The organism is Microbacterium sp. NPDC090003, from assembly GCF_044748385.1.
In the GTDB taxonomy this organism is placed as follows: Bacteria; Actinomycetota; Actinomycetes; order Actinomycetales; family Microbacteriaceae; genus Microbacterium.
The window spans coordinates 1,586,376-1,644,046 of the sequence record NZ_JBIVFW010000001.1; the positions used below are offsets into that span (position 1 = coordinate 1,586,376).

The following is a 57,671-nucleotide window of genomic DNA, read 5'->3' on the forward strand; positions in this document are numbered from 1 at the left end:
GTACGTGGCCACTGCCGCGAGCGCGGCGAGAAGAGCGCCCCAGCGCAGAACCCGCGCGAGGACCGCGACGCCCATTCCGAGCAGGCCACCGGCGACACCGACGACGAGCGCGCGGGGCGACTCGTACACGGGCCAGGCGGCGGCCGTCGCGAGCGCGATGCCGACCGCCACGAAGCCGAGCGCCCAGAACGTGAGGGCCGAGAACCGGAGCGCGGAGCCGTTCGCTCCCCGGAGACGCGTGCGCGCGCCGCTCATCGGAGCGCTCCTCGCGCCAGCATCTGCGGCAGATCGCCGAGCGCGCCGAGGGTCATGACCGACAGCTCGCGGGCCGTGCGCATCGTGGGCTGCTCGCCGAGCTCGCTGCGTACGGCGATGGCGTCGACCTGCGCGGGCAGCTTCACCGCAGCGTGGCGCAGGCGGTCGAGCGGAGTGCGGGATCCGGTGAGCAGGAACCCGATCGAGAGGTCGGGGTACGACTGCACGGTCAGCGCCGCCACGGCCTCGAGACGCATGACCCGGTCGGAGGCGTCGAGGGTCGAGGTGGCGTCGAGCATCGCCTTCGGCGTGGCGGTCGGCAGGGTGCGGATCGACAGCACCTCGGTGCGACTGTGCTCGGGGATCTCGTTGCTCACCGAGAACAGCACGTCTCGGCCGTCGCGAACCCCCTGCAGCGCGAGGGATGCCGCGGCGCTCACCGTGTTCTCGAACTCGTCGTCGCTGTCGTACGACTCGGCGTCGAGGTCGAGGATGATCGCGATGCGGGCGTGCCGCGACTCCTCGTACTGACGCACCATGAGCGTGCCGGTCTTGGCGGTCGACTTCCAGTGCACGTGGCGCTGCGAGTCGCCCACGACGTACTCCCGCACGGCGTGGAACGACAGGTCGGCGTCGACGAGCGTCGTGCTCGGGGTGCCGTCGAGGTCTCGGATGAGCCCCGCACTGGTGCTGGGGATGCGCACGGTGACCGGATGCACATGGATGCGCTGCACCTCGGGCCAGCGCATCTCGCGTCGGAGGATGCCGATCGGATCACCGCGCGTGATCGTCATCGGCCCGACGTCGATCACGCCGCGACGGTGCGCCGCGATCGTGAGCTCTTCGCGATGATGCCCGTCGGGACGCAGCAGAGGCACGTGCGCCTCGACGAGCCCCTCGCCGACCGGGACGTCGACCACGCCGGGCAGCGACAGGCGAGTGCCGTTGTTGCGCACGTCGAGCACCGCACCGATCTCGGCTCCTGCGACGACGCGATCACGGTCGAGGGTGAGATGGATGCGGTAGTCGTGCGCGCCCAGCACGAAGGGCACGCACACGATCAGGAGCACCAGCGCGATCGCCGCGACGGCCCACGCCTCGACCCAGCCGAAGAGCAGCCCGGCGACGACGCCGAGCACCAGCGCCGTGGCCACGAGAAGCCCGGCGGCCGTCACCGTCTCGCGCACCCAGCCGGCCGTGCGGCGGGCCGCTCGGGCGATCGTGCGCCCGGCTCGACGCATGCCGAACACCGCCCCGCGCACGGGGCCGCGGCGCGTCTGCGCGTACCGCGTCACCGTCGCCGTACGCGTCGAGGTCGACGTGTGCGCCGTCGTACGGGTCAGGCGCGATTCGGTGTTGAAGCTCACGCAGTGCCGTTCTCGCGCGGGGGTTCGACGTCGAGCAGGATCTGACCGACCACGGCCACCGCGGTCACGCCGTCGAACTCGGCCTCGGGCTCGAGCACGAGGCGGTGCGCCAGAGCGACGACGGCGAGCTCGCGCACGTCGTCGGGGGTGGCGTAGGTGCGACCGTTCTTCGCCGCCCAGGTCATCACGAGCCGCGACAGCGCGATCGCGCCGCGCACGCTGGCCCCCAGACGCACCTCGGATGCCCGGCGCGTGGCGTCGACGATGCGCATGATGTAGTCCGAGACGAGCGGGTTCACGTACACGCCGCGCGCCATCTCGGTCATCGTCAGGATCGTGTCGGTGCCGACGATGCCGTCGAGCACTCGGGTCGGCTGCGCCGCTCCCTGCAGGATGCGCATGGTCGCCGCGTCATCGGGATAGCCGATCGAGGTCTTGATCATGAAACGGTCGAGCTGCGCCTCGGGCAGACGGTACGTGCCGCCCTGCTCGATCGGGTTCTGCGTGGCCATCACGAGAAACGGCGAGCCGACCGGGCGGGTGACGCCGTCGACCGTCACCGTTCCCTCCTCCATGACCTCGAGCAGCGCGGACTGCGTCTTCGGGCTCGCCCGGTTGATCTCGTCGGCGAGCACGATGTTCGCGAACACAGGACCCGCGTGGAACTCGAACGTGCCCTCCTTCTGGTCGTACACGGTGATGCCCGTGACGTCGCCGGGGAGCAGGTCGGGGGTGAACTGGATGCGCGTGCTCGTGCCGGAGATCGTCTGGCCGATGGCACGGGCGAGTGCGGTCTTGCCGGTGCCCGGGTAGTCCTCGAGCAGCACGTGCCCACCGCTGATGCCCGCCGCGAGCACCAGCTCGACGATGTGGCGCTTACCGAGCACGACCTGCTCGACGTTGCCGGTGAGGACCGAGAACGTCTCGGCGAACCAGGCGGCCTGTTCGGGGGCGATGGTCACGGGTGCAGCGGAGGAAGCAGGCATAGGAGCAACAGTATTCTTCTCGATGGTCTCGGACGGGTCAGGGGGTGCAGGCGGCGGGGACGCGATGCGTGATCGGGGCGAGCGATGAGTACGCGCCCGTCCACGTGAGGGTGATGTCGTAGGAGGGCGGGTCCGTAGCGGTCGGGCCCGGGATCTCCACCGGGGTGCCGAGCGAGTAGGAGCCGCGAGCGGCGCCGGAGACGTTGACGACATCGCCGGCGTTCTCGGGAAGGCACTGTCCGAAGGTCGCATCGACGATAGTGGGCGCGGTCTCGGCAGAGATCTGCACGGCCGCCGAGCAGTACCCGGGGACGACGGAGTGACAGCCCTGGGCGGTGATCTGGCCCGGCGCGGCGTCGCGGCTGAGCGAGAAGTCCTGCGTCCGCGTGCCGTACATGTTGTACCAGACCACGAAACCGTTGCGCACCGAGATCGACGGACCACGCTCGAGCGGGTAGTCGTACGTGTTGCCGCTCTTGCTCGGCGCCGTCGCGACCCTGTAGCTGGCATCGCCGCCGGGCCCTTCGACCGAGGTGAAGGTGAAGACCTGGGTCGTCGAGCTCTCGCTGACGCCGTACCCGTTCGAGGCGCACGCCTTGACGTAGTAGAGCTGGTACTCGACGAGGCCGTCGAGCGAGGGTGAGGACGACTCCCGCTCGGCTCCCGAGACGTTGAGACTGCCGTCGCCGTTGGCCGTGCACGACACACTGCCCGAGCGCCAGGCGACGTACCTGATGTCCACGCCGCGGTCGCTGCCGTTCGCCTGCGCAGCCCCGGCGCCGGGCGAGGAGATGCTGATCGAGGTGTTCGACGATGCGCCCGCGCTTGTGTTCGACGGCTCGAAGTACACCGTGCCCGCCGCGGTCACCTGGGTGCGGAAGGCCCCGCCCTCGTTGCCCCCGTCACCGGTCGGCGGCTGGAACTGGCTGACCGGCACGATCGTGAGGGTCTGGGCGCCGGGCGCGAGCGCGAGCTGAGCCTTCGTCGTGCCACCGCTGCGCTCGATGACCTGCCCGGTCTCCTCGACTCGGAACGAGCGCGCGTCATCCGGCGCGTCGATCGACAGATCGACCGCCGCACGATTGCGGTCGGTGACCCCCGGGCGGTACACCGGCGTCGCCGTCGCGTTCGACACCGTCGGCGCCGCGTACGCCCAGCTGGTGTGCGCGGAGGTCGGAGCCGATGCACCGACGGAGTTGACCGCGGATGCCGTGAACGCATGCCGTTCGCCGTTGACCAGGCCGTTCACCGTGCAGCGGTACAGGCCGCCACCGGCCGGCCCGCACGAGGCGTTCGCGGCCGCACCGTCCTGCTGGATGGTCACGCCCGTGACCGAGGGATGCGCACGCCCGGCCTCGCCCAGGGGCACCTCGAGCACGACGGTCGAGCGCGTGTACCCGACGGTCGTGACGCTCGCCGGCGCCTGCGGGTACCCCTGCAGGTCGAGGGTCAGGGTTCCCGTACCGGTGCGGCCCTGAGCATCCGCCACCACGAACGGCACCACGCACTGCCCGCCGGGGGCCTGTCCGCCGCCGGGCCAGCTCGCGGTGATCGCGCGCTCGCCGGCTGCGGCGAGCGTCGCGACGTCGCAGCGGGCGCCGGAGCCGAGCGACACCAGCTTCAATCCCGAGCCCTGCTTGCCCGCGAACGGGTCGTACTCTCCGGCGATGTCGACGACGTCGATCGAGCAGCTGGGGCTGGTCACGACGCACTGCTTCGTGAAGGTAGCCCCGCGCGGAGCATCCGGCGGTGCCGCCCCGACGACCAGGCGCACGGATGCCTTGGCCTCGCCGTACTGCGAGACGGTCACCTCGACGGCCTCGGCGGTGCCGGGGCGGGCGTCGGCATGCGCCTCGACGGTGAGTGTCGGGCCGTTCTGAGTCACCGTGAACGAGGCGCCGCTGTAGACCGTGCGGAAGTCGAGCGAACCGGCGTCCCCCTCGCGGCCGCCCTCCCAGCTCGCCATGTTGGCGTAGAGGTCGAAGTCCGCGCTCGCGCCCGGAGCGACGGTGTGAGCGATCGACGACAGCAGCAGCTGCGGTTCGGCGGGACGGATGCTGATGGGCACGTCGATGTACGACCAGCGCTCCTGTCCCTGGAGCCGCACCGGCACGAGACACGTGTCGGACCAGGGCGACTCGCGGCCGGCTCGATAGATCGCCTCTCCCCCGCCTGCGGGGAGGCAGGTCGCCGCAGCGCGCTGAGCGGTGAACTCGCCCGTTCCGATCTCGACCGCGTCGTTCGCCGCGAGGTCGAGATAGTCGGCCACGGTGAACGTCGCCTCGGCGTCTTCGTCGACCACGACCGGGGTCGCACCCGGCGTGATCTGCACCTGCATGTCGTCGAACGCGGGGATGTGCAGGAACCCGTAGGCGACGACGTCGCGTCCGCCCGCGGCGGTGCCCGTGAGCTGGAACGGCACGAGCGCGCCCTCGGCCGGGGCCTCGCCGATGATGCGGTCGCCCTGCACCGAGAAACCGGGCTGGTCGCCCCAGAGACCGAGCTTCAACGCGCTCGCGTCGCCCGACGGCCAGCTGACCCGGTCGGTGACGACGTCGATGCCGCGATCGGCGAGATCGTCGCGGTCGCGGGCGGTGAGCACCGTGTCGGCGACCGTCGGCTGGTCGGTCACGGCACCATCGGTCACCGAGACCACGATGAGGCCCTGCGCGGTGCTCTGCGTGCGACTCGACGTCACCGTGTAGAAGTAGGAGTTCGTGCCCGCGACGTCGCCCGCGCGCAGCACGATGCGTCCGTCTTCGAGCGACGTGTCCGGATCGATCAGCGACTTCAGCCGCTCGTAGAGCGGGTTGCCGGCGACCGGCGGGGCGTTGGGCACCAGCTCGGTGATCTCGAGGTCGCCCTGGGCCGGGTCGAGGTCGTTCGCGCGGGGATCGAGCACGATCGGTGTCGACGAACCGGCCTCGACCCGCACGTAGTCGCTGAAGGTCACCGGAGCGGCATCGTCGATGTCGGCGTCGAGCACGCCGATCCGCACGAGTCCGGTGCCGGTCTCGCCCTGCGGATCGCGGACGGTGTAGCGGAAGGTCGCCTGGCCGCCGTCGACCCCGCCGACCGGTGCACGGTAGACGATCGCGTCGCCGCGCGCCGAGATCGTCGCGGTGCCGGCGCCCTTGCCGGGCTGATCGATTCCGGCGAGCACGACGCGGTCGCCGTCGCTGTCCATACCGGTGGCGGGCACCGACAGCGAGACGGTCTGACCGCTCAGCACCCGGCCGGTGAGCGTGGTGGGCGTGGGAGCACGGTTGGTCCCGGGCGGTACGACGGTCACCGTCACGGCGCCGTCGTCGGAGAGGGAGGGGTTGCGCTCGAGCGACACCGAGTACGTCAGCCGGTACGTGCCGGGCGTCGACGGGGCGAGATAGCGGAGCGCGTTGCCGTCGGCGAAGACGAGCTCTCCCGCCTCGCCCGAACCGGTCACCTCGGGCTGCACGACGAGGGGCTCGCCGCGCGGTGCGACGTCGTTGGCGGTCACGTTGATGCGGGTGAGCGATCCCGCCCGCACGGTGATCGCGTCGGGGAAGACGATCGGACGGGTGACGGTCGACGGCGGCGTGAGGAAGACGGTGACGGTTCCTTCGACGGCCGCGCCCGATCCGTCGGCGACGGTGACGCGGGCACGACCGATCACACCCGGCTCGCCGTCGTCGGTCGTGCCGTTGACGCGGATGCTCTCGTTGTTGACGACCCGCACGCTCAATTGCGGCGACGAGCTCACGGCCCCCGAGAGCATGAGCACGCGGCCCGTGGTGTTCTGCACGGCGCTGAGCACGTCGACCGTGGTGTCCTCACCCTCGCGAACGAACGCCGTGAGCGGAGCCATCGCGAGGGGCGCTGCGCCGTCGACCGCCGTGATGCGGATCACGGCGGACTGCTCGGCCTGGGTCGTGGCGTCCTGCGCGGTGTACGTCACGACGTACTGCCCGGGCTCGGCGACCGTGAGCTCGACATCGCCCGAGGCGAGGTTCGGCGCGACCTCGAGGCCCGCTGCCGTCGCCGCCGTCTGCACGGCGTCGACCAGGCGGTACGAACCGGATCCCCCGGAGAGGTGATCGGAGATGCGTATCGACTGGGGCTCCCCCACCCGCGCGGTCAGCGCGACCGGGGACGCGAGCAGGGCGGGGCTGCCCGTGACCTGCACATCGAGGGTCTTCTCGGCGCGCGCACCGTGCACGTCTTCGACCACGACGGTCACGGGGATGACGGCATCCGCGGCGTTCGGATCGGTGTGGCGGATCGCGACCCGACCGTCGGCCATCGGCACCACCATCACGGGCGCGGCGCTGTCGCTCTCGTAGGCGTCGACGAGCACGAAGGGATCGCCCTCGGGGTCGACCCATCCCGACAGCGCCGGGACGACCGTGCTGCCGCCCGGGAGCAACTGCGGTGTCGGCCACTCCTGCTGGCAGGCGTCGACACCGCACCAGACCGGGGCGGAGTTCACCTCGGGATCGACGACGGTGAGGGTGACGGTCGCGGGTGGCGATACCGCGGCCCCGTCGGTCACGGCATACGTGAAGGAGGTCTGCCCGCTCGTCGCGGTCACGTCGACCACGAGCGATTGCCCGTCGGACACGAGCGACAGCCGACCGAAGCCGGAGTCGCCGAGCCCCACAGACACCGACTCGGGGTCGATGGTGAGGACGTCCTTCTTGTTCGGGTCGTGGTCGTTGAGCAGCACGGGCAGGATGACCTGCTCGCCGGCCCGCACGCCGAACGAGTCGTCGACCGCGACGGGCGGCATCTGCTCCGCCACGTCCTCGACGATGATCGTGCCCTCCTGCTGCTCGGTGTCGTCGTCGATCGCCCACTGCTCGAGCGGGATGAGCACGCCGTCCGGCGCCGTCCAGAGCAGACCGGTGCCGATCTCGCTGAGCACCACGCGGTCGCCGTTGCCCTGGAAGACCGGGGCGATGGCCGCGGACTCGAGGGCGTCGTCGGGGACGGACAGCGTCGTCGTCTCGCCACCGGCCCACAGAGTTCCCGACCCGGTGTCGAGCCAGGCGGCGTAGGTCGTCGCGCCGACGACGACGGGTCGTGCAGGGACGCCGGATGCCTCTGCGATCCGCTCGGCATCGCCCGAGGCGAGCACCACCGAGACGAGGCCGTCGGAGTCTGCGACGACGACGTCGTCACCGGATGCCGCGCCTGCTTGCAGTCGTGCACCCTCGGCGACATCGATCGCGATCGGGGCGTCGACGCTCGACGTCCAGAGTCGCCCTTCCGCGGACTGGAGCATCGCCCATCGATCGCCGATCACGGTGAGCTCGAGACCGTCGCCGCCCTCGGGTGCGTCGGAGACCTCGGCAGCGTCATCGAGGAACCGGTGCTCGTCGATGTCGAACCGTCGCACCGCGCCCTCTTCAGCCGAGTAGAGCGCGAGCACGCCCTCGGGCGAGAGGCCGATCGCATCGGCCGTGTACGACGGCGGGTCCTCGCCCTCTTCGACCTCGACCGCGGCGAAGGGGTCGACCGGAGCCGTGCCAGCCCCCGCGTCGAGGGTGGTGACCGAGACCTGTCCGGTATCGGTGCGATACGCCACGTAGGGCCCCGCCGACACGATCTCGCGGGTTCCGGCCGGAGTCGGCTCAGACGCGAGCGGGGTGCCTTCGTCGCCGGCATCCGCGATCAGGTCGCCGGGGCTCGCGGGATCGAGGTCCCAGCGCTGGCGGTTGCCCTGCGCGTAGAGCACGGCCGAGGAGCCGCTCTGCCACACGGCTTCGGGATCGTCGACGTTGCGCACGGTGTCGATCTCGGCGAGGTCGGTGTTGACGCGCGCGTACTGGCCGCTGTCGCGCATGACCCACACGGCCGATTCGAGCCGCGGCACCTCCTGCGACTGGTAGCCCTGCGCCGTGACGGCGAGGGTGACGACCACGGCGAGCGCCGCGACGCCCGAGATCGCGGCGATGAGGCGCCCGCGGGAGCGGGGCGTCGTCGCGGAGCGGTCGCGGTCGCCGATCGCCATCACAGGACCCCGGTGAGGAACAGGATGCCGGCGCCCGCGCCCGCGATCACGACGGCGCCCACGAGCGCGCCGATCACTCCGGCGACGAGCGGAGAACGCGACGGCGTCCGGGTCGCGACCGGCAGGTCGTCGCGGTCGCGGGCGGCGCCGTGGTGCTTCGCGGCGCGCGCGGCGCGCCGCGAGTCCGGGGCGACGGTGGTGACGACGGGGCCGCGGGGCGCGGCATCCGAGAAGCTGACCGGCGAGGCCGCAGCCCATTCGGCGGATGCCGCTTCGAAGGCGGTGGGTGCGATGCCGAGCTCGTACTGCGCATGACGAAGGCGATCGGCGAACGCAGCCATGCTCGGGAACCGGCGCGACGGGTCCTTCTCCATCGCCGTGGCGAGGATCTCGTCGATGACCTTCGGCATGCCGGCGATCGGCAGCGGGGTGTACCTGGCCTTCACGATGCGTTGGGTGAGCTGCTCGCGGGTGTTCGACGCCCGGTCTTCGCGCTCGAAGGGACTGCGGCTGGAGAGAAGCGTGTACAGCGTGGCCCCGAAACTCCAGACCTCGCTGGCGACCGACCCCGACACCTTCTCCTGCAGCACCTCGGGGGCGCTCCACGGGATCGACATCGCGATGGTCTCGGAGTCGCCCTCGTCGAGCACCGCTGCGGCGATGCCGAAGTCCGCCAGCACGGGGGCGCCGAGCGAGTTGATGAGCACGTTCGAGGGTTTGATGTCGCGGTGCAGCAGCCCCGCCCGGTGCACGGTCTCGAGCGCGCCGGCGATGCGCACGCCGATGTCGAGCACCTCGGCGAGCGGCAGTGGCGCCTTCTTGTAGCGGGCGCTCATCGTGTCGGGGCAGTACTCCATCGCGAAGTACGGGCGCCCGTCCGACGAGATCGACGCCTGGTAGATCGTGACGATGGACGGGTGCGCGCTGAGGCGAGCGGAGATGTCGGCCTCGACGTTGAACGCGCGCAGCACGTCGGAGTTCACGGCATCCGCGAGCAGCACCTTCACGGCGGCGACGCGGCGCGGCATGTCCTGCTCGTAGAGGAACACGTCGGCGAATCCGCCGGAGCCCAGCGGGCGCACATAGCTGTAGCCCGACAGCACGGGAGGCGTGGAGGCAATCCGCTTCGCCACTCGCCCTCCCCCGGGAATTGTCATCGACGGGGGTCGCATCGAAAGCGCCGCGGCACGAGCGCTCCGCGGGTTCCCCCGCGCATGAGTATAACCGCGACGGGCGGCACGCTCAGGCGCGCCAGCATCCCTCGATGTGATCGTCGACCATCCCCGCCGACTGCATCAGCGCGTACATCGTGGTCGCGCCGACGAAGCGGAACCCTCGCTTGCGCAGTTCCTTGCTCATCGCGGTCGACTCCGCGGTCACCGCCGGCACGTCGGCGAACGACGCCGGACGGGTGTCGGATGCCGGGGGCGCGAACGACCACATCAGCTCGTCGAGCTCGCCCTCGGCCATGTCGCGCACGAGTTGCGCGTTGCCGATCGTCGCCAGGATCTTCGCCCGATTGCGGATGATGCCGGCGTCGCCCATCAGTCGCTCGACGTCGTCGTCGCCGAAGTCCGCGACGACCGCGGGGTCGAATCCCGCGAACACCTCGCGGAAGCGCGGGCGCTTGCGCAGGATCGTGATCCACGACAGACCGGCTTGGAAGCCCTCGAGCGCCATCTTCTCGAACAGCGCCCGGTTGCCGTGCAACGGCGTGCCCCACTCCTCGTCGTGGTAACGGCGGTACTCGGCGTCATCACCCACCCAGCCGCAGCGCGCGCGTTCGTCGGGACCGGTGATCAGCGAGCTCATGCCCCCACGCTAGCGGCGGCCACCGACACGGACCCTCGTCTCGGGCCACCGAGAAGCCGGGTCCCTGAGCCTGTAGAAGGGCCCCGCCCCTATGCTCTTCCCCGGATGGGACCGACCAGAACGGAACGATCATGAGCACTCTCGACGACGGACGATTCCGCGACCCCCGCGCCGACCCCGAACCACTGCGGAAGTACCTCGCTGCTGTGCTGCGCAGCATCGACACCTCGCTCGAATGGATCGAGGAGGGCAAGCACAAGAACCCGCGCGACCTCCTCAACATCCGCGACCTCTCGCGCAAGCACTTCACGGCATTCTCCGTCTCGTACTCCATCGGGGAGCCGGTCGATCGCTTGCGTTACCACCTCGCCGGCGCGGTCGACGCTCACGTCGAGTACGACCTCCTGTCCCATCCCCAGCGGCTCGAACTCGGGAAGGAGCCCCGAACGTGGGTGGATGCCCCGACGTGGATGATCGAAACCGCCGAACTCCTCGGCGCCGTCATCCTCCTCGGCACCGAAGAACAACGCACCCGCATCGCCGACACCCTGCCGCTGCTCGGCCCCGACACCGCCCTCGAATACCTCGCCGGACAGCATCCGACCCTCGACGACATCGACGTCACCCTCTCCCACCCCCGCCCCTACGGCCGACTCATCACCGCCGTCCAGGCAGAACCCACCGCACGCCCGAAGCTCGTCGGCCAATTCGTGCAGCACTGGTACAACGGCACCCGCAAGCGCCAGGGCTGGGGCGAACACCTCCGCCAGCAGAAACGCGGCGTCGCCATCCAATACCCCGGCTACTGGTGCTTCACCGGCGCCGCCCTCACGAAACTCCTCGACATCGACGACTCCGGCTACCGCGACAACGAGTACTACCCCGAAGCATTCCTCCCCCACTGAGCTCCGTCGGCGGGGACGCTTCGACAGGCTCAGCGACCCGGTGAGGGCTCAACGACCCGGTGAGGGCTCAGCGGACCGAAGAGACGGGGTGCCTGAGCCTGTCGAAGGGCCCACCCCGCGGACCTCAGTCGGCGAAGGTCGCGGCGTCGATCACGAAGCGGTAGCGCACGTCCGACGCGAGCACGCGCTCGTAGGCGGCGTTGATGTCGGATGCCGGGATCACCTCGATCTCGGCGGCGATGCCCTTCTCGGCGCAGAAGTCGAGCATCTCCTGCGTCTCGCGGATGCCGCCGATGTTCGAGCCGGAGATCGACTTGCGTCCGCCGATGAGCGATCCGACGAACAGGGGAAGCGCATCGGACGGCATCCCCACGCACACCATCGCCCCGTCGACGTCGAGCATCCCGAGGTACGACCGCAGATCGATCGGCGCGCTGACCGTGTTGAGGATCATGTCGAACGAGCCGCGCAGCGAACGGAACGTGTCGTCGTCGCTCGTCGCGTAGTAGTGGTCGGCCCCCAGGCGCAGACCGTCGTCCTTCTTGCTCAGCGTCTGGGAGAGAACGGTGACCTCCGCTCCGAGCGCGTGAGCGATCTGCACACCCATGTGGCCGAGCCCGCCGAGACCCACGACCGCCACGCGCGAATCCGGCCCGACCTCCGCGTGCCGCAGGGGCGAGTAGGTCGTGATGCCCGCGCACAGGAGGGGCGCGGCGACATCGAGAGCGAGCGCATCCGGGATCCGCACGACGAAGCCCTCCGTCACGACGACCTTCTCGGAGTAGCCGCCCTGCGTGATCGTGCCGTCGCGGTCGACACTGCCGTAGGTGAAGACGGCGCCGTTGCGGCAGAACTGCTCCTCGCCGCGCCGGCACTGGTCGCACTCCCCACAGGAGTTGACCATGCAGCCGACACCGACGCGATCGCCGACCGCGTGCTTCGTGACCTCGGCACCGATGGCCGCGACCGTGCCGGTGATCTCGTGCCCCGGCGCGAGAGGGTACTCGCGGGCGCCCCAGTCGCCCCGCACCGTGTGGATGTCGGAATGGCAGATGCCGGCGAAGGCGACGTCGATCAGAACATCGTGGGGGCCGAGCTCTCGCCGCTCGATCGTGGTCTTCTCGAGGGGCGCGGCTTCGGAGGGGGCGGCATAGGCGTTCACGCGGGTCATGCACACGACGTTACCCGCGCCGCCTGTCCCGTCTTCTCAGAGTCGCCTCTTCTCAGAGTCGCGGACCGCGGATCGCCGTCATCAGCAGACGCACGCCGAAGCTGGTCACGGCCACGCCGACGATCGCGCAGAAGACCATCGGCGGCCAGGCCCAGATCTCGGTGTTGCGCCAGGGGATCGTGTCGGTCAGCACCCACTCGACCCGGATGCCGACGGCCACCACGGCGACGAGGAAGACCGCGCCGAACAGGATCACCACGGTGCAGGCGAGCACTCGCCCGGCCCGGGACGGCGCCGGGAGCGGAGCGTCGTCGTCGGGCGTGCCGTCATCGAGTGACGAATAGTCGACCTCGCGACGGAAGTACCGCCAGAGAAAGCTCATGCCGACGATTATCCCGTCTTCCGCGCGACGCCCCCGAGTCGATACGGTGAGCACGAGACTCTGGAGGGGAAGTCCCATGTACCGATCGTCCGCGCTCGCGCGTGTTCTGACCGTCATCGTCGCCGTGGTTCTCGCGCCCGTCGGCGCCGGACTCCTCGCCGGAGGGGGCCGGGTCTGGATGTCCTCGGTCTTCCAATACGCCCGTGAGCTCGACTTCGCGGAGCTGGCCGGACCGACCGCACTGCAGGCCCTCGGCATCCTGCTGCTCGTCGCCGTGGTGGTCACGGGGATCTGGAGCTCGGCGGGGCTCATCGCGGTCGGCGTGCTCTCCCTCGCACCGATCGTCTTCGCGATGTTCCCGGCCACGCTGATCACCTCGCAGCGCGTCATGCGCCTGCCCCTCGAGTGGACGGACGGCATCATCTACGGGGTGCCGCTCGTGCTCTTCCCCGTGCTCGGCACGATGGGGGCGGTCCTGGCCCTCGTGCGTCGACGCCCCGAGCCCACGGGCGCGGGCCTCGGCATCGTCGGCGGCATCCTCGCCCCCGTCCTGCTCGCTTTCGGCGCGGGACTCCTCGCCTGGGGGATCGGCACCGGGATGCTGTACGCGTATCAGCGCTTCGAGATGGCCGTGCAACCCGTCGCCGTGGCCTCGGTGCTGGGTGGGGTGATCCTCGTGGTGATCGGGATCGCGGTGACGCGCTGGTCGCCGTTCGCGCTGCTACTGCCCGCGCTCGCGCTTCTCGTCGTCAACGCGCTCGTGCTCCTCCCCGACGTGTTCTTCCCTGCGCTGTTCCCGTTGCCGCGGGAGATCAGCAGCACGCTCCCGGCCCTCCTGCTCTTCGGCACCGGCACGGCAGCGGCTTTCTTGTACCTCTCTTATACGTTCGTGCTGCGAGGGGTGCGCTCGCGGGCGCAGCAGACCCCCGCAGCCCCGGTCGCGGCTTCGTCGTCCGGGCAGCTCCCGGGTCAGCATCCGATCTACCCGCCGTCGCCCGCACAGTACTTCCCGGGAACGGGGACGGGTCCCGCGGCGCACTCCCCGGCGGTTCCGCCGTACCCGCCCGCTCCGGGCACCGGTCCGACCCGTTCATAACTCCGGAGAATCAACGGAAAAGGGCCCGATCACGCCGATCGGGCCCTTTCCGTGCAGTTCCCCCGGAGTTGTGAACCCCGGCTCAGTGCTTCTTCGCGGCGCGCAGCGCCTTCTCCTGGATCGGAGCCTCGCCGGAGGCCGCGAGGTCGGCGTAGTACGCGCGGGCCTCGTCCTGCCGGGCCTTCTCGGCACCCGAGGCGATCGGCGCGCGCACGTGCTCGGGCTCGTAGCCGAACGCGTTCACGAGGTCGAGCGCGTGCGGCCGCAGGCGGGCGCAGAGCCGGTCGATGTAGCTCGACACCGCCGCAGCGCGCTGCATCGACAGACGCCCGTTGATCAGATGCCAGGCGAGGTGCTTCTCGATGAGCTGCAGGCCGAAGAGGTCGCGCAGCCACGTCAGCACGGCCTTCGTCTGCTCGTCGTCGACGGTGCGCACGGCATCCGTGAACGCCTCCCACTGCAGCAGCTCGCCGTGGGCTCGGGCCGCTTCGATGAGCTCGGCCTGGTTCTCGTTGAACAGGCGGGCGCCGAGCGCCTTGTCCTTCGCACCGGGACGCAGCCGGTTCGCGATGTCGGCGACCATCTGCTGCACACGCTCGGTGAGCAACTGGTGCTGCTGCTCCTCGCGCAGACCGTTCTCGACCGACCGCGAGACCTGCCCGAGGTCGGCGACCGACTGCCCGAACTGGCGCAGTCCCGCCCCGTGGAAGAGCTTGCCGGCGGTCATCCCCACGGCGTACTTGGCCAGGGCCGCGGCATCCTTGCCCTTGAACTGACTCGCGTAGTCGGTGAGCAGACGCTTGCCGACGAGCTGCAGCAGCACGTTGTTGTCGCCCTCGAAGGTGACGTAGATGTCGAGGTCGGCGCGCAGCCCGACCAGACGATTCTCGAACATGAAGCCCGCGCCGCCGCACGCCTCGCGCGCCTCCTGCAACGTGTCGAGCGCATGCCAGGTCGACAGTGGCTTGAGCGCCGCGGCGAGGGTCTCGAGGTCTTCGCGGTCGTCGGGGGTGTCGGTGCGCCCGGAGAAGACGCCGTCGAACTTCTTGAGGAACTCATCGTGCGCGAAGATCTGCGCGTAGGTCGTCGCGAGGCGAGGCAGCAGGCGGCGCTGGTGCTTGCCGTAGTCGAGCAGCACGACCTCCTGCCCGTCGACGCCGTCGAACTGGCGACGCTGGGTCGCGTACGTGATCGCGATGTGCAGGCCGAGGGCGGATGCCCAGGATGCCGCGCCGTCGAGCGAGACGCGACCCTGAACGAGCGTGCCAAGCATCGTGAAGAAGCGGCGACCGGGGCTGTCGATGGCGCTGGTGTAGGTGCCGTCGGCGGCGACGTCACCGTACTTGTTGAGCAGGTTGGTGCGGGGGATACGCACCTGATCGAAGCTCAGGCGGCCGTTGTCGATGCCGTTGAGACCGCCCTTGAGGCCGTCGTCCTCGCGGCCGATTCCGGGGAGGTCGACGCCGTCTTCTCCGCGCAGCGGCACGTAGAAGCAGTGCACGCCGTGGTTCACACCGTTGGTGATGAGCTGCGCGAACACGGTCGCGGCGATGCCGTGCAGCCCCGCGTTGCCGAGGTACTCCTTCGTCGCCCCGCGGAACGGGGTGTGGATGACGAACTCCTCCGTCGCGGGGTCATAGGTGGCGGTGGTGCCGACCGCGGCGACATCGGATCCGTGGCCGATCTCGGTCATCGCGAACGCCCCGGGGATCGAGAGGTCCATGATGCCCGGGAGCCACTTCTCGTGGTGCTCCTTCGTGCCCAGCTGCAGCACGGCCGATCCGAAGAGCCCCCACTGCACGCCCGACTTGATCTGCAGGCTGGGGTCGGCGACGACCAGTTCCTCGAAGCTCGCGATGTTGGCGCCGTTGTTCTCCTCGCCGCCGAGCGACTTCGGGAACGCCCGGTGCACCGCCTTGTTCTCGACGAGCAGGTGCAGCTGGCTGAGCACGCGTTCCCGGTGCTCGTCCTTGCCGAGGTCGTCCTGCCGCCAGAAGGCGGAGTCCTTGATCATCTCGCGGGCCTCGCGGCGGGTATCGCCCCAGGTCCCCAGCAGGAGATCGTTGACGCGGGCGACATCGATGGCGGGGCTGGTGGCCTCGACGATCGGGGTCTTCGTGGTGCGGACGGCGGCGTCGACCATGAGCATTCCTCTCGGAGAAGAAGGTGGAGTGCTCTTATCGTAGGACTCCGACAACGTCGGGCGAAGTCACCTGTGCATCCTCTCCAACGGGCTGTCGGGGTGTGCCCTCTTCGGGTTGTCGGTTGCTCACAGTCCGGCGCCGCTTCCACCTCCGCGCGACCCAGAGTTGCACCTTGCGCCAGGTCACGTCGCGCACGAAGATCATGTCGCTGAAGATCATGACGAGTGAGAAGAACGGCAGCGACATCAGGATGCCGATGCCCGCGTGCATGCCCGTGATCGCGATCAACCCGAAGATGCGCGTCCACCGGTTGAGGAGCGTCAGCGGGAAGAACAGCTGCATGTAGACGCTCAACCACGAGGCGATGAAGATCGCCGGGGTCACGTGCCAGGCGATCTCGTTGAGCCAGGGGAACAGGATGAACTGCTCGAGGCGCAGCGGGTAGTAGGCGGCGATGCCCTCGGTCCACATCGACCCCTGCAGCTTCCACAGGGCGCTCGTGATGTAGACGATGCACAGCTGCGCGCCGATGAGGATGACGGCGACGTTGTTCGACAGCACCGGCACCCACCGCGGCAGCACGTGGTCGCGGAACGAGAGCGGATGCTCGTCGCGGGTGATCCGTCGACGGCGCGCATCGAGCGACCAGCGCCGCGACGTGTCGGCGAGCAGGAGGAAGAGGAGCATCACCCGGAACGTCTGGTAGTGCCCGGTGTTGAGCACGAGCGGGTTCGTCGACGCGTAGCCGAGCCACAGCACGACGAAGAGTGGAGCGATGATCCGCATCCGCCACCCGAGCAGGTAGGCGACCGCGACCGCGAGCAGCAGGGCGACCTTTATATAGGTGAACCAGTCGGGGTCGGTGCGCGAGAACAGGATCGAGATCGGCCAGACGTAGGTGTTGACCCCGCTCGGTCGATACAGCGACTCCCCCCAGCGCGATCCTTCGCCGAAGGTATAGGAGTAGTCCGGCAGATAGAGCAGGATGCTGACGATCGTGATTCCCGCGAAACCGATCCGCATCACGGCCAGGCCGTAGGTCGCGTGCCGGCGATCGAGCATCCAGTGCAGAAGAGAGTCCCAGAGTCGGGTGACCGCGTTCATTCGGCATCCTCCTCGTCGCCCGTGAGCGAGCCGGTGACGCCGGCCGCCTCGGCCCAGTGCAGGAACGTACGGGCGAACGCGTCTTCGCTCTGCTGCGACCAGTCGAGCACGGGGCGCCAGCCCAGTTGCGTATAAGAGGAGTCGGGGCGTACGGCATCCGGATCGTTGCGATCGTCCCACCGGATGACCGGACTGTAAACCGACCGGGTCTGCACGGCGAGGATCTCGCCGTCGTCGCCCCAGAGCGCGCGCGCCGCCTGCGTCGCGTACGAGGTCGTGTAATTCGTGGCGCGGATGAAGGAGCGCACGTCGCCCGCATTCGCGTCGTCGGCCGCGAGCAGAGCCTCGTTCAGTTCTGCCAGATCGGGACTCGTGTGGAAGTTCTCCTCGACCACGGCCTTCTGCGCATCGGTGAGCTTGCCGAACGAGGTCATGAGCTGCTCGGCGCCGATCACCGTGAGCTGCTTGCGCAGGACGCGACGATACGGTTCGGCGAGTTCGATGGCCGTGACGTCGACCCACTTCGTCTCGACCCGCTCGCCGTCCGGCGTCTCGACCCACGCCCGCACCCAGAGGTTGCGGTCGGCGCTGGCCGGGTCGGGGGCGAAGATCCGGTAGTCCTGCACGAAGTAGGGCCGGATCCAGGCATCCGCCGCCCGACCGGGCAGCGCCTCGTATTTGACCTCCGTCGACGGAACGTTGAACACGGCGGTGAGAGCGACGTGCGCCGCCGCCAGGAGCAGCGCTGCCGCGCTGACGATCTTCGCCGGCTTCGGAATCGGCTGCGCTCTCGTCGACGTGTGGGTCATCTGCGTCCTCTGCTCGGCCTGCTGCGGAGACGTTCGGCGGCACCCGAGCCGGGGGATCCCGGGTGCCGCCGATCATGAGCGGTCACGTCTTCGACGTCACCGACATCCGCCTCCTGCGTGCGCCGGCCGCGAGACCCGCGCCGGCCAACAGGAACGCCAGGCCCCAGACCAGCGACGGTCCGGATTCGGCACCCGTGGTCGCCAGACCCGATGGGGTCACCCGGAACTGGATGGAGACCGATCCGGACTCCGCTCCGGTGAGCGTCACGGTGTGGATGCCGAGATCCTGCGATGCCGGGATCGTCCAGGTGAACGTCACCTGACCGGCCGCGTTCGCGACCCGCGAGCCGAGGTCGAGCGGAGCGGACTGCATGACGCCCGTCACCACCTCACCCGGCCGGAATCCCGTTCCCGTCGCGGACTGGGACTCGCCCTGTGCGCGCTCCGGGTAGAGGATCGTGATCCCGAGCTCGGAGCCCGGATCGGTTCCGGTGTCCGTTCCCGTGTCGGTCCCGGTGTCGGTACCCGTATCGGTGTCGGTACCCGTGTCGGTGTCCGTCGCCGTGTCGGTGTCCGTCGCCGTGTCCGTGTCGGTGCCGGGGTCAGCGCCCGGATCCGTGTCGGTGTCGGTTCCCGGATCGGTATCCGTTGCCGTGTCCGTACCGGTGTCCGTGTCCGTACCGGTGTCCGTGTCCGTAGCGGTGTCCGTGTCCGTACCCGTATCGGTATCCGTACCGGTGTCCGTGTCCGTGCCCGGATCGGTATCGGTATCCGTACCGGTGTCCGTGTCCGTACCCGGATCGGTATCCGTGTCGGTTCCCGGATCCGTGTCCGTACCGGTGTCGGTATCCGTACCCGTATCGGTGTCCGTACCCGTGTCCGTGTCCGTACCCGTGTCCGTACCCGGATCCGTGTCCGTGTCCGTACCCGGATCCGTGTCCGTGCCGGTGTCCGTGTCCGTGTCCGTACCCGTGTCCGTGTCCGTGTCGGTTCCCGGATCCGTATCGGTGTCCGTACCCGGATCCGTGTCCGTGTCCGTACCCGGATCCGTGTCCGTGCCGGTGTCCGTGTCCGTACCCGTGTCCGTGTCCGTGTCCGTTCCCGGATCCGTATCGGTGTCCGTACCCGGATCCGTATCGGTGTCCGTACCCGGATCCGTGTCCGTACCCGTATCCGTGTCCGTACCCGGATCGGTGTCCGTGTCGGTACCGGGGTCCGTCACCGGATCGGTGTCGGTTCCGGTGGCCTCGACCACGAGGTCGGCCTCGGCGGTGTTACCGTTCACGTCCTCGCCGACCACGGTGTAGTCGCCCGGCTCGGCCGTTCCCGGAACCGTGAGCTGCGTACCCGCGGGCACCACGCCGTTCTCGTCGGTTTCGACGGTGACGGGCGCACCCACGGGGTCGCCCGCGGCGTCCTCGATCTGGAACGTGACCTCGGTCAACGGCGGCCACCCGTCGGAGGTGACGGTGGTCACGGCCCCCGGCGCGACCGGGCTGGTCACGTCGAGCGTCGGCGCGAACGCCTCCACCGTGACGTCACCCTCACCGGTGTTCCCGTTCTCGTCGGTGCCGACGACCGTGAAGGTGCCGGGATCCGCATCGGCCGGAACGGTGATCGTCGTTCCGGACGGAACGTCGCCGTTCTCGTCGGTCGTGACGATGACGGGCTCGCCCACGGGGTCGCCGTTCTCGTCTTCGAGCTGGAACGTGACCTCGGTCAACGGCGGCCACCCACCCGACGTGATCGTCGTGGGCTGCCCCGGCTTCACGGGACCCGAGAGCTCGACGGTCGGGGTCCAGGCCTCCACCGTCACGTCTCCCTCACCCGTGTTGCCATCAGCATCCACACCGACCACCGTGAAAGCGCCCGGATCCGCATCCGCGGGAACCGTCAGCACGGTACCTGCGGGAACGTTGCCCTCGGCATCCGTCGTCACCGTCACCGGCTCACCGACCGGGTTGCCGTCCGCATCCTCCAGCTGGAATGTCACCGACGTCGCCGGCGGCCACCCACCCGAGGTGATCGTGGTCGCCTGACCCGGCTTCACCGGACCCGAGAGCTCGACGGTCGGGGTCCAGGCCTCCACCGTCACCTCGCCCTCACCCGTGTTGCCGTCCGCGTCCTCGCCGACCACCGTCAGCGTGCCGGGCTCGGTTCCGACCGGAATCGTCAGCACCGTGCCGGCGGGGATGTTGCCGTCGGCATCAGCCTCGACCGTGATCGGGTCGCCGACCGGGTCGCCCGCCGCATCCTGCAGTTGGAACGTGATGCTCGCCAGCGGCGGCCACCCGCCCGACGTGATCGTCGTCGTCTGACCCGGCTTCACCGGACCCGAGAGATCGACGGTCGGCGTCCACGGTTCCACTGTGACCGACGCCTCCTCGGTGATCCCTTCGACGCCCGTGCCGACGACCGTGTAGTCGCCCGGCTCGGTGCCGACGGGAATCGTGAGCACGGTCCCTGCGGGCACGTTGCCCTCGGCATCCGTCGTCACCGTGACCGGAGCACCGACGGGCTCACCCTCGGCGTCTTCCAGCTGGAACGTCACCGACGTCGCCGGCGGCCATCCACCCGAGGTGATCGTCGTCGTCTGACCCGGCTTCACCGGACCCGATGCGTCGACGGTCGGGGTCCACGGCGCCACCACGAGCGGCCCTTCCGCGGTGTCGCCCCCGGCCTCACCCGTGACGACGTAGTCGCCCGGGTCGGTCGAGATCGGGACCGTGAGGGTCGTGCCGGCGGGGATGTTGCCGTCGGCGTCGGTCGTCACCGTGATCGGGTCGCCGACGGGGTCGCCGTCCGCGGTCTCGATCTGGAAGGTGACGTCGACTGCGGCGGGCCAACCACCCGAGGCGATCGTGGTCGTCTGACCCGGCTTCACCGGACCGGATGCCGTCAGCTGCGGTGTACCCGGAACGGCGAGCACCGTCACCGTGCCCTCGGCCGTGTTGCCGAACTCGTCTTCACCGGCGACCGTGTAGTCGCCGATCGCGGACCCGGCCGGAACCGTCAGCGTCGTGCCGGCGGGGATGTCACCGTTCTCGTCGGTCGTCACCGTCACCGGAGCGCCGACAGCGGCACCGGTGGGGTCTTCGAGCTCGAACGTGACCTCTGCCCCGGCGGGCCAGCCACCCGAGGTGAGGGTCGTGGACTCGCCGACCGTGATCGGACCGGTCGCCGAGACCGTCGGGCTGTAGGCCTCGACCACCAGCGGCGCTTCGACCGTCTGATCACCGGCGGATGCCGCGACCGTGTAGTCGCCGATCGCCGCCGTGGCGGGAACCGTCAACGTCGTTCCGGCGGGGAACTCTCCGTCGCCGTTCGTCGTCACGCTGATCGGCTCACCGACCGCCGTTCCCTCCGCATCACTGAGCTGCACACTCACCGCGGTGTTCGCCGGCCAACCGCTGGAAGTCAGCGTGGTGGGCTGACCCGGTTTCACCGGACTCGTCGCCTCGAGCAGAGGCGCGAGCGCGTTCGGCCCCGCTTCGGCTCGAGCGAGCACGAGCGTGCCCACGCCGCCTCCACCGGCGATTGCGCCGACCTCAAGGACGAACGCCTCCTGGCTGTAGATCGGGCCGTTGTCGGGCTGCACGTTTCCGCGGAGCGAGACGACGCCGTTGAGCAGGCTCACCGCCGGGGCGATCGCGGTGACGATTCCCGTGACCGCCGTTGTCACGGTGGGCACGACGGTGTTCACGACACCGCCCGGTCCGAGCAGCGCGGTGTTGATCGGCCCTGCGAGAGCCGCGACGAGCGTGCCGAGAGGGATCGGGACGTTCGCTCCCGCCACCTTGACCGTGATCGTGGCCGCCGGCGCGGGCGATCCCGGAGCGCCGGTGATGCTGCCGAGGGTCTGGTTCGTCACCGCGATCACGACGCCGGTTCCGAGGTCGATCGGCGTCGTGGAGCAGGTCGCTCCGGTGCCCACGACGCAGACGGTGCCGGAAATGTTCAGGACCGCGGCGTTGAGCGTGGTGGTGAGCGTGGTGCGAACGAGTTCGGGAACCGTGCCGAGCACGTTCCCGACGCGGGTGATCAGGTTGTTGAGCACTTCCGCCGAGAGCACCTCCTCACCGACGTCGAGGCTGTTGAGGCCCCGACCCGTGGTGTCGACCAGCAGCTCATCGAGGTCCGCCGAGACGACTCCTGTGCGCAGGTTGACCGTCACGACGCCGTCGCCGATGGGCGTGTCGAGGAGGGTGTTCAGCGCCTGATTCACCTGGGTGGTGATCGTGACGTTGAGGTTCGGGTTGCCGAGGATCGGCGCGAGCGCGGCGTTGAGGCCCGCGATCGCACCGGCCAGGAGGCCGTCCGGGCCGGTGAGGGTCGCGACCGCCGCGTCGACTGTCGAAGCGACGCCCCCGGTGCCGACGAGCGTGTTCGTGAGTCCCGTCACCGCGGGAAGCTGGAGCGTCACCGTTCCTCCGGCGACGTTGTAGTCGCGGGAGACGGTCCCGTCGCCCGCGAGAGAAACCTCGGAGCTGATCGCCCCGAGCGAGACATCGAGATCGCCGACGACGCTCGTCACCGTCGAGCCCAGCAGGCCCTGCAGGTTGAGCGAGGCATTCGCCGGGTACGCCCCGGCGCCGGTGGTATCGACCACGCCGTTGTCGGCGACAGCGCCGGTCGCGGCGCGACTCGAGCCATCGGGATTCGAGGCGGAGTACTGGTTCGCCGCGCCGAGCGTGAGGAAGTTCGAGAGCGCCGGCACGCTGAGACCACCCGGGATGCTCACGCTGAGGGCGTTGAGCGCCGTGATGTCGAGGCCGCCGGTGTCGACGACGGGTTCCCCCGTCGATCCGTCGTTGGTCGTCTGCACCCCCTGCAGCGCCACGACGTCGTCGAGCGGTAGCCCGCCGAGCAGAAGACTGCCCGTGAGGAATCGCGAACTGGAGGCAGACTCGTCCCCTGGAGCTGCCACCGCCGCTGTCGGGGCGATGACGCTCCCGACCACCACTGCACTGATTGCTGCTACTGCGAGGATTCTGCTCTTGGGCAGAGTCCTCCTTCGTGTACTGCTCATTTGCCCTCCCGTGATGTCGAACTGAGTTCGTCGTCACTAGGCCCCCCCAGGAACCGGCTTCTTTACCGGTCAGGCGCAAGTAAGAGTGTTTCTACGGGAGATTTCGATGGTTGTCTAGGCGTTCAGTGAATTCCATTTCAGGAATATTGGAGGTCGCGAAAGACCTCTTCGTCGGCTGTCATCCGCAGCGGACGGGGTCCGCGCGGGTCAGTTGGCGGCGATCACCGAGAGCACGGCGTCACCGTAGTCGTCGCGCTTCTTCGCTCCGATGCCGCTGATGCCATCGAGGTCGGCAAGGCTCGTCGGGCGGTTCTCCGTGAGGGCGCGAAGCGTGGCGTCGCTGAACACCATGTACGCGGGTCTCCCCAGTTCACGAGCAGTTTCTGCACGCCATACCCGGAGCGCTTCGAAGAGAGGCCGGTCATCGGCATCCACCGAATCCGCTGCCGTCGCCTTGCGCGCGCGCGTCGTCGTCGCACGCCCGATCGTGTCTTTACGCAGGGGCACCGCGGTCTCTCCGCGCAGCACTCCGGCCGCCTGCTCGCCCGGCGCGAGGGTGCCATATTCCCCTTGCGCCATGAGGATGCCGCGGGCGAGAAGTTGGCGCACGACACTGCGCCAGTCCTGATCGGAGAGATCGGAGCCGATGCCGTAGGTCGCGAGCTTGTCGTGCCCCTGTTGGCGGATGCGTTCGGTCGAGGCGCCCTTGAGGATGTCGATCAGGTGCCCCGCACCGAAGGCCTGGTTGCGCTCGCGCTTGAGGCGCACGACCGTCGAGAGGATCTTCTGCGCAGGCACGAGGCCGTCGAAGGTCTCGGTGTCTTCGAGGCAGGTGTCGCAGTTTCCGCACGGCGTCGATTCCTGGCCGAAGTAGCCGAGGAGGTTCTGCCGTCGGCACTCGACGGTCTCGCACAGCGCGAGCATCGCGTCGAGATGCTGCCCCATGCGCATCTTGAAGGTGCGATCGCCGGGACTCTGATCGATCAGGCGGCGCTGCTGCACGACATCGCCCAGGCCGTAGGCCATCCATGCGACCGACGGCTCTCCGTCTCGCCCCGCTCGACCCGTCTCCTGGTAATAGCCCTCGACCGACTTGGGCAGATCGATGTGAGCGACGAAGCGCACATCGGGCTTGTCGATGCCCATGCCGAATGCGATCGTGGCCACCATGATCACGCCGTCTTCGCGCAGGAAGCGCGATTGGTTGGCGGCGCGCACCTCGGCGGGGAGACCGGCGTGGTACGGCAGGGTATCGAGACCCTGCGCGGCGAGATAGGTGGCGGTCTGCTCGACCGACTTGCGGCTGAGCGCGTAGACGATGCCGGCGGCGCCCGCCTCCTGGGAACGGATGAACGAGACGAGCTGCTTGCGGGGGTCGACCTTCGGAACGATCCGGTACTGGATGTTCGGACGGTCGAAGCTCGCGACGAAGTGCTGCGCGGTGCCGAGCTGAAGCCGCTCGGTGATCTCCTGGTGCGTGGCGCGGGTGGCGGTGGCGGTGAGGGCCATGCGCGGCACCCCGGGGAACCGCTCGCCCAGGTCGCCCAGTGCGAGGTAGTCGGGGCGGAAGTCATGCCCCCACTGCGACACGCAATGCGCCTCGTCGATCGCGATCACACTGAGGGTGCCGCGCTGCAGGAGAGCCGTGGTCTGCGCGTTCGACAGCCGCTCGGGGGCGACGTAGATGACGTCGAGCTCACCCGCGATGTAGGCGCGCTCGACCTCGGCTCGCTCCTGCGGCGACTGCGTGGAGTTGAGATAGGCGGCGTTGACCCCGTTCGCTCGCAGCGCGTCGACCTGGTCGTGCATGAGCGCGATGAGCGGGCTCACGACGAGCCCTGTGCCCTCGCGCACGAGCGCGGGCACCTGGTACGTGATGCTCTTACCGCCACCGGTGGGCATGAGCACCACCGCGTCGCCGCCGGCGATCACCTGGTCGACGATCGCGGCCTGGTCGCCGCGGAAATCGTCGTAGCCGAAGACCGTGTGCAGCGCCTCACGCGCGGTCGCGTAGCGGCTCGGCGTGGCGCGGCGGGCGACGGGTGCGCTGTTCGGCCGCGGTGCGGACACCGGGGAGACCGGGGTCGCCGGACCGGGGCCCCAGTCGAGGGGAGGCTCGAATCCTGCTCCCTGCGGCTCCCAATCCATCGGCTCGGGCGGAGCGGACGGCTCGTAACCGTCGTCCCAGGGCTCATCGGCGTACGGCAGGTCCGCGTACGGGTCACGGGGAGTCTGCGGCATCCCTCCAGCGTAACGACCCCCGCCGACGCCGGCCCGCCCCTCTCCACAGGTCTCTCACGTGGGTCGCGGTCGCACCGCATCGGAGGAGATCTCACGCTACGCAGGAGCGTTACGGGGATCTGTTCCTGCCGAACGCGAGATCTCCTCCCGAACCTGCGAGAGGACCCTGCGGAGCGACGCCATTTGTCCGACGAGCAGCTGGACACATGGCCAGATTTCTGACCTTCTATCGGATGTCGCACCCTCGGATGCGGTTATCCACAGCGCCCCGCGCACAGGCACTCCTCCGGCACGGGCGCGCCTACGGTGGTTGCATGTTGCAGAAACAGCGGCCGCTGAGCGATGCCGATGTCGCGGTCGTCCTGGTGGTGCTCTTCATCCTTCTCTCACTCGCGCTCCCGCTGGTCATGTTCGTGTCGCACATGGGCGCCGCGGCGTGCGGCGACGCGTGCGACACCGAGACGAGCTGGTCGGCCGTGACCGCGTTCACGGCCTTCGACGGCATCCTCTTCGTCGCGGTGATGGTGCCGTTCACGCTGAGCGCGAAGCGCTGGAAGCGCTCCTGGCCCATCCCCGCAACAGGGCTCGCCGTTCTCCTCGTCGGCGCCCTCATCTCGTACGTCGTCATCCGCATCGCGATTCCCACGCTCTGAGGGGTCGAGACTCGCCGCAAGCATTCCGGGGCGTACGGCGTGTTGTGACCCCTCGAGGCGCGCGACCGCTGCCCGCGCACGGGCGTAGGTTTGAACCAGACGCCCGAAGGAGCATCCGATGACCGATATCACCGTCACCCGCAACGACGACGCCTCGCGCTACGAGATCCGCACCGGAGACCTGTTCGCCGGCTTCGCCGCGTTCGAGACGAAGCACGGTCAGATCCGGTTCACGCACACCGAGATCGACCCCGCGTTCCAGGGGCAGGGGCTGGCCGGCAAGCTCGCGAAGGCCGCGCTGACGGATGCCGCGGAGAGCGGCGATGCGATCGTGCCGCTGTGCCCCTACATCGCCTCCTACCTCGAGACGCACGAGATCCCGGGCGCAGAGATCCGCTGGCCGAAGCGACCGGGCGCATGATCGGCGAGCGGCGCATCGTCCTCGAGCCCCGCGAGGTCCCCCTCGGCGGAGTGCGGGGCATGAACGTGCTGCGAGCGCTGCCGCACCGCAACCTGCCGACCATCGGCGCCTGGTGCTTCCTCGATCGCTTCGGCCCGGCCGCCACCCGCATGCGGGTCGAGCCCCATCCGCACATCGGCCTGCAGACCGTGACCTGGCCGCTCGTCGGCGAGATCCGTCACCGCGACTCGCTCGGCAGCGATGCCGACCTGCGCCGCGGACAGCTCAACCTCATGACCGCGGGCAAGGGCATCTCGCACTCCGAGTACTCGATCGGCGACGATCCGATCCCCCTCGACGCCCTGCAGTTCTGGGTGGTGCTGCCGGAGTCGGCACGGCACGGCGCCGCGGGCTTCGAACGCCACACCGACCTGCCCGGCCTGTCTCTGCCCGCCGAGCAGGGAGCGGACGCCTCGGCCACCGTCGTCCTCGGCGAGTTCGCCGGCACCCGTTCACCGGCGACCGTACACACCCCGATCGTCGGCGCCGAGATCGTCGTGCCCGCGGGAACCCGAGTGCGGCTGCCACTGCTCCCCGAGTGGGAGCACGCCGTGATGCTCGTCGAGGGCGACGCGCGGGTGGCGGAGCATCCGCTCTCGCTCAACGACACCCTCTATCTGGGCGATTCCCGCGACGCCGTCGCCGTCGAGAGCGACGAGGGCGCCCTGCTGTTCGTGCTCGGCGGCGAACCGTTCGACGACGAGATCGTCATGTGGTGGAACTTCGCGGGCCGCTCGCACGACGAGATCGCCGAGGCGCGTGCCGAGTGGGAGGCGGCATCCGACCGCTTCGGCGAGGTCGAGGGGCACGACGTGCGCATCCCCGCTCCTCCGCTGCCGCCCGTGCGCCTGATGCCCCGCAGCCGCAAGATCTGACGACAGCGCCCCGTCACCCGCGCTCGGGGGTGTGCACGCGGGCGAGGAAGCGGTCGGTGCGGGGCGAGGGACCGCGCGGATCGAGCACCGACACGACGACCGTGACCACGACGGCGAGCGGGATCGTCCAGGCGGCCGGTTGCGCGAGATACGGTGCGGCGATCCCGACCCCGTCGATCGCCGCGTGTACGAGCAGCGCGAGCCCGCACGCGACCCCGCCGCTCACCATGCCCGCCACCGCTCCGCGCGCGGTGAGCCCGCGCCACCAGACCCCCAGCAGCACGACCGGCGACAGGGTGGATGCCGCCACGACGAACACCACGCCGACGCTCGCGACCAGCCCCGCCGGCACCGTGAGCAGGGCGATCGCGAGCGGCACCAGCGCGCAGAGCAGCGCCGAGACGCGGAACGAGCGCACCGATCCCGAGAAGACGTCCTGACTGATCACCCCGGCGAGCGACACGACGAGTCCGGCCGACGTCGCGAGGAACGCCGCGAAGGCCCCGGCGACGATGAGGGCCGTCAGAAGCTCGCCCATGATGCCGGGGAACACCCGCGACGGCAGCTGCAGCACGACGGTGTCGGCGAGACCCGGCACCGCGAGGTCGGGGGCGGCGATGCGCGCCAGCAGTCCCATGCCGCTCGACACCGCGTAGAACGCGCTCACCATCGCGATCACGATCACCGTGGTGCGGCGTGCCGAGACCCCGGTCGGGCTCGTGTAGAAGCGCACGAGCACGTGCGGCAGGCCCATCGTGCCCAGCAGCAGGGCGAGGAGGAGGGATGCCGTCTCATAGGCGTCGAACCCCGAGGGGCCGGCCTCGGCGGGGAACACGAGCGCGGGGTCGAAGTCGTGCGGACCGCCGCTCAGAGCGAAGGCGATGAGGATGACCGGCACGAGGAGCGCCGTGAGCTTGAGCCAGTACTGGAACGCCTGCACGTAGGTGATGGCGCGCATGCCGCCCGCGGCGACGGCGGCGGCCACGAGCACCGCCACGGTCACCGCACCCACCCACTCGGGCAGCCCCGCGACCACGACGAGGGTGATGCCCGCCCCGTGCAACTGCGGCACGATGTACAGCCAGCCGATGATGAGCACGGCCGCGCTCGTCACCCGTCGCGCCGAGGTCGAGTCCAACCGTGCCTCCACGAAGTCGGGGATCGTGTACGCCCCACTGCGGCGCAGAGGCGCCGCGACGAAGGCGAGCACCAGCAGATAGCCTGCCGCGTAGCCGATCGGGAACCAGAACCCGCGTGCCCCGTCGAGCAGCACCAGCCCGGAGAGGCCCAGGAAGGTGCCCGCCGACAGGTACTCCCCGCTGATCGCGGAGGCATTCCACACCGGGCGCACGGTGCGTGAGGCGACGAAGAAGTCGCTCGTCGTGCGCGAGATACGCAGGCCGTAGACGCCGATCAGCAGCGTCGCGACGACCACGAGCGCGACGCCGACGAGATCGAGGACCGCGTTCACTCGCGGTCCCGCAGCGCCCGGTACCGGCGCTCGTTGCGCGCGGCGGTGCGCACGTACAACAACGCGAACACGAGGATCACCGGGTAGAAGGCGAACGCCTGCAGCACCCACGACAGCGGCAGCCCCCACAGCACGATCCGGTCGATCGCGGGGATGAGGGCGATCGTCAACGTCATCGCCAGCACGACCAGCACGAAGCCTGCGATCGTACCGAGGGCGAGCCGGAACTGGCTGCGCATCAGAGCGCGAGCGTACACGGCATCCGCTTCGTCGACCGGGGATCCCGGCAGGGCGATCCCGCGCGTCGCCGTCGACGGGCGGCGCGGCACGGCATCCGCCGTCACCCGTACCCGCTTCGGCGCCTCGGTCACGGCATCCCCTCACTGCGCACCAGCGCTTCGCGCACGGTCGGTACCAGGCGCCTGCTCACGGGCAGCACGGTCTCGCCCACCGATACCGACGGATCGCCGCCCGAGAGGCGGGCCTCGGTGACGGCGGATGCCCGCACCAGTGTCGAGCGATGGATGCGCAGGAAACCGGCATCCGCCCACCGCGCCTCGAGCTCGGAGATCGGGATGCGCACGAGATGCCCGACATCGCCGTCGGCGTGGAGCCGCGAGTAGTCGCCTTGCGCCCGCACCCAGCGGATGTCGCTGCGGCGCACGAAGCGCACCGCCGATCCGATCGAGACGGGCAGCACCTCGTCGTCGCCGACGGAAGGCGCGTCGCCGCGTTCGATCACCCGGTCGACAGCTTGCCGCAGGCGGGCGGCGCGCACCGGCTTGAGCAGGTAGTCGGCCGCGCGCAGTTCGAAGGCCTCGACGGCGCGGGCGTCGTCGGCGGTGACGAACACGACGGCGGGAGGTTCGGCGAGCGACAGCAGTCCGCGCGCGAGATCGGTGCCGAGCAGACCGGGCATGTGGATGTCGAGGAAGGCGATGCGCACCGCGCGCTGTGACAGCTGACGCAGGGCATCGGCACCGGTCGTGGCGGTGAGGACGTCGCCGATGCGCTCATCGGTGCGCAGCAGATGCACGAGTTCGTCGAGCGCCGGTCTCTCGTCATCGGCGACGAGCACGTCGATCATGGCCGCACCTCAGTCGTTGTCCGGGTCGTTCAGCGGCTGCGACTTGGGCACCCGCATGCGCACCAGGGTACCGGCGCCGGTGTTCGTCTCGACGACCAGACCGCCGTCCGCGCCGTAGAGCTGGCGCAGTCGCGTGTCGACGTTGCGCAACCCCACGTGCAGGCCGTCATCGGCCGCGGTGAGGGTGGAGCGCAGGGCATCCGGATCCATGCCGACGCCGTCGTCCTCCACCGTGATCTCGGTATGCGTGGCGTCGTCGCGCGACACGATGCGGATCTCTCCCCCGCCCTCGCCCGGCTCGAGCCCGTGGCGCACCGCGTTCTCGACGAGCGGCTGCACCGAGAGGAACGGGATCACGGTGGCGAGCGTCTCGGGCGCGATCTGCAGGGTCACGCGCAGACGCTCGCCGAAGCGGGCGCGCTCGAGCTCGAGATAGGAACGGATGCTCTCGAGCTCGTCTGCCACGGTCGTGAACTCGCCCTGTCGCCGGAACGAATAGCGGGTGAAGTCGGCGAACTCCAGCACGAGATCGCGCGCACGGGCGGGATCGGTCGTGATGAACGAGGCGATCGCCGTGAGGGCGTTGTAGATGAAGTGCGGCGAGATCTGCGCTCGTAGCGAGCGCAATTCGGCCTCGGCGAGCTGGGTGCGCGAGGCGTCGAGACCGCCCAGCTCGACCTGAGCCGCGCACCAGTCGGCGACCTCTTCGGCAGCGCGCACCAGCGCCGCCCGCACCGGCGCGGCGAACGCGACGACCACGCCGATCACGTGGCCGTCGACGACGATCGGCGCACCGACGCCCTCGAGATGGTCGTCGGCGGACTGCGACGGGAAGACCTGCCGACGACCGGATTCGCGCACGCGTGCCGCGATCCGCACGGCCGCGGCCTCCAGCCCGTCGGGCGCGCCGTCGAACGAGACGGTGTCGTCGGCGGCGACGATCGCGACCGCGGCGCTGCCGAGCAGCACGCGCAGGTGGCGGGCGGCCTTCACGACCTCCGGGGCCGACAGCCCCGCGCGCAGGTGCGGAGCGGCGAGACTCGCGTGATGCAGCGCCCGCAGAGCCGCCTGCTCGCCCTCGCTGCCGAGATCGGCCGCGCCGCGCGCGAGGCGCCGGGCGAGCAGCAGGAGCACCGTCAGCGCGATGCCGCCGAGAACGCCCAGCACGGCGGCGAGAACCACATCGGTCATGGCATCAGCCTAGGCAGGGTGTCTCGTGGGGACGCTTCGCCAGGCTCAGCGACCCAGTGAGGCTGGGTCCCTGAGCCTGTCGAAGGGCCCGCCACGCGCGCGGGTCAGCAGCACCGGGCGCCGGGGTTGCGATCCTGGTCGTCCATGCGCTGCCGCCAGAACTGGCGCTCGGTCATCGGGTCCTCGTCCGGATGATGACGACGGTGATGGGCGACGTAGGTCGCGTAGGCCGTGTCGCCCATCAGCGTCGTCATGTACCAGCGGATGCCGCGCCCGACCCGCGCCGCGGCACCGAGCAGTGCGCGCAGCGGGGTGGACGAGGCATCCGTGTGCTGGATCACCATGTCAATGACTCGAGACCTTGCGCTCGTCGGCGAGGATCGGCTCCCACTGCTTCTCGAGCTCGCGCTCGTCGGCGTTGGGCAGGAAGCCCGCTGGGGCGAACCGGCGCGAGGCGACCGGTTCATCTTCGGTGTTCTCGCCGCCGCCGTTGCGGATCGCCCGGACGGTGACGACGATCGCCGCGATCATGACGATCAACGCGAGCGTCACGAAGATGATCGAGAGCGTGCCCTGCACGGCCGTGTTGCGGATGACCGCTTCGAGCACCTCGGGCTCGCCGAGCGAGGTGTCGCCGGTGTTCAGCGCCTCGAGATAGCGGAAGTGGTTCGCCCAGTATCCGATCGCCGGGACCGGCGAGAAGATCTTGTAGAGCGAGGCCGTGACCGTAACGACCGCGGTGAATGCGAGCGGCAGCCCGATGATCCACAACCACTTGACGTAGCTGCGGCCGCGCTTGGCGACGATCGCCATCACCACGGCGAGCGCGATCGCGGCGAGCAGCTGGTTCGCGATGCCGAACAGCGGGAAGAACGTGTTGATGCCGCCGAGCGGGTCGGTGACGCCGAGGATGAGGATCGCTCCCCAGCCGGCCACCATGATCGCCGTGCAGATCCACACGCCGGGCCGCCACGAGACGTCGCGGAACTTCGGGAACCAGGCGCCGATCGAGTCCTGCAGCATGAAGCGGGCGACGCGGGTGCCGGCGTCCACCGCCGTGAGGATGAACAGGGCCTCGAACATGATCGCGAAGTGGTACCAGAACGCCATGAGCGCCTGCCCGCCGAGCGCCTGCTGCATGATGTGCGCGAGCCCGAGCGCGAGGGTCGGGGCGCCACCGGTGCGCGAGACGATCGACTCCTCGCCGACCGCCTGGGCCGTGCCGGTGAGCATCTCGGGGGTGAGGTTCACCCCCGTCAGACCCAGCGAGTTCACGAAGGCGACCGCTCCCTCGACCGTTCCGCCCGTCGCCGCAGTTGGGGCGTTCATGGCGAAGTAGATGCCCTGGTCGATCGAGATCGCGGCGACGAGCGCCATGATCGCGACGAACGACTCCATGAGCATGCCGCCGTAGCCGATGAAGCGCGTCTGGCGCTCCTTCTCGACGAGCTTGGGGGTCGTGCCGGAGGCGATCAGGGCATGGAAACCCGACAACGCTCCGCACGCGATGGTCACGAACAGGAAGGGGAACAGGGGACCCGCGAACACCGGCCCCATGCCGTTCTCGCCGAAGATGCTGACGGCGGGAACCGTGATCTCCGGGCGCACCAGGATGATGGCGCCCGCGAGCATCACGATCACGCCGATCTTCATGAAGGTCGAGAGGTAGTCGCGGGGAGCGAGCAGCAGCCACACGGGGAGCACCGCCGCGATGAAGCCGTAGATGATGATGCCCCAGGCGATCGTGGTGCGGTCGAGGTGGAAGATCGCCTGGCCCCACTCGGTGCCGGCGACCCAGCCGCCGCCGATGATCGCGGCCATGAGCAGCACGAACCCGATGATCGAGACCTCGGTGACCTTGCCCGGGCGCAGGAAGCGCAGGTAGATGCCCATGAAGATCGCGATCGGGATGGTCATCGCCACCGAGAAGACGCCCCAGGGGCTCTCGCCGAGGGCGTTGACGACGACGAGCGCGAGGATCGCGACGATGATCAGCATGATCAGCAGCGAGGCGATGATCGCTGCGGTGCCGCCGATCCGCCCGAGTTCCTGACGGGCCATCTGCCCGATCGTGCGGCCCCCGCGGCGCATCGAGAAGAACAGCACCGTGTAGTCCTGCACGGCGCCCGCGAGCACGACGCCCACGATGATCCAGATCGTGCCCGGCAGGTAGCCCATCTGCGCGGCGAGCACGGGTCCGACGAGGGGGCCGGCACCGGCGATCGCGGCGAAGTGGTGCCCGTAGAGCACGCGGCGGTCGGTGGGGACGTAGTCCTTGCCGTCCTGCTTGACCTCGGCCGGCGTTGCGCGGCGGTCGTCGGGGCGGGTGATGTACTTCTCGATCACCTTCGAGTAGAAGCGGTAGCCGATCAGATAGGTGCAGACCGCCGCGAAGACGAACCAGATCGCATTCACGGTCTCGCCGCGCACGATCGCGAGCATCACCCAGGCGACGCCGCCGAGCAGGGCGATCGCCGTCCAGATCAGGATCTTCGGCAGGGTCCAGCGCCGGCTCTTCTCCTCGTGTTCGGGAGGAAGGGCGACGGGTGGGAGTTTCGGGTCGGTGACGATGATGGGCTCGTCATCGACGGTTCCGGCGCCGCGTCGGCGCGACGAAGGTGCGGTCATGGGGTTCTCCTCGGGGTGCGCGTCATTGCGTTCCCCCACGCTAGGAAACGGGCGCGGGGGTCGAGGAGCGGGAGCGGATGCCGTGCGACGAGCGGCATCGACGATGCGACGAACGGATGCCGCGGCATCCGTTCCTGAACGGCACCCAGGGCGATGTCCGACGTCGCGGATACACTCGCCACGATGCCCTCCCCCTCTGAGAACGCACCCGACTCGTTCGTCCGCGTCCGCGGGGCGAACGAGAACAACCTCCGCTCCGTCGATGTCGACATGCCACGCGATCGGATCGTCGCGTTCACCGGAGTCTCGGGATCGGGCAAGTCGTCGCTCGCGTTCGGCACCATCTTCACGGAAGCCCAGCGCCGATATCTCGAGTCGGTGGCGCCGTATGCGAGGCGGCTCATCCAGCAGGGCCACGATCCGCACGTCGAATCGATCTCGGGCCTGCCCCCGGCGGTCGCCCTGCAGCAGCGGCGCGGCGCGCCCAGCTCGCGATCGAGCGTCGGCACCGTGACGACGCTGTCGAACTCGTTGCGCATGCTCTTCTCCCGGGCGGGCACGTTCCCGGAGGGTTTCACGACCCGGCTCGACTCCGATGCGTTCTCTCCCAACACCGTCGCCGGAGCCTGCCCGGAGTGTCACGGCATCGGCGTCGCGCACACCGTCACCGAGGACTCGCTCGTGCCCGACCCTTCGCTGAGCATCCGCGAAGGTGCGATCGCCGCCTGGCCGGGCGCGTGGCAGGCGAAGAACCTGCGCGACATCACGATCGCGCTCGGCTACGACGTCGACGTCCCCTGGCGGGATCTTCCCCCCGCCGATCGCGAGTGGCTGCTCTTCACCGACGAGCAGCCGGTCGTGCAGATCACCCCGCAGCGCGACCGCGTGGCCAAGCCCTACAACGGCATGTTCTGGAGCGCCAAGAAGTACGTCTTCCACACGCTCGCCGACTCGAAGAGCCAGATGATGCGCTCGAAGGTGCTCCAGTTCGTCCGCTCCGGGCCCTGCCCGCTGTGCGGGGGCACCGGACTGCGGCGCGAGGCCCTGGCCGTGACCTTCGCCGGCCGATCGATCGCCGAGCTCAACGCGCTCCCGTTGACCGACCTCGCCGACGTCATCCGTCCGACGACCCGGCTCACCGACACCGAGGTCACGCCGGCGCTTCCGACCACCCTGTCGGGCGAGCGCACCGACGTCGCCGTGGCGCTCACGACCGACCTGCTCGCCCGCATCGAGGTGCTCACCGACCTGGGGCTCGGCTACCTGGGCCTGGGCAGGGCGACGACGACCCTCTCCCCCGGCGAGATGCAGCGGCTCCGGCTCGCGACGCAGCTGCGGTCGGGACTCTTCGGGGTCGTCTACGTGCTCGACGAGCCCTCGGCCGGTCTGCATCCCGCCGACGCCGAGCAATTGCTCGATGTCCTCGAGCAGCTCAAGAGCTCGGGCAACTCGGTCTTCGTGGTCGAGCACAATATGGACGTGGTCCGCCACGCGGATTGGATCGTCGACGTCGGTCCGGGTGCCGGCGAGGGCGGCGGTCACGTGCTGTACAGCGGCGCGGTTCCAGGGCTCGCCGATGTCGAGGCGTCCGTCACTCGGCCGTTCCTGTTCCCCGACGCGCACGCGGCATCCCTGACGCGCCGCGACCGCCGCGAGGCATCGGCGTGGCTCACGGTCGAGGGCGTCCGCCTGCACAATCTCGCCGACGTCGACGCATCCGTCCCGCTCGGCACCCTCGTCGCCGTGACGGGCGTGTCGGGGTCGGGCAAGTCGACGCTCGTCAGCCGTGTGCTCCCCGAGGTCGTCCGCGATCACCTGCGGGCGGACGACACCCCCGATGAGATCGACGACGCTCCGAACGATGCCGGAGGCGACGACTCCCGTCCGACCGAGGCGACGGTGCCGGATGCGGGCGTCGATTCGCTGACCGTGCGCGACGTGCGCGGTCTCGAGCACATCGATCGTCTCGTACGGGTCGACCAGAAGCCGATCGGCCGCACACCGCGCTCGAACCTCGCGACCTACACGGGCCTGTTCGATGCCGTGCGCGCGGCCTTCGCCCGCACCGACCTCGCCCGCGAGCGCGGGTACGGCGCAGGACGATTCTCGTTCAACGTCGCGGGCGGGCGCTGCGAGACCTGTCTCGGTGAGGGATTCGTCTCGGTCGAGCTGCTGTTCCTCCCCGGCAGTTACGGACGCTGCCCGACGTGCGACGGGGCGAGGTACAACGCCGAAACGCTGGAGGTCACCTACGACGGCCGGACCATCGCCGACGTGCTCGCTCTCACCGTCGAGCAGGCATCCGAAGCGCTGGCCTCGATTCCGGCGGCGGCGCGTAGCCTGCGCGCCCTCCTCGACGTCGGCCTGGGGTATCTCCGCCTCGGCCAACCCGCCACCGAGCTCTCCGGCGGAGAGGCGCAGCGCATCAAGCTGGCGACCGAGCTGCAGCGCGTGCGTCGGGGTCATACCCTGTACCTGCTCGACGAGCCGACCACCGGGTTGCACCCCGCCGACGTGCAGCGGTTGCTCGCCCAGCTGCACACGCTCGTCGACTCCGGAGACACGGTCGTGGTCGTCGAGCACGAGATGGATGTCGTCGCTGCGGCGGACTGGGTGATCGACCTCGGGCCCGCGGGAGGAGACGCGGGTGGCCGGGTCATCGCCTCCGGCCCCCCGGAGCAGGTCGCGCAGAGCTCCGCGAGCCGCACCGCGCCCTACCTGGCCGCACGGCTGCGCTGACCGTCGGTGCCGTGCTTTTACACGGCTGCCTCGGCATCCGCGCATCCCGCGCGCAAGTAGGCTGAAACCGTGGCCCGAACCTCTGCTCTGCCGACCCGCGTGCTGCTGATCTGCGCCGCGATCGGCGTCGCGACCGGGCTCATCGGAGGCATCGCCGGATGGGTCACGCCGATCCTGCTCGCGAGTCCTCTTCTCTTCCTCTACGGCCTCGTGCTCGGCTCGCACGTGCTGCCGGGGATCATCGCGCAGGAGGTGCTGCGGCGCCCGTTCGTGGCCCTCATCACGCACCTGATCGCCGCCCTCGTCTCGAGCGCGTTCAACCCGGCCTGGGCGCTGCGCTTCATCGGCACGGCGCTGCTGTTCGGCGCGATCCAGGAGGGCGTCGCCGCGCTCACCCGATACCGCGTGTGGGGCGCCTGGCGCTTCTTCATCTCGGCGGCACTGATCGGCGTCGTCGTGGCAGTCGCCGTGTTCTTCGCCGCGCACCTCGGCACCATGCCGCTGTGGGCGCAGATCGCATACCTCGCGATCTCGGTGCTCGGGCCCATCGCGTGGACCGCGATCGGCCTCGCGGTCGGAGCGGCCCTCAGCCGCGCCGGCGTCGCCCGACGCTGAGTCCGTCGTTCCCGGCATCCGTCGCGCTTGACTCTCCGTGAGGGGTCAAAACACGCCTCAGCGAATGCCGGGCGTGAGGCGTGTCTTGACCCCTCACGGATTCACGAACGCACGTCGCGAGGCCAGGTAAGGCTCGGCTAAGTTAGAGACGTACGTTCCACGAGACGTACGTCCACCGACCCGGGGTCTCGCCGTGCGCCCATCCGCGCCTCTTCTCCGCGTGCGTGATGTCTCTCTCACCCACGCCGATGCCGCGCACCCCTCTCCCCGCGACGTGTCGTTCGACATCCACCCCGGCGAGGTCGTGCTGCTGCTCGGGCCCTCGGGCTCGGGCAAGTCGACGCTCACGCTCGCGCTGAACGGGCTCATCCCGCACGCGCTGCCGGCGACGATGACGGGCACCGTCGAGGCCGGCGGGGTCGACACCGCCGACGCGCAGACCGCTGAATTGAGCACACGGGTCGCGATGGTCTTCCAGGATCCGGACGCCCAGATCGTCACGGGCACCCTGTACGACGAGGTCGCCTTCGGCCCCGAGAACCTGCGCCTGCCCGTCGCCGAGGTCACCGCTCGTACCGAAGACGCCCTGCGCCGCGTCGGATTGTGGGAGCGTCGCCGCGACAATCCCGACCGGCTCTCGGGCGGCGGCCGCCAGCGCCTCGCGATCGCCTGCGCCCTCGCGATGGGTTCGCCGTTGATCGTGCTCGACGAGCCCACCGCGAACCTCGACCCGCAGGGCATCGACGACGTCTACGCCGCGCTCGCCGACGTGATCGCCACGGGCGACCGGGCGATCCTGCTCGTCGAGCACAACCTCGACGCCGCCATGGGCTTCGTCACCCGCACGATCGTGCTCGACCGCGAGGGACGCGTCGCCTACGACGGCCCGGTCGCCGAGATCATCCGCGCGCACACCGACGAGCTCGTCGCGATGGGGGTGTGGCTGCCCGCGGCGACGTTGGCGGCACTGCGGCTGCGCGACGACGGCATCCGCCTCGACCCCCTGCCCCTGACACCCGAGGAACTGGCGGCGCAGCTGCCCCCGGCATCCGCTTCGCCCGCCGCGATCGATCCGCCGACGGATGCCGCGCACTCGGGCGAGGCGGTCATCCGGGCGCGCGGGCTCACCGTGCGTCGGGGCCGCACCGAGATCCTGCACGGCATCGACCTCGACCTCACCCCCGGAAGCCTCACCGCCGTCGTCGGGGCGAACGGGGCGGGCAAGACCACGCTCATCCAGGCGCTCGCCGGTGTCGTGCCGCCGCCGAAGGGGCAGGTCGATGTCGACGGCATCGACCCGGGCACGGCCGCTCCCCGCGACCTCGCCACCCGCATCGGCTTCGTGTTCCAGAACCCCGAGCACCAGTTCATCGCCCAGACGGTGTTCGACGAGCTCGCTCACGGGTTGGCCCTTCGACGGGCTCGGAGACCCGAGGGCGAGCAGATCACGGATGCCGAGATCAGCGGGCGCGTGACCGAGATGCTCGAGCGCTTCGGCCTCGCGCACAAGGCCGATGTGCATCCGTTCCTGCTGTCGGGCGGCGAGAAGCGCCGCCTGTCGGTGGGAACCGCGCTGATCACGCGCCCGCGCGTTCTCGCTCTGGACGAGCCGACCTTCGGGCAGGACCGCGCGCGGGCGACCGAGCTGCTCGCCCTGCTGCGGGGTCTGCGCGCCGAGGGCACCACGATCGTGATCGTCACCCACGACCTGCAGCTCGTCGCCGAGCACACGACGCACACCGTGATCCTCGCCGATGGGCGCGTGCACGCGAGCGGCCGCACCGCCGACCTCTTCCGCGACGAGCAGACCTTCACCTCGGCGGGCCTCCGCCTGCCCGCCCTGCAGCGGGTGCTCACGGCGCACGCACGGCGGGCCGAGGCATGACGGCCACGGCGTTCGACCCGTACGCCAGGATGACCGTCACCTCGCGGCATCAGTTCCTCTACGCACTCAACCCTCTCGCGAAGGTGGCGGGGTTCGCCCCCGCGATGATCTTCCTGGTGTTCGTGCGCGACCTCGCCACCCCGGCCGCGTTCCTGCTGCTCGCCTACGTGCTGCTGCTCGTCGGCGCCCGCCTCACCTGGCGTCTGCTCCTGCTGCTCGCGGTGCTGCCCCTCGGCATGGCCGTGATCGGCGTCAGCTTCTCGCTCTGGGTCGACACCGCGCTCGTCGGCGACACGACCCCGGTGGTGCGGATCGGCGACTGGACCCTCTACAGCGGAGCGCTGATGCTCGGTTTCGCCACGGCGCTACGCCTCGGCGCGATCGTCGCCCTCGCCCTCATCGGCGGACTCACGACCAGCGGACCCGACCTCGTGCGGGCGAGCGTGCAGCAGCTACGGGTTCCGTACCGCATCGGCTACACGGCGCTGGCCGCATTCCGCTTCGTGCCGCGCTTCGGATACGAGCTCTCGGTCATCCGCGCCGCACATCGCGTACGCGGACACCACGGAGGCAACGGCCCCTTCTCGCGCATCGCTCGGGGGTGGGGCTACATCGTGCCGCTGCTCGCCGGAGCGATCCGGCATGCGGAGCGCGTCGCCCTCGCGATGGACTCCCGGGCCTTCGGCGCACACCCCACCCGCACCGAGCGGCACCTGGTGCCGTTCCGCACGCGCGACACGATCTTCGTCGCGCTGAGCCTGGCGGCATCCGCGATGATCCTCCTCGTGTTCTTCCCCTGGCAGCCGCCCTCCCTCTGAAAGGCGCCCCGATGGCCTACAGCAAGCTCGTCAAGCCCGAGACGCAGGAGCTCCTGCACCTCACCGTGCTGCGCTCCGAGCGTCTCTCGCCGCACTGGATGCGCGTGACCCTCGGCGGCGGTGAGATCGAGAAGTTCCGACCGATGGGCTTCGATCAGTGGTTCCGCCTGTTCCTGCCGATCGGCGGCGACGCCGGACTCGACCGCGTCCCCGCCAAGGCGAACAAGATGTTCGGGTACCTGAAGTTCCTGCGCATCCCCGACGGAGAGCGCCCTGTGATGCGCAACTACAGCGTGCGCGCGTACCGCCCGGCCGAGGGCGATCGCGGCGCCGAGATCGACGTCGACTTCGTGCTGCACGGCTCGGCCGCCGACAGCACCGCCGGGCCCGCGTCGCGGTGGGCCGAGACCTGCACCCCGGGCGAGCACGTGCTCATCATCGACGAAGGCCTCACCTTCAACCCCGAGCGCGGCGTCGAGCGGGTGCTGCTCGTGGGTGATGAGACGGCGTTGCCGGCGATCGCCTCGATCGCGGCATCCGTTCCCGCCGGCGCCACCGGAACCGCGATCATCGAGGTGCCGTCGCTCGACGACGCCCTCGACTTCCCCCACCCCGAGGGGGTGTCGGTCGAGTGGGTGCTGCGCCCGCACGACGAGCAGCCCGGAGCCATCGCGCTGCAGCGGGTCGCAGAGCTCGATCTGCCGGCCGAGACGTTCCACACCTACGCGGCCGGCGAGCAGTCGCTCGCCTCGGGTGTGCGCAAGCTGCTCGTCGGCGAGCGCGGCGTCGACAAGAACACCGTCAGCTTCTGCGGTTACTGGAAGATCGGTGCCGCCTCCCCGACGTCGAAAGCCGCCCGCGAGGCCGCCGCCGAGCCGCTCCGATGAGCGGGACGGATGCCGCGCCTCGGCGCTTCCGCGCCGCCCCTCTCCGCCCGCACTGCGGGATCAGAAAAGCACGTTCACAGGGTCTTCTACGTGCGATTTCGATCCCGCACCCGCGAATCGCTCGGCCCGTCAGCGCTTGCCGGCGATCTGGCGGCCGACGATCTCACGCATGATCTCGTTCGTGCCGCCGTAGATGCGGTGCACGCGGGCGTCGAGGAACGCACGCGCGATCGGATACTCGGTGATGTACCCGTAGCCGCCGTGCAGCTGCACGCCCTGATCGAGCACCTCCCACTCGCGCTCGGTGGCCCAGAACTTGACCTTCGCGGCCTCCTCGGCCGACAGCTTGCCCTGCGAGTACGCGAGCAGCGCCCGGTCGATGTACGCCCACAGCGCGTCGACGGTCGTGGCCATGTCGGCGATCGCGAAGCGGCTGTTCTGGAAGTCGATGATCCGCTCGCCGAACGCCTCGCGATCCTTCGTGTAGGCGATGGTCCAGTCGAGGGCGGCCTGCGCGGCCGCGGCCCCCGCGACGCCGATCGACAGTCGCTCGAGCGGCAGGTTCATCATGAGCTGCACGAAGCCCTTGCCCTCGACCCCGCCGATGAGGTTCTCGTCGGGCACGAACACATCACTGAACGACAGCTCGGCGGTGTCGTGGCCCTGGAAGCCCATCTTGTGCAGCTTCTTGCCGTGGTCGAATCCCTCCATGCCGTTCTCGATGAGAACGAGGCTGAAGGCATCCGGCCGGTTGCCCTCACCGGTCTTGACGAATGTGACGACCAGGTCGGCGGTCGCGCCCGAGGAGATGAACGTCTTGGCGCCGTTGACGATGTAGCCGCCGTCGACCTTCTTGGCGGTGGTCTTGATGCCGCGCAGGTCGCTGCCCGCGCCGGGCTCGGTCATCGCGAGAGCGCCGACGACCTCGCCGGTCGCCATCCGCGGCAGCCACTTCTGCTTCTGCTCCTGGGTGCCCATGTGCACCAGGTACGGCACGGCCAGGTCGTCCTGGATGCCGAAGGCCCCGGCGAGCGACCCGGCACCGGCGGCGATGACCTCTTCGTTCACGACGGCGCGGAAGCGGTAGTCCTGCAGCATCCCGGCCCCACCGAACTCCTCGGGAACCGACAGGCCGATGATGCCGGCCTCGCCCGCCGCGCGCATGGTGTCGCGGTCGACCTCGCCCGCGGCATCCCACCGCTCGATGTCGGCGCCCGTCACGTGGCGCTTGACGAAGTCCTTGACGAGGTCGCGGAAGGCCTCGTGATCCTCTTCATAGATGTCGCGTTCCATTGCGCGTCCTCCTGAACGTCTCGGCGTCTTTGCTCTCGCGATTCTAGGGCGACGACGGATGCCATGACAGGACGTTGTGGGAATGCATCCCGCGCTTCGTGGTACTGGGTACCGCGATTGTGGGATGCCTCAGAGCGCGGCTCAGGGTTGGTAATCGGGCGCCGCGGGAAGGCCGAAGAACTCCTCGAGCGTGTGGAACCCGCCCGCGTGGTAGGCCGCGGCGAGGTCGCGGCCCACGTACCGCAGGTGCCACGGCTCGGGCGCGTATCCGGTGACACCGGAACCGCCGTCCTCGTAGCGCACGATGAAGCCGTACTCCCAGGCGTGAGCGGCGACCCAGTCGCTCTGCGGAGTGCCGCCGAACCCGTCGAGCCCGCCGCAGCCCAGCCCGCACGCGACGACATCGACCGCGAGGCCCGTCTGATGCTCGGAGTGGCCGGGACGCGCCGAGCCCGCATCCGCCACGGCCTGCCCCTGGTCGCGCACGTGAGACTCGTAGGTCGTGACCTGCAGGCCGTACGAGCGGTAGCCGTTGTTCGCACCGAGGCGTCCGACCCCGGCCTCGATCGCCGCGTTCGCCATGTCGCCGACCGCGGTCGCGACGTCGGCGCGTACCTGCCCGGATCCCGTGGTCATCTGCAACGGCACGTCGGCGAGGGTGCCGGGCGCGTAGTCGGCCGGATCGAGCGGGCGAGCCTTGTTGACGACGACCCACAGCCGTGCCGGGTCGGAGAGCGAGATGCACGGCGCGTTGCCCGCCACGACGGCGGCACGGAAGGCCTCACCGCCGCCGAAGCCGGCGACGGTGGCCGCGTCGTCGCCGGCGGCGAGGGAATCCTGCACGGATGCCTCGGCGCAGGGGTCGGCGGCCGGGGTGGAGGCGACGTCGACCGAGGGCACCTGCACGACCGCGACCGGCTCGGGCATCCGCAGGGCTTCGGGCGCCGAGGGCGCCGGTGCCGAGGCGAGCGAGAGGAGGATGCCGATGGCGGTCACCGCGACGCCGATCGGCAGCGCCGGACCACGGATCGGGGAGCGCGGAGCCGCATGCTGAGCGTGCGGCGATTCGGGCATGATCTCCATTCTGCCCCGATCCGCCGACGACGACCGCTATGCACGTTCAGACTGTGGGGAGATCCCCACCTCCCGGGGCCCACCGCCCTCTTCTCGATGACCGGACGTAGGCTGAGGGGATGAACGCTCACGTGCGGGATCCCCGGGTGTGCCCAACCTGCGGCGGCGCGTTGACATTCGAGATCCTCGACGACGAGCGCTTCCTCGTCGTCTGGTCGTGCGTGGAGTGCGGGCTCATCCGGGCGACCGAGCCGGCAGGATAGTTCTTCGTCTCTTTCTTCGAATCTCACTTGCGTTAACTTCGGATGCATGTTCGAATAAAGCATGCGTTGGCAGGGACAGAAGCTCGGAGAGACGGATGCCGCGGCGCTCCCCGGTCTCGAAGACCGGTCGAGCGTGCTGCGGTCGGTGACGACCCCCGAGTTCGCCGGGATGACCTTTCACGAGGTGCTGTCGAAGTCGGCGCTCAACCACGTTCCCGGCGCGTCGCGCATGCCGTTCGCCTGGACGATCAATCCCTACCGCGGATGCAGTCATGCGTGCGTTTACTGCTTCGCTCGCGGCACCCACGAGTACCTCGACCTCGACGGCGGATCCGACTTCGACTCGCAGATCGTCGTGAAGGTCAATGTCGTCGAGGTACTAGAGCGCGAGCTGCGCAAGGGCAGCTGGCAGCACGAGACGGTCGCCCTCGGCACGAACACCGATCCGTATCAGCGGGCCGAGGGGCGCTACAAGCTCATGCCCGGGATCATCGAGACCCTCGCGGCTTCGGGCACGCCGATCTCGATCCTCACGAAGGGCACGTTGATCCGGCGCGACATCCCCCTGCTCGTGAAGGCGGCGCAGCGCGTGCCGATCGACGTGCAGATGTCGATCGCGATGTACGACGACGAACTGCAGAAGGCGATCGAACCGGGAACCCCGAGTACGCAGGCGCGGCTCGACACCGTGAAGGCCCTGTCGGATGCCGGGTTCCCCGTCACCGTCTTCCTGATGCCGATCCTGCCGCACATGACCGACTCGGTCGACGCGATCGCGCATGCGCTCGAGCGCATCAAGGAGGCGGGGGCGCGCACGGTGATCTACGGAGCACTGCACCTACGGCCGGGCGTGAAGCCATGGTTCTTCCAGTGGCTCGGCGAGCACCGACCCGACCTCGTCTCGTCGTACCGCGGCCTCTACCCCGGCGCCTCCGCCGAGGCGCCGAAGCCGTACCGGCAGTGGTTGGCGAAGCGCGTGAAACCGCTGATCCGCGTGCACGGCCTCGACGCGCGCCACGAAGACGACTACCCCCGGCGCGGATTCCGTCCGGGACAGGGGCACGTCGACTCGATCTGGCGTCAGGACGGCGTGCAGAACGGCACGCCGAACGCCGGTCGCCCGAGTCCGGCCGTCACGTTCCGCACGACCGGTTCGGCGGCTTCGGCAGCTTCGAGCCCTGCGCAGCCCATGCTGTTCTGAGGCCGGGCGACGGCATCCGCTGGTCGGGGCGACCGCCCCCAGCCCGTAGGCTCGATGACTATGGCCATCGGCTCCACCATTCACACGTTCGACGTGCAGCTCGCCGACACCGATCGCGGCGTCTACGACGACTTCTCGCTGCGCGTCGCGCGGCATCCGTCCGAGACCGATGCCTACATGCTCACCCGCATGCTCGCCTACGCGCTCGAGTTCACCGAGGGCATCGTCTTCAGCGAGGGCATCTCGCAGACCGATGAGCCCGCTGTGCTCGTGCGCGATCTGACCGGCGCGATCACCGCGTGGATCGAGGTCGGCGCCCCCGACGCCGAACGCCTGCACTACGGCAGCCGCCTCGCCGAACGCACCGTCGTCTACACCCACCGCGACCCCGCGAAGGTCATGGCCCCCTGGGAGGGCAAGCGCATCCACCGTGCCGACGACCTGCGGGTCTACAGCTTCGACTCCAGGTTCATCGACCAGGCCGTGCCGCACCTCGCCCGCCGTAACACCCTCACGGTCACCGTCACCGAGCAGGTGCTCTACCTCGACATCAACGGCGCCAACCTCACCACGGCCATCCACGAGCACGAACTCGGGTAGGTCCCGCCGCTCGTGCGCGAGGGGCCAGGACACGCCGCAGCCCCGGCATCCGACACGGCGTGTCTTGACCCCTCACGGGCCCCGCTGTCCGCGCCCTCCGGAGGAGACATCTCGTTCCGCAGGAGCCTTTCGCGGATCCGTTCCTGCGTATCGTGCGATTTCCTTCGCAACGCGCGCACCCGCCACCGGCCCACCTGACTTTCGGAATCGGGCGAGACACTCTGCGCAGGCAGCCCTGCACTCCGGCATGTCGCCGCAGGACTCGGAAGTCGTGCGCACGAATCCCGCGCGAGGGGTCGGAAAAGGCCGGGTCGGATGCCTCCAACCCGGCCTTTCTTGACCCCTCAGATCACGGCCCCTCAGGCCACGCGACCTTCAGCCGCGCGGCCCGACGCTCAGCGGGTGAGCGCCTCGGCAGTCGGCGTGCGGCCGGTGATCTCGTCGATGATGTCGTCGTCGATGCGCGCGTTCTCGAACGGCGCGTCGATCTCGGCCCGGTCGAGCAGCTCGGTCATGCGACGCTGACGCTGACGCGTGATGAGCGTGACGACACGACCCGAACGACCGGCGCGGCCGGTACGGCCCGAACGGTGCAGGTACGTCTTGTACTCATCGGGGGCGTCGGCCTGCACGACCAGATCGATGTCGTCGACGTGGATGCCGCGGGCGGCGACATCGGTGGCGACGAGCACGTTCACGCGACCCGAGGTCAGACGCTCGAGGTTGCGGGTGCGCTTGGCCTGGTTCAGGTCTCCGTGCAGCGAGACCGCGGGGATGCCGGCGTCGTCGAACTGCTCGGCGAGCATGTCGGCGTAGGCGCGGGTGCGGGCGAAGACCAGCGTCTTGCCCTCGCGGTCGACGAGCGAAGTGAGGATGTCAGCCTTGTCGCGGTGCTCGATCACGAGCACCCGGTGCTCGATCGTGCTCGACTCCTGGTCTTCACCGGCGACCTCGTAGACGGCCGGGTCGACGAGGAATTCATCGACGAGAGCCGCGACCTCGCGGTCGAGCGTCGCCGAGAACAGCAGCTTCTGGCTGCCGTCGGCGGTGTGACGCAGGATGCGCTGCACGGGCTCGACGAAGCCGAGCTCGCACATGTGGTCGGCCTCGTCGAGCACCGCGATGCGGCAGTCCGAGAGGTCGAGCTTGCCCTGGTTGATGAGGTCTTCGACGCGGCCGGGGGTGCCGATCACGATGTCGACGCCCTTCTTGAGCGCGCCCACCTGACGGCCCTGCGGCACGCCGCCGTAGATCTGGGTGGTGAAGAGACCGACGCTGCGGGCGATCGGCTGGATCGTGCGGTCGATCTGCAGAGCGAGCTCGCGGGTCGGAGCGAGGATGATCGCGCGCGGCGACCGGCCGAACTCACGACGCTTGCCGGCCTGCGACTGCAGCACGCGCTCGACGAGCGGGGCACCGAAGGCGATCGTCTTGCCGGAACCGGTGCGTCCACGGGCGAGCACGTCACGTCCGCCGAGTACGGCCGGGATGCTGGCCGCCTGGATCGGGAACGGCGTCGCGGCGCCCATGTTCGCCAGGGTCTCGACGATGTTCGAGCCGAGGCCCAGGTCGCCGAAGCTCACACCGTCGACCTCGACGGCCGCGACGGACTTCGCCTCGAGGCGCTCGTGCACGACGTCGTCGGTCGGCTCGAAGGCCGCCTTCGGCTTCGCGTTCCAGTCGTTGCGGCCGGGGCGCGCGTCACGGCTCGGACGCTCGTCGCGGCGCGGGCGGTCGGTGCGGTACGCACCACCGGTCGAGGGACGGCTGCGCTCGCCCGGCGCGTCGTAGGAGCGCTGCGTGCGGTCGCGGTCGAAGGCGCGGCGTGCGCGGTCGGCGTCGTACGAACGCTCGGGGCGATCGGATGCCCCGCGGTCGTTGTACCGGGGGCGGTCGCCGCCACGGTCGTCACGACGCGGACGCTCGTCACGATCGAAACGGGGACGGTCGTTGCCGCGGTCGTTGAAGCGGGGACGGTCGACGTCGCGTGATCCACGCCCCTCGTCTCGTCGCTGCGCTCCGCGCTCAGGGGCCGGACGCGAGAAGGACCGCTGGTCGCGATCGAAACGGGGACGGTCGCCACCACGGTCGTTGAACCGCGGGCGCTCGGCACCACCACGGTCGTCACGACGCGGACGCTCGTCACGATCGAAACGAGGACGCTCGGCACCACGATCGTTGAACCGGGGACGCTCGGCACCACCACGGTCGTCACGACGCGGACGGTCGTCGAAGCGACGGCCGGCAGACGGGCGGTCGTTGTAACGGGGGCGCTCGGAGCCGCCCTCGAAACGGGAACGCTCGTCGCGACGGTGCGGCGTCTCGCGACGGCCGGACTCGGCGCGGTTGCGGATGCTGCGGGCCTCGTCGCGGCCGGCACGCTCCTGCGCACCCCAGCGCTGCTTCGGGGCACCCGACTCGGCCTCGGCCGGACGGTATCCGCGGTGGCCGGCGCTGCGGCTTCCGGGACGACGGTCGTAACCGCCCGCGGCGGGGGCGGAGCGGCGGTCGCCGGCATCCGATCGTCCAGCGCGTTCGTCGCGTCCGCCGTCGCGCGCACCGGCGCCGTGGTGACGGTCGTGGAAGGAGGTCTTGTTCGCGCCGTAGCGCGGCTCGAAGTTGCGAGCGGCTCGGCCGCCCTGGGGCTTCTTGTTCTTGGGCATGTCGGTGTCTTCTGTCTTTCGTTCTCGCACGAGAACAGCACGGCACACGCGGATGAGCACCCGTGGATGAGGGGTGCCGGACGCTCAGGGGCCGGGGCCATTCATGTGATGGTTCATGCGCGTCGATGGACGCTCACCATCGGCCCCTGGACTCACACTTCAAACAGGTAAAACGTCCGCGCACTGCGCGGGTGTCCGAAGCCGACCAGAAGAGTCTACCCGGTGCACCTGGGAGACTCCCCCTGCGGCCATACGATGGCGAGGTGAATCCCACCGGTATCCAGGTCTCCCTCCGCCGCGGCGACGTCACCGCGCAGATCGCCCAGGTCGGCGCCTCGCTGCGCGCACTGCGCATCGGCGACGTCGACCTGATCTCCCCATATCCGCTCGATCAGCCGACTCCCGGGTGCTCGGGCGTCGTCCTCGCACCCTGGCCCAACCGCATCCGCGACGGCCGATGGGACGACGCGGGCACGACGCGGCAGCTCGCCATCACCGAACCGAAATTCGGCAACGCCAGCCACGGACTCCTGCGGTTCACCGCCTACGAGATCGACCAGACGGATGCCGCGGCCACCCTGCGCGCGACCATCGTGCCGCAGACCGGCTACCCGTACCTCGTCGAGACCTCCGTCACCTACGCCCTCACCGACGACGGCGTCACGGTGACGCACACCCTGACGAACCGATCGGATGCCGCGGCCCCGGTCGCCCTCGGCACCCACCCCTACGTGACCATCGGTGACGTCGACCCGCACGACCTCGAGCTCCGCGTGCCGGCGGCGACCGCGTTCGACACCGACGAGCGGATGCTGCCCACCGGCACCCGTCCGGTCGAGGCGGCCCTGCGCGACGGCATCCGTCTGGGTGACGCGAAGCTCGACACGGGCTTCACCGACCTCGCGCGCGACCCCGACGGACGCGTGCGGCATTCGCTGACCGCGCCCGATGGCCGCTGCCTCACGCTCTGGCAGGGCGAGGGCTTCGATTTCGTGCAGGTCTACACGGCGACGAACTACCCCGGCCACGACCTGGCCGTCGCGATCGAGCCGATGACCGCTCCGGCCGACGCGTTCAACAGCGGACTCGGCGTCCGTCGCCTCGCTCCGGGCGAGACCTGGACCCTCGAATGGGGCCTCGCCCTGAGCTGACTCCCCCGGCGACCCTGTACCCAACTCAGGACGGACGCGCAGAAAGGCCCCGGATCCGACGCTTTCGCGCGGCTCCGGGGCCCTTCTTCCTGAGTCAGGTACGGCGTGTCACTGCGGCCGCCGCGGGCGCTCGCGCAGTTCCCGGCGGCTCAGCGTCGGCGCGTGGGGCAGAACGGATGCCTCGGCCTCGGTGAGCACCAGCTGATCCGCCGAAACGGTCGCCCCGGTCGCCCCGGACTTCTCCGACGAACCGGCGTCGGGGCCCTCGGGGGCATCCGGGTCGGAGCCCGTCGCCGCGGCATCCGATCCCCCACCCTTGCGGGCCTGGCGCCGCTCCTTGGCACCCTCGACGAGGTTGTAGAGCGTCGGCAGCACGACCAGCGTGAGCACGGTCGACGAGATGAGGCCACCGATCACGACGATCGCGAGCGGCTGCGAGATGAACCCGCCGTGCCCGGTGATACCGAGGGCCATCGGGGTGAGGGCGAGGATCGTCGCGAGCGCCGTCATGAGGATCGGCCGCAGACGCTTCTCGCCACCGGCCTTCACCGCCTCGACGGTCGACAGTCCCTTCTCCCGATACTGGTTGACGAGGTCGACGAGCACGATGGCGTTCGTGACCACGATGCCGATGAGCATCAGCACACCGATCAGCGAGGCGACGCCGAGGGGCACGCCCGTGATGATCTGCAGCAGGATCGCACCGGTCGCCGCGAACGGCACCGAGACGAGCAGCAGCAGCGGCTGGCGCAGCGACTTGAACGTCGCGACCATCACCACGTAGACGATGAGGATCGCGGCGAGCATCGCCAGGCCGAGCTGCGAGAACGAGTCGGCCTGCTGCGAGGCGACGCCGCCGACCTCGGCGGATGCGCCGGCGGGCAGGTCGACCGCGGCGAGCGCGGCGGTGACGGATGCCGTCGCCACGGCCAGGTCGTCGGATGCCGGCGGCACGGTGATCGTGGAGGTGCGCTGTCCCTGCTCGGTGGTGATCGAGGTGGGGCCGTTGCGCTGCTCGACGGTCGCGATGTCACTGAGGGCGACGACACCGAGGGGAGTCGGGATCGTGAGTTCGCGCAGCGCGTCGACCGTGGTGGGCGGCTCCGGGGTGTTCAGGTACACGGTCAGCGCGGTGTCGTCGATCTCGACGGAGCCGATCTGCTGCGGCCGCATCGTGTTCGAGACGATGGCGCCGACGGCGACCTCGGACAGGCCCCGCTGGGCGGCGGCCTCCCGGTCGACGACCACCGCGATGTAGGGCAGGGCCGCGGCGAGGTTGTCGCTCACCTGGTCGATGCCGTCGCGGCCGTCGAGCTCGTCCATCACCGCGGTGGTGGCGGTGGAGAGATCGTCGCTGTTCGACGCCGAGACCGTGATCTCGATGTCGCTCGAGCCGAACCCGGCCGACGAGGCGACCGACACCTCACCGACGTCCGACAGCCCGTCGATCGCATCCTGCACGTCGGCACGCAGCTTCTCCTGGTCGGCGCTCTCGTCGGTGAGCACCGAGTAGGTGACACCCGATGATCCGCCCGAGAAGGCGTCGCGCACCGAGGAGCCGCTCGACCCGATCGAGGCCTGCACGTGCTCGATGCCGTCGATGCCGTCGAGGGCGTCCTCGACCGCGATCGCGGCTTCCGACTTGGTCTCGAGGCTGGCCGTCGGGCCGAGATCCTGCGTGATGGTCATGGTGTTCTGCCCGGTGTCGCCGAGGAAGTTCTGCTTCATGAACGGGGCGGCGGCGAGGGTCGCTCCGAGCACGACCACGGCGAGCACGACGGTGACACCCGAGTGCTTGAGCGTCCAGCCGAGGATCGGGCGGTACGCCTTCTGCAGACGGGTGGGCGGGGCGTCCTGGTGCTCGGGATCGATGGCTGCGCCGTTCTCGTCGAGCAGGGGCTTGCCGGGTCGGAGGAACCAGTAGGCGAGCACCGGCACGATCGTCAGCGAGACGAGCAGCGAGGCGATCATCGCGATCGAGACGGTCATCGCGAACGGTCGGAAGAGCTCTCCGACCATGTCGCCGACGAACACGATCGGCAGGAAGACGGCGACCGTGGTGATGGTGGATGCCGTGATCGCCATCGCCACCTCGCGCACCGCGAGCCGGATCGCATCGCCCTTGTCGGCGTCGCCGACGTAGTGCCTCTTGATGTTCTCGATCACGACGATCGAGTCGTCGACCACTCGACCGATCGCGATCGTGAGCGCACCCAGGGTGAGGATGTTCAGCGAGTAGCCGAACGCCTGCAGACCGATGAAGGTGACGAGCACCGAGGTCGGGATCGAGATCGCGGTGACGAGAGTCGAGCGCACCGACATCAGGAACAGCAGGATGACGAGCACGGCCATCACGAGCCCGAGCAGGCCCTCGACGGCGAGTGTCTCGATGGACTGCTGGATGAACGGCGCCTGATCGAAGATGACGGTGAACGTGGCATCGGGGAACGCCTCGCCGATCTCGTCGAGGGCGGCGATGACCCCGGCCGACACCTCGACGGTGTTCGCGGCGGGCAGCTTCGTGATCGAGATCGACAGCGCGTCTTCACCGTCGACGCGGGAGATCGAACTGATCGGGTCGGACTCCTGCACGACGGTCGCGACATCGCCGACGGTGAGATCGGTGCCGACGAGCGGCAGGGCGGCGATCTCGTCGACGGAGGCGATCTTCGCGCCGGTCTGCACGGTGAGCGTCTCGCCGTTCTCGGTGATGTCACCGCCGGGGAACAGCGTGCCGTTCTGTTCGAGCGCATCGCTGATCGCCTGAGTGCCCTGACCCGCTGCGGCGAGCGCCGCGACATCGGGGGTGATGGTGATGCGCTGACCGACTCCGCCGACGATCTCGGCGGCGTTCACGCCATCGACGTCTTCGAGCTCGGGGATCGCCACCGTCTCGAGCTCGGCCTGGGCGTTGTCGGCGTCGTCGAAGCCCGACACGGCGACCTGGATCACCGGGAGGTCGTTGATCGAGATCGCGAGCACCTGCGGGTCGATGTCTTCGGGCAGCGTCGACGAGATGCGGTTGATCGCCTGCTGCATCTTCTGCTCGGCGGTCGCGAGGTTCGTGCCGTACGCGAAGCTCGCCTGGATGATCGAGGCGTTGGTGGTGCTCGTGGCGGTGGTCGACTCGAGGTCGGGCACGCCCTGGATCGCCGCCTCGATCGGCGTCGAGACGTCGTTCTCGACGACCTCCGGCGAGGCGCCGGGGTAGGTGGTCATCACGACGAGCGCGGGCAGCTCGAGCGAGGGGATGAGTTCCTGCTTGAGGTTGGTGAGCGCGAGGCCGCCGAAGACCGCGGCGACGATCGTGATCAGGGCGATGAGCGCGCGGTTCTTCAGGCTCAGGACGGCGAGTTTCGACAAGGCTGTTCCTCAAGGTGCTGTCTGTGCGGGTGCGAGGGAAGGTACTGCGGGTGCTGTCTGTGCGGATGCTTCGGGTGCGGTGCTGTGCGGTGTGAGTATCCCGGCGAGGCCGTCTCGGATGAGGCGCTCCTCGAGGGGGTCGTCGCTGATCTGGGCGTGCCAGAGTACGCCGTCGATGAAGACGGCTGCTGCCTGGGCTCGGTCCAGTCCGTGAACGGGGGCGATGAATTCGACGACCTGGTCGGACCAGCGTCGGGCCAGCTCGCGCACGCGCGGGTCGTGCACGGCGGCGGTCACGACGGCCCGGTCGGTCTCGAGCGCGCGGGCATCGGCGAGGCTCTCGGTGATGAGTCGAGCGAGCCCCTCGGGGGTGACGCCCACGGCGGTGACGGCCTGGCGAGTGGCCTCGATGCGCTTCTCGATCTCACCCACGAGGAATCCGAGCGCGGCATCGCGCAGGTCGTCGAGGGTGTCGAAGTACTGGGTGGTCGCGCCCAGGGGCACGCACGCCCGGGCGGCGACCTTGCGGTGGGTGAGGGCGTCGACGCCGATCTCGACGATCAGCTCGGCGGCCGCTTCGACGATCTCGCGGCGGCGCGCCTCAGGGTCGCGTCTGCGCCGCGCTTTCGTCATCATCCGAGCCCTCCCGTACGTCCGTACATGTACATTTGTACATTTTCGGGGTGGGAGGAAGCTGAGAGCGGATGCCGTCTAGCGCAGCGCCGCCCCGAGCACGAGCCCCGCTCCGGCGGCGAGGAGTCCCAGTACCAGCATCCCGACGGCGTTGAACGCGGCCGCCCGCCGGGCGCCGTCGCGGTGGAGGGCGACGGTGTCGAGCATCGCCGTACTGAAAGTCGTGTAGCCGCCCAGAAGGCCTGCGCCGAGCACGAACGCTCCCTCGGGGAGCGCCGCGGTCACGAATCCCAGCGCGAAGGACCCCGAGATGTTCACCAGCAGGATGCCCCAGGGGAAGCGCCTCCCCGCGAACCGCGCGACGCCGAGATCGACGACATACCGCAGCACCGCGCCGAGTCCTCCGGCGAGCGCGGCGCCGAGGAAGAGGAGCGGGCTCACGATTCGACCTCCGCAGCCGATCGCGGTCGGCCGAGCCTCGACCCGGCCGCCGCGGCGGCGAGGCCGAGCACGAGAGACCCGACGGCGTACACCGCACCCAGCAATGGGGCATCCGCCGACAGCAGGAGCGTGCCCGTCATGAACGTGCTGTACGTCGTGAAGCCGCCCAGGATGCCGGTGGCGAGGAACACCCGAAGTTCTCGCGACCCCGGCAGGCGCGCCGCGACGAGACCGATGAGGAAAGCCCCGGCGACGTTGGCGCTCAGGATCGCGAACGGGAATCCCTCACCGTCCGGGATCAGCAGCATCAGCGCCAACCGTGCCGCGGTACCGATCGTGCCGCCGGCCAGCACGAGGAGCAGGCGGCGGAGGGTCACGGCATCACGCTACTCCTCGCGAGGGCGTGCCGAGCACTTGTCAAGGGCGTGGGCGGCGCGGTGCGGGCCGCGTTGACTGGCGCGCATGAAGCCCCTGTGGAAGTCCGACGCCCCCGCTCACCTCGGCACCCCCTTCGAGCCGGGCGCGCGTCACGACGTGGTGATCGTCGGCGCCGGGATCACGGGTCTCTCCACCGCCGTGATGCTCAGCCGCGCCGGCCTCGACGTCGCCGTCATCGAATCGGGTGAGATCGCCGAACTCGCGACCGGCGGCAACACCGGCAAGCTCTCGTTGCTGCAGGGCAAGCGTCTGGCCGAGATCCGCGAGCACCATCCGGCCGCGCTCGTGCGCGCTTATGTCGAGTCGAACCGGGCGGGGATGGACTGGCTCACCGCCTTCGCCGACGGGGCCGATGTCTCGTACCTCCGCCGCACCGACCACTCGTACGCCCACAGCCGCAGCGGACTCGAGACCCTCGAGGCGCAGCATGCCGCCGCGCAGGAGGCGGGCTTGTCGACGCGGATGCTCGCGGCTGGCGACGTCGACACCCTCCCGTTCGCGATCGCCGGCGCCGTCGCGCTCGACGATCAGGTGACGATCGATCCCGTCGAAATCGCGGATGCTCTGGCCCGCGTGTTCCTCGCCGCGGGCGGCACGCTGCACACCGGCATCCGCGCCACCGGCGTGCGGGTGATCCCCGAGACCCACGTGAAGACCGCCGCCGGCCCGATCTTCGCGAAGGACATCGTGCTCGCGACCGGCAGCGCCATCCTCGACCGCGGCCTGTATTTCACGAAGACGAGCGGCATGCGGTCGTACTGCGTCTCGTTCCGCGTTCCGGGTGGGGTTCCCGCCGAGACGTTCCTGTCGGTGGATTCCCCCAGCCGCTCGCTCCGCCCGGTGTCGGATGCCGACGGCCCCGGTGGCATCGCCCAGCTCGTGGTGGGTGGGAACGGGCATCCGGTCGGACGGTCCGACAGCGAGGAGGCGGCGGTCGACGACCTCGTGCGGTGGACGCAGGAGCACTTCCCCGGCGCCGAGGAGACGCATCGCTGGTCGGCGCAGGACTACCAGTCGCACAACCAGCTCCCCTTCGTCGGCGCGATGCCGCGCGGCCTCGGCCGCATCCGCTTCGCGACCGGCTACGCGAAGTGGGGGCTGTCGAACGGCCCGGCGGCGGCGATCCGCCTCACCTCCGAGATCCTCGGCACCCCGTGGCGGGAGCGGCCGCACTGGATGACGACCATCGCCACGCGAATGACGGTGCCTGCCGATCTCGCCAAGGGCGCGCAGGAGGGCGTCGAGGTCGGCAAGGAGGCGGTGAAGGGATGGACGGATGCCGAGGCCCATCCCGTTCCGGTGCCGCAGCCGGCGGAGGGGGAAGGCGTGATCGCGAATCGTGCCGGTCTCCCGGTCGGCGTCTCGACGGTCGACGGCGTCACGCGCGCGGTGAGCGTGGTGTGCACGCACCTCGGCGGGGTGCTCGCCTGGAACGACGCCGAGTGCACCTGGGACTGCCCGCTGCACGCCTCGCGCTTCGCCGCGGACGGCACGCGCATCGAGGGGCCGGCGCTGAAGGACCTCCGCGAACTCCCCCGTACCGGGCGGCGCTGACGCGCCCCGGCATCCGCTGAGGGGTCAGAACACGCCGCAACGGATGCCGCGTGGGCGGCGTGTCCTGACCCCTCACGCGGGTGTGATCAGTCCGCGTGCGGGGGCGCGGCGTCCCAGCCCTGCTGCGGCGTCTCGCACGTCTCGCGGAAGACGTACTGCGAGGCGAGCTTGCGCTGGCTGCTCGACCAGTCGATCGCCGGTCGGCGCTGCTCGGGCGGCAGGTAGCCGAGGCGGTAGACGGCCATGAGCTCGAGATCGTCCGGAACGCGCAGCAGGTCGACGATCTCGTCCCACTTGCCCGGAACCTCCATCGGGAAAGAGATGAACTGGATGCCCATGCCCAGTTCGACCGTCGTCAGCCAGATGTTCTCCATCGCGGCGCCCATGCTGAAAACCGAGTAGAACGACGAGAGCTGCCCCGGGCGGTACTCGCTGCGGTCGAGCATCACGCCCAGCAGCAGGGGCGAGCCGGCGACGAGCTTGCGGTTCTCCTCGCCCAGCGTCTTGGGAACGCCGAACGTGTTCATGAGTTTCTGACCGCGCTTGGTGAACACCTGGCTCGTGAAGGGGCGCAGCGCCGCGGGCAGCTTGTCGAACAGCATCCCGCTGCGCTTCTCGTCCATCTCGGCCTGGCTGAACCGGAAGTACGGCTTGTAGCGCTCGAAGAACGTGCCGTTCGACATCGCCTCGGTCATGCTCTCGCCCGAGATGCGCGAGATCTGCGAGATCGTGTCGGGGTTCTCGATCACGACGAACCGCCACGGCTGGCTGTTCAGCTGCGAGGGCGCACGCCCGGCGGCCTCGAGCAGGATGCGCTGGTGCTCCTCGGTCACCGGATCGGGCAGGAATCCGCCGTTCGTGGTCTTGCGGCGGCGGATGGCGTCGAGCAGTTCCATGTGATCACTTCCGGTCGGCGGACGGCATACGCGAGCACACGACGCCCGCGACGATGAAGGGGGCGGCGGTCAGCGCGACGAGCGGATGCCGTGCGCTGTGCGTGCCGAGGTACGGGATCGCGGCGAGCGGCGCCGCTGCCGGGAGCAGGGCGAGGGCGGCGCGGCGGCTCGCGCGGCGCGGGCGCGCCCACAGGCCGGCGGCGACGGCGAGGCCGGTCGTGACGCAGGTCGCGATGTAGAGGGCATGGTGCACCCAGCGGAAGTTCCGCGTGTCGATGACTTTCGCGGCCACGGCAGTACCGAGCGCGGCATTGGCCCCGTAGGCGGACGCCGCGATGACGAACAGCGGTGCGGCCGTGCTCCGTCGCCGCCTTCGCCTCCACGTCATGCCCCGACCTTACGCCCGCCCCTCCTTCGCCGAGCTACCCCTTGCGCGCGAAACACCCCCTTGGGTACGGCACCTACCGGGGCAGGTCGTCCACAAAGGGGTGTTTCGGCTGAAGCTGGGTCCCCGAGCCTGTCGAAGGGCCCGTCGCGCGGACTACAGGTTCGCCTCCGCGTACACGCGGAGCGCGTCGCGGACGAACTCCGCGCCCTGGGTGCCGCCCGACGAGGTCGCGTAGTTCGCGCCGAAGCGCGGGTCGGCCACGTACATCTCGCCGAGGCCGATCACGTACCCCTTCGCGTCACCGCTGGGGGCGGATGCCGGCGTGCCGGGCACTCCCGTCAGCCACTCGACGTGGCGGCGGGCGAGGGCTTGCGCCTCGTCGGATGCCGGGTCGAGGCCGCTCTCGGCGGCGGCGATCCAGTCGCGACCGAGGTCGGCGACCTTCTGCTTCCAGTCGGCGCGCTCGGCATCCGTCATGCTCCGCCACCAGCGGTCGCCGTCGGCGTAGGCCTTCGCGCCCCAGCGCTGCTCGACCTCGTCCTTGTACTGCGTGTGGTCGAAGCCGTCGAACATGTTCTCTGCCATGAGTTCTTCACCTCCTCTCAATGCGTCGATGGTGGATTCGACCGACGCGATCTGACGCGCCAGCCGGGTCTGCTCCTCGCGCAGCAGCGCGAGGTGGGTCTCGAGAGCGGATGCCTCGGCCCCCTGGGTCCCCGAGCCCGCTCCCCCCTGGGTCCCTGAGCCCGCCCCCTGGGTCCCTGAGCCTGTCGAAGGGCCCAGCACCTCCGCGATCTGCGGCAGCCCGAGCCCGAGCTCGCGCAGCAGCAGGATGCGCTGGAGGCGCACGAGGGCAGTCTCGTCGTAGTGGCGGTAGCCGTTCGCCGCGATGCGCGTCGGCGCCAGCAGGCCGATGTCGTCGTAGTGACGCAGGGTTCTGCTGGTCGTGCCGGCAAGGCGGGCGATCTCCTGGATCGACCAGTCCCGACTGCTCATGCGCTTCTCCTTCCACGTGGATGTCTCCACCGTAGAAGTTGACGTTGCGTCAATGTCAACCGCGCATCAGCCCAAGAGTTTCCTGATCTCTTGACAATGTCGAGATATATCGTGTTAT

General features: G+C 69.7%; 44 protein-coding genes (1 of these 44 only partly in view). 15 read left to right on the forward strand and 29 right to left on the reverse strand.

Annotated features, from left to right (window positions below; genetic code table 11):
* The 6 genes from ACIPVN_RS07640 to ACIPVN_RS07665 all read right to left on the reverse strand — a co-directional run.
* On the reverse strand, positions 1-255 hold the 5' portion of the coding sequence (locus ACIPVN_RS07640) for a transglutaminase domain-containing protein (RefSeq protein ID WP_400441599.1). The gene continues 2,295 nt to the left of window position 1, outside the view; only the first 255 of its 2,550 coding nucleotides appear in the window; its start codon is at positions 253-255; its stop codon lies off the left edge, out of view.
* Positions 252-1,622 carry a DUF58 domain-containing protein gene (locus ACIPVN_RS07645; RefSeq protein WP_400441602.1) on the reverse strand — a complete coding sequence of 457 codons (1,371 nt, stop codon included), beginning with the start codon at positions 1,620-1,622 and terminating at the stop codon, positions 252-254. Before ACIPVN_RS07645 ends, ACIPVN_RS07640 begins: the two co-directional genes overlap by 4 nt.
* Positions 1,619-2,608 (reverse strand): AAA family ATPase, encoded by a 990-nt coding sequence (locus ACIPVN_RS07650; RefSeq protein WP_400441605.1) that lies wholly within the window; start codon positions 2,606-2,608, stop codon positions 1,619-1,621. Before ACIPVN_RS07650 ends, ACIPVN_RS07645 begins: the two co-directional genes overlap by 4 nt.
* Positions 2,609-2,645: 37 nt before the next feature.
* The gene (locus ACIPVN_RS07655) at positions 2,646-8,597 is read right to left on the reverse strand and encodes an Ig-like domain-containing protein (protein ID WP_400441608.1); all 5,952 of its coding nucleotides are present in this window, start codon (positions 8,595-8,597) and stop codon (positions 2,646-2,648) included.
* On the reverse strand, positions 8,597-9,730 hold the full coding sequence (locus ACIPVN_RS07660; protein ID WP_400441611.1) for a serine/threonine-protein kinase: 1,134 nt from the start codon (positions 9,728-9,730) through the stop codon (positions 8,597-8,599). Before ACIPVN_RS07660 ends, ACIPVN_RS07655 begins: the two co-directional genes overlap by 1 nt.
* A gap of 109 nt (positions 9,731-9,839) precedes the next feature.
* Positions 9,840-10,409 carry a DNA-3-methyladenine glycosylase I gene (locus ACIPVN_RS07665; protein WP_400441614.1) on the reverse strand — a complete coding sequence of 190 codons (570 nt, stop codon included), beginning with the start codon at positions 10,407-10,409 and terminating at the stop codon, positions 9,840-9,842.
* Between the two features lie 131 nt (positions 10,410-10,540).
* Between ACIPVN_RS07665 and ACIPVN_RS07670 the strand changes: the two genes are divergently transcribed.
* Positions 10,541-11,314, forward strand: a complete 774-nt coding sequence (locus ACIPVN_RS07670; protein ID WP_400441618.1) for a PoNe immunity protein domain-containing protein — start codon at positions 10,541-10,543, stop codon at positions 11,312-11,314.
* A 124-nt stretch (positions 11,315-11,438) separates the two neighbouring features.
* On the opposite strand, the gene ACIPVN_RS07675 is transcribed toward ACIPVN_RS07670, so the two are convergent.
* Both ACIPVN_RS07675 and ACIPVN_RS07680 read right to left on the reverse strand, forming a co-directional pair.
* Positions 11,439-12,485, reverse strand: a complete 1,047-nt coding sequence (locus ACIPVN_RS07675) for an NAD(P)-dependent alcohol dehydrogenase (RefSeq protein ID WP_400441621.1) — start codon at positions 12,483-12,485, stop codon at positions 11,439-11,441.
* A gap of 52 nt (positions 12,486-12,537) precedes the next feature.
* On the reverse strand, positions 12,538-12,867 hold the full coding sequence (locus tag ACIPVN_RS07680; RefSeq protein ID WP_400441624.1) for a hypothetical protein: 330 nt from the start codon (positions 12,865-12,867) through the stop codon (positions 12,538-12,540).
* A 76-nt stretch (positions 12,868-12,943) separates the two neighbouring features.
* Here ACIPVN_RS07680 and ACIPVN_RS07685 point away from each other — a divergent pair, with 76 nt between their 5' ends.
* Entirely contained in the window at positions 12,944-13,963 is a 1,020-nt protein-coding gene (locus ACIPVN_RS07685; protein ID WP_400441627.1) for a hypothetical protein, read from the forward strand.
* An 82-nt stretch (positions 13,964-14,045) separates the two neighbouring features.
* Here the strand turns inward: ACIPVN_RS07685 and ACIPVN_RS07690 are convergent, their stop codons facing one another.
* From ACIPVN_RS07690 to recQ, 5 genes are all read right to left on the reverse strand, one after another.
* Positions 14,046-16,106 carry an acyl-CoA dehydrogenase gene (locus ACIPVN_RS07690; RefSeq protein WP_400441630.1) on the reverse strand — a complete coding sequence of 687 codons (2,061 nt, stop codon included), beginning with the start codon at positions 16,104-16,106 and terminating at the stop codon, positions 14,046-14,048.
* Between the two features lie 34 nt (positions 16,107-16,140).
* The gene (locus ACIPVN_RS07695; protein ID WP_400441633.1) at positions 16,141-17,211 is read right to left on the reverse strand and encodes an HTTM domain-containing protein; all 1,071 of its coding nucleotides are present in this window, start codon (positions 17,209-17,211) and stop codon (positions 16,141-16,143) included.
* Positions 17,208-18,020, reverse strand: a complete 813-nt coding sequence (locus ACIPVN_RS07700; RefSeq protein ID WP_400441636.1) for a DUF5819 family protein — start codon at positions 18,018-18,020, stop codon at positions 17,208-17,210. The genes ACIPVN_RS07695 and ACIPVN_RS07700 overlap by 4 nt, the downstream gene beginning before the upstream one ends.
* Before the next feature lie 82 nt (positions 18,021-18,102).
* Positions 18,103-22,947, reverse strand: coding sequence for a choice-of-anchor G family protein (locus tag ACIPVN_RS07705; RefSeq protein ID WP_400441639.1), 4,845 nt, complete (start codon positions 22,945-22,947; stop codon positions 18,103-18,105).
* A gap of 309 nt (positions 22,948-23,256) precedes the next feature.
* Positions 23,257-25,290 (reverse strand): DNA helicase RecQ, encoded by a 2,034-nt coding sequence (gene recQ, locus ACIPVN_RS07710; protein ID WP_400441642.1) that lies wholly within the window; start codon positions 25,288-25,290, stop codon positions 23,257-23,259.
* A gap of 314 nt (positions 25,291-25,604) precedes the next feature.
* Here recQ and ACIPVN_RS07715 point away from each other — a divergent pair, with 314 nt between their 5' ends.
* The 3 genes from ACIPVN_RS07715 to ACIPVN_RS07725 all read left to right on the forward strand — a co-directional run bounded on the left by ACIPVN_RS07715 (position 25,605) and on the right by ACIPVN_RS07725 (position 27,278).
* Positions 25,605-25,943, forward strand: coding sequence for a hypothetical protein (locus ACIPVN_RS07715; protein ID WP_400441645.1), 339 nt, complete (start codon positions 25,605-25,607; stop codon positions 25,941-25,943).
* Between the two features lie 118 nt (positions 25,944-26,061).
* Complete coding sequence (locus ACIPVN_RS07720; RefSeq protein WP_400441648.1) at positions 26,062-26,364, forward strand: GNAT family N-acetyltransferase; 303 nt, start codon at positions 26,062-26,064, stop codon at positions 26,362-26,364.
* The gene (locus tag ACIPVN_RS07725) at positions 26,361-27,278 is read left to right on the forward strand and encodes a pirin family protein (RefSeq protein WP_400441651.1); all 918 of its coding nucleotides are present in this window, start codon (positions 26,361-26,363) and stop codon (positions 27,276-27,278) included. Before ACIPVN_RS07720 ends, ACIPVN_RS07725 begins: the two co-directional genes overlap by 4 nt.
* Positions 27,279-27,291: 13 nt before the next feature.
* Here the strand turns inward: ACIPVN_RS07725 and ACIPVN_RS07730 are convergent, their stop codons facing one another.
* The 6 genes from ACIPVN_RS07730 to ACIPVN_RS07755 all read right to left on the reverse strand — a co-directional run bounded on the left by ACIPVN_RS07730 (position 27,292) and on the right by ACIPVN_RS07755 (position 33,655).
* Positions 27,292-28,749, reverse strand: coding sequence for a cation acetate symporter (locus ACIPVN_RS07730; protein ID WP_400441653.1), 1,458 nt, complete (start codon positions 28,747-28,749; stop codon positions 27,292-27,294).
* Positions 28,746-29,120 (reverse strand): heavy metal transporter, encoded by a 375-nt coding sequence (locus tag ACIPVN_RS07735; RefSeq protein WP_400441656.1) that lies wholly within the window; start codon positions 29,118-29,120, stop codon positions 28,746-28,748. The genes ACIPVN_RS07730 and ACIPVN_RS07735 overlap by 4 nt, the downstream gene beginning before the upstream one ends.
* The gene (locus ACIPVN_RS07740) at positions 29,117-29,836 is read right to left on the reverse strand and encodes a LytR/AlgR family response regulator transcription factor (protein ID WP_400441659.1); all 720 of its coding nucleotides are present in this window, start codon (positions 29,834-29,836) and stop codon (positions 29,117-29,119) included. The genes ACIPVN_RS07735 and ACIPVN_RS07740 overlap by 4 nt, the downstream gene beginning before the upstream one ends.
* 9 nt (positions 29,837-29,845) lie before the next feature.
* On the reverse strand, positions 29,846-31,027 hold the full coding sequence (locus ACIPVN_RS07745; protein ID WP_400441662.1) for a sensor histidine kinase: 1,182 nt from the start codon (positions 31,025-31,027) through the stop codon (positions 29,846-29,848).
* Positions 31,028-31,131: 104 nt separating this feature from the next.
* Positions 31,132-31,371 carry a YbdD/YjiX family protein gene (locus ACIPVN_RS07750; protein WP_400441665.1) on the reverse strand — a complete coding sequence of 80 codons (240 nt, stop codon included), beginning with the start codon at positions 31,369-31,371 and terminating at the stop codon, positions 31,132-31,134.
* Position 31,372: 1 nt separating this feature from the next.
* Positions 31,373-33,655, reverse strand: coding sequence for a carbon starvation CstA family protein (locus tag ACIPVN_RS07755; RefSeq protein WP_400441668.1), 2,283 nt, complete (start codon positions 33,653-33,655; stop codon positions 31,373-31,375).
* Positions 33,656-33,838: 183 nt separating this feature from the next.
* On the opposite strand from ACIPVN_RS07755, the gene ACIPVN_RS07760 reads away from it, so the two are divergent.
* The 5 genes from ACIPVN_RS07760 to ACIPVN_RS07780 all read left to right on the forward strand — a co-directional run bounded on the left by ACIPVN_RS07760 (position 33,839) and on the right by ACIPVN_RS07780 (position 40,599).
* Positions 33,839-36,394 carry an ABC transporter gene (locus ACIPVN_RS07760; protein WP_400441670.1) on the forward strand — a complete coding sequence of 852 codons (2,556 nt, stop codon included), beginning with the start codon at positions 33,839-33,841 and terminating at the stop codon, positions 36,392-36,394.
* Positions 36,395-36,463: 69 nt separating this feature from the next.
* A complete protein-coding gene (locus ACIPVN_RS07765) occupies positions 36,464-37,009 on the forward strand; it encodes an ECF transporter S component (RefSeq protein ID WP_400441673.1) in 546 nt (181 codons plus the stop codon).
* 193 nt (positions 37,010-37,202) lie between these two features.
* Complete coding sequence (locus ACIPVN_RS07770) at positions 37,203-38,894, forward strand: ABC transporter ATP-binding protein (protein ID WP_400441676.1); 1,692 nt, start codon at positions 37,203-37,205, stop codon at positions 38,892-38,894.
* Positions 38,891-39,712: an energy-coupling factor transporter transmembrane component T family protein gene (locus tag ACIPVN_RS07775; RefSeq protein ID WP_400441679.1), complete on the forward strand. Its 822-nt coding sequence runs from the start codon at positions 38,891-38,893 to the stop codon at positions 39,710-39,712. The genes ACIPVN_RS07770 and ACIPVN_RS07775 overlap by 4 nt, the downstream gene beginning before the upstream one ends.
* An 11-nt stretch (positions 39,713-39,723) precedes the next feature.
* Positions 39,724-40,599: a siderophore-interacting protein gene (locus ACIPVN_RS07780; RefSeq protein WP_400441682.1), complete on the forward strand. Its 876-nt coding sequence runs from the start codon at positions 39,724-39,726 to the stop codon at positions 40,597-40,599.
* A gap of 129 nt (positions 40,600-40,728) precedes the next feature.
* Here the strand turns inward: ACIPVN_RS07780 and ACIPVN_RS07785 are convergent, their stop codons facing one another.
* Positions 40,729-41,892, reverse strand: a complete 1,164-nt coding sequence (locus tag ACIPVN_RS07785) for an acyl-CoA dehydrogenase family protein (RefSeq protein ID WP_400441685.1) — start codon at positions 41,890-41,892, stop codon at positions 40,729-40,731.
* Positions 41,893-42,033: 141 nt separating this feature from the next.
* Positions 42,034-42,966 carry a M15 family metallopeptidase gene (locus ACIPVN_RS07790; RefSeq protein ID WP_400441687.1) on the reverse strand — a complete coding sequence of 311 codons (933 nt, stop codon included), beginning with the start codon at positions 42,964-42,966 and terminating at the stop codon, positions 42,034-42,036.
* Between the two features lie 119 nt (positions 42,967-43,085).
* On the opposite strand from ACIPVN_RS07790, the gene ACIPVN_RS07795 reads away from it, so the two are divergent.
* The 3 genes from ACIPVN_RS07795 (at position 43,086) to ACIPVN_RS07805 (ending at position 45,030) form a co-directional block, all read left to right on the forward strand.
* Complete coding sequence (locus tag ACIPVN_RS07795; RefSeq protein ID WP_400441690.1) at positions 43,086-43,229, forward strand: hypothetical protein; 144 nt, start codon at positions 43,086-43,088, stop codon at positions 43,227-43,229.
* A gap of 61 nt (positions 43,230-43,290) precedes the next feature.
* Positions 43,291-44,430, forward strand: coding sequence for an Rv2578c family radical SAM protein (locus ACIPVN_RS07800; protein ID WP_400441693.1), 1,140 nt, complete (start codon positions 43,291-43,293; stop codon positions 44,428-44,430).
* 60 nt (positions 44,431-44,490) lie between these two features.
* Positions 44,491-45,030 (forward strand): YaeQ family protein, encoded by a 540-nt coding sequence (locus ACIPVN_RS07805; RefSeq protein WP_400443334.1) that lies wholly within the window; start codon positions 44,491-44,493, stop codon positions 45,028-45,030.
* A 395-nt stretch (positions 45,031-45,425) separates the two neighbouring features.
* Here the strand turns inward: ACIPVN_RS07805 and ACIPVN_RS07810 are convergent, their stop codons facing one another.
* The gene (locus tag ACIPVN_RS07810; protein WP_400441696.1) at positions 45,426-47,693 is read right to left on the reverse strand and encodes a DEAD/DEAH box helicase; all 2,268 of its coding nucleotides are present in this window, start codon (positions 47,691-47,693) and stop codon (positions 45,426-45,428) included.
* 263 nt (positions 47,694-47,956) lie between these two features.
* Between ACIPVN_RS07810 and ACIPVN_RS07815 the strand changes: the two genes are divergently transcribed.
* Entirely contained in the window at positions 47,957-48,844 is an 888-nt protein-coding gene (locus ACIPVN_RS07815; RefSeq protein ID WP_400441699.1) for an aldose 1-epimerase family protein, read from the forward strand.
* Positions 48,845-48,952: 108 nt separating this feature from the next.
* Here ACIPVN_RS07815 and ACIPVN_RS07820 read toward each other — a convergent pair whose 3' ends face one another.
* The 4 genes from ACIPVN_RS07820 to ACIPVN_RS07835 all read right to left on the reverse strand — a co-directional run bounded on the left by ACIPVN_RS07820 (position 48,953) and on the right by ACIPVN_RS07835 (position 53,658).
* Positions 48,953-52,207, reverse strand: coding sequence for an efflux RND transporter permease subunit (locus tag ACIPVN_RS07820; protein WP_400441702.1), 3,255 nt, complete (start codon positions 52,205-52,207; stop codon positions 48,953-48,955).
* Between the two features lie 9 nt (positions 52,208-52,216).
* Positions 52,217-52,843 carry a TetR/AcrR family transcriptional regulator gene (locus ACIPVN_RS07825; protein WP_400441705.1) on the reverse strand — a complete coding sequence of 209 codons (627 nt, stop codon included), beginning with the start codon at positions 52,841-52,843 and terminating at the stop codon, positions 52,217-52,219.
* 75 nt (positions 52,844-52,918) lie between these two features.
* The gene (locus tag ACIPVN_RS07830; RefSeq protein ID WP_400441708.1) at positions 52,919-53,281 is read right to left on the reverse strand and encodes a fluoride efflux transporter FluC; all 363 of its coding nucleotides are present in this window, start codon (positions 53,279-53,281) and stop codon (positions 52,919-52,921) included.
* On the reverse strand, positions 53,278-53,658 hold the full coding sequence (locus tag ACIPVN_RS07835; RefSeq protein ID WP_400441710.1) for a fluoride efflux transporter FluC: 381 nt from the start codon (positions 53,656-53,658) through the stop codon (positions 53,278-53,280). Before ACIPVN_RS07835 ends, ACIPVN_RS07830 begins: the two co-directional genes overlap by 4 nt.
* An 85-nt stretch (positions 53,659-53,743) precedes the next feature.
* On the opposite strand from ACIPVN_RS07835, the gene ACIPVN_RS07840 reads away from it, so the two are divergent.
* Positions 53,744-55,273 carry an FAD-dependent oxidoreductase gene (locus ACIPVN_RS07840; RefSeq protein WP_400441713.1) on the forward strand — a complete coding sequence of 510 codons (1,530 nt, stop codon included), beginning with the start codon at positions 53,744-53,746 and terminating at the stop codon, positions 55,271-55,273.
* Positions 55,274-55,359: 86 nt separating this feature from the next.
* On the opposite strand, the gene ACIPVN_RS07845 is transcribed toward ACIPVN_RS07840, so the two are convergent.
* The 3 genes from ACIPVN_RS07845 to ACIPVN_RS07855 form a co-directional block, all read right to left on the reverse strand.
* Positions 55,360-56,169, reverse strand: a complete 810-nt coding sequence (locus ACIPVN_RS07845) for a nitroreductase family protein (protein WP_400441716.1) — start codon at positions 56,167-56,169, stop codon at positions 55,360-55,362.
* Positions 56,170-56,173: 4 nt separating this feature from the next.
* Positions 56,174-56,557, reverse strand: a complete 384-nt coding sequence (locus tag ACIPVN_RS07850; RefSeq protein WP_400441719.1) for a hypothetical protein — start codon at positions 56,555-56,557, stop codon at positions 56,174-56,176.
* Between the two features lie 153 nt (positions 56,558-56,710).
* Positions 56,711-57,553: a MerR family transcriptional regulator gene (locus ACIPVN_RS07855; protein ID WP_400441722.1), complete on the reverse strand. Its 843-nt coding sequence runs from the start codon at positions 57,551-57,553 to the stop codon at positions 56,711-56,713.
* Between the last annotated feature and the right edge of the window lie 118 nt (positions 57,554-57,671).

What these genes read in the sequence shown, in the direction of transcription:
- ACIPVN_RS07795 (WP_400441690.1), top strand. Translation starts at nt 43,086, where the DNA reads ATGAACGCTCACGTGCGGGATCCCCGGGTGTGCCCAACCTGCGGCGGC.
- ACIPVN_RS07855 (WP_400441722.1), bottom strand. Translation starts at nt 57,553, where the DNA reads ATGAGCAGTCGGGACTGGTCGATCCAGGAGATCGCCCGCCTTGCCGGC.
- ACIPVN_RS07665 (WP_400441614.1), bottom strand. Translation starts at nt 10,409, where the DNA reads ATGAGCTCGCTGATCACCGGTCCCGACGAACGCGCGCGCTGCGGCTGG.
- ACIPVN_RS07845 (WP_400441716.1), bottom strand. Translation starts at nt 56,169, where the DNA reads ATGGAACTGCTCGACGCCATCCGCCGCCGCAAGACCACGAACGGCGGA.
- ACIPVN_RS07805 (WP_400443334.1), top strand. Translation starts at nt 44,491, where the DNA reads ATGGCCATCGGCTCCACCATTCACACGTTCGACGTGCAGCTCGCCGAC.
- ACIPVN_RS07700 (WP_400441636.1), bottom strand. Translation starts at nt 18,020, where the DNA reads ATGACCCACACGTCGACGAGAGCGCAGCCGATTCCGAAGCCGGCGAAG.
- ACIPVN_RS07685 (WP_400441627.1), top strand. Translation starts at nt 12,944, where the DNA reads ATGTACCGATCGTCCGCGCTCGCGCGTGTTCTGACCGTCATCGTCGCC.
- ACIPVN_RS07790 (WP_400441687.1), bottom strand. Translation starts at nt 42,966, where the DNA reads ATGCCCGAATCGCCGCACGCTCAGCATGCGGCTCCGCGCTCCCCGATC.
- ACIPVN_RS07775 (WP_400441679.1), top strand. Translation starts at nt 38,891, where the DNA reads ATGACGGCCACGGCGTTCGACCCGTACGCCAGGATGACCGTCACCTCG.
- ACIPVN_RS07680 (WP_400441624.1), bottom strand. Translation starts at nt 12,867, where the DNA reads ATGAGCTTTCTCTGGCGGTACTTCCGTCGCGAGGTCGACTATTCGTCA.
- ACIPVN_RS07850 (WP_400441719.1), bottom strand. Translation starts at nt 56,557, where the DNA reads ATGACGTGGAGGCGAAGGCGGCGACGGAGCACGGCCGCACCGCTGTTC.
- ACIPVN_RS07785 (WP_400441685.1), bottom strand. Translation starts at nt 41,892, where the DNA reads ATGGAACGCGACATCTATGAAGAGGATCACGAGGCCTTCCGCGACCTC.
- recQ (WP_400441642.1), bottom strand. Translation starts at nt 25,290, where the DNA reads ATGCCGCAGACTCCCCGTGACCCGTACGCGGACCTGCCGTACGCCGAT.
- ACIPVN_RS07720 (WP_400441648.1), top strand. Translation starts at nt 26,062, where the DNA reads ATGACCGATATCACCGTCACCCGCAACGACGACGCCTCGCGCTACGAG.
- ACIPVN_RS07750 (WP_400441665.1), bottom strand. Translation starts at nt 31,371, where the DNA reads ATGGTGATCCAGCACACGGATGCCTCGTCCACCCCGCTGCGCGCACTG.
- ACIPVN_RS07650 (WP_400441605.1), bottom strand. Translation starts at nt 2,608, where the DNA reads ATGCCTGCTTCCTCCGCTGCACCCGTGACCATCGCCCCCGAACAGGCC.
- ACIPVN_RS07655 (WP_400441608.1), bottom strand. Translation starts at nt 8,597, where the DNA reads ATGGCGATCGGCGACCGCGACCGCTCCGCGACGACGCCCCGCTCCCGC.
- ACIPVN_RS07695 (WP_400441633.1), bottom strand. Translation starts at nt 17,211, where the DNA reads ATGAACGCGGTCACCCGACTCTGGGACTCTCTTCTGCACTGGATGCTC.
- ACIPVN_RS07800 (WP_400441693.1), top strand. Translation starts at nt 43,291, where the DNA reads ATGCGTTGGCAGGGACAGAAGCTCGGAGAGACGGATGCCGCGGCGCTC.
- ACIPVN_RS07760 (WP_400441670.1), top strand. Translation starts at nt 33,839, where the DNA reads ATGCCCTCCCCCTCTGAGAACGCACCCGACTCGTTCGTCCGCGTCCGC.
- ACIPVN_RS07670 (WP_400441618.1), top strand. Translation starts at nt 10,541, where the DNA reads ATGAGCACTCTCGACGACGGACGATTCCGCGACCCCCGCGCCGACCCC.
- ACIPVN_RS07810 (WP_400441696.1), bottom strand. Translation starts at nt 47,693, where the DNA reads ATGCCCAAGAACAAGAAGCCCCAGGGCGGCCGAGCCGCTCGCAACTTC.
- ACIPVN_RS07840 (WP_400441713.1), top strand. Translation starts at nt 53,744, where the DNA reads ATGAAGCCCCTGTGGAAGTCCGACGCCCCCGCTCACCTCGGCACCCCC.
- ACIPVN_RS07740 (WP_400441659.1), bottom strand. Translation starts at nt 29,836, where the DNA reads ATGATCGACGTGCTCGTCGCCGATGACGAGAGACCGGCGCTCGACGAA.
- ACIPVN_RS07780 (WP_400441682.1), top strand. Translation starts at nt 39,724, where the DNA reads ATGGCCTACAGCAAGCTCGTCAAGCCCGAGACGCAGGAGCTCCTGCAC.
- ACIPVN_RS07715 (WP_400441645.1), top strand. Translation starts at nt 25,605, where the DNA reads ATGTTGCAGAAACAGCGGCCGCTGAGCGATGCCGATGTCGCGGTCGTC.
- ACIPVN_RS07675 (WP_400441621.1), bottom strand. Translation starts at nt 12,485, where the DNA reads ATGACCCGCGTGAACGCCTATGCCGCCCCCTCCGAAGCCGCGCCCCTC.
- ACIPVN_RS07690 (WP_400441630.1), bottom strand. Translation starts at nt 16,106, where the DNA reads ATGGTCGACGCCGCCGTCCGCACCACGAAGACCCCGATCGTCGAGGCC.
- ACIPVN_RS07755 (WP_400441668.1), bottom strand. Translation starts at nt 33,655, where the DNA reads ATGACCGCACCTTCGTCGCGCCGACGCGGCGCCGGAACCGTCGATGAC.
- ACIPVN_RS07825 (WP_400441705.1), bottom strand. Translation starts at nt 52,843, where the DNA reads ATGATGACGAAAGCGCGGCGCAGACGCGACCCTGAGGCGCGCCGCCGC.
- ACIPVN_RS07745 (WP_400441662.1), bottom strand. Translation starts at nt 31,027, where the DNA reads ATGACCGATGTGGTTCTCGCCGCCGTGCTGGGCGTTCTCGGCGGCATC.
- ACIPVN_RS07725 (WP_400441651.1), top strand. Translation starts at nt 26,361, where the DNA reads ATGATCGGCGAGCGGCGCATCGTCCTCGAGCCCCGCGAGGTCCCCCTC.